50 protein-coding genes, 1 tRNA gene and 1 pseudogene (1 of these 52 running past the window's edge) are annotated in these 54,718 nt (G+C 74.2%); 28 read left to right on the top strand and 24 right to left on the bottom strand.

All coding sequences use genetic code 11. The features are described from left to right. The 3 genes in view from ACGF7U_RS07675 to ACGF7U_RS07685 are tightly spaced (at most 9 nt apart) and all read left to right on the top strand, a layout consistent with a single transcriptional unit that may run on beyond the window. Positions 1-16, top strand: the end of a protein-coding gene (locus ACGF7U_RS07675; RefSeq protein WP_393104022.1) for a carbohydrate ABC transporter permease. Its footprint begins 983 nt before the window's first position; 16 of the gene's 999 nt are visible here — the last part of the coding sequence; its start codon lies off the left edge, out of view; it ends in the stop codon at positions 14-16. Position 17: 1 nt separating this feature from the next. Then, the gene (locus ACGF7U_RS07680; protein WP_393104024.1) at positions 18-851 is read left to right on the top strand and encodes a carbohydrate ABC transporter permease; all 834 of its coding nucleotides are present in this window, start codon (positions 18-20) and stop codon (positions 849-851) included. Positions 852-860: 9 nt separating this feature from the next. Continuing rightward, positions 861-2,066, top strand: coding sequence for an ABC transporter ATP-binding protein (locus ACGF7U_RS07685; RefSeq protein WP_393104026.1), 1,206 nt, complete (start codon positions 861-863; stop codon positions 2,064-2,066). A gap of 61 nt (positions 2,067-2,127) precedes the next feature. On the opposite strand, the gene ACGF7U_RS07690 is transcribed toward ACGF7U_RS07685, so the two are convergent. Then, positions 2,128-2,862, bottom strand: a complete 735-nt coding sequence (locus ACGF7U_RS07690) for a YsnF/AvaK domain-containing protein (RefSeq protein ID WP_393104028.1) — start codon at positions 2,860-2,862, stop codon at positions 2,128-2,130. Between the two features lie 179 nt (positions 2,863-3,041). Then, positions 3,042-4,151, bottom strand: a complete 1,110-nt coding sequence (locus ACGF7U_RS07695; protein WP_393104030.1) for a winged helix DNA-binding domain-containing protein — start codon at positions 4,149-4,151, stop codon at positions 3,042-3,044. A gap of 129 nt (positions 4,152-4,280) precedes the next feature. On the opposite strand from ACGF7U_RS07695, the gene ACGF7U_RS07700 reads away from it, so the two are divergent. The 3 genes from ACGF7U_RS07700 to ACGF7U_RS07710 all read left to right on the top strand — a co-directional run bounded on the left by ACGF7U_RS07700 (position 4,281) and on the right by ACGF7U_RS07710 (position 5,867). Next, positions 4,281-4,676, top strand: a complete 396-nt coding sequence (locus ACGF7U_RS07700) for a DUF4190 domain-containing protein (protein WP_393104032.1) — start codon at positions 4,281-4,283, stop codon at positions 4,674-4,676. Between the two features lie 67 nt (positions 4,677-4,743). Next, positions 4,744-5,502: a HipA family kinase gene (locus ACGF7U_RS07705; protein WP_393104034.1), complete on the top strand. Its 759-nt coding sequence runs from the start codon at positions 4,744-4,746 to the stop codon at positions 5,500-5,502. Beyond that, positions 5,499-5,867: a DUF3037 domain-containing protein gene (locus ACGF7U_RS07710; protein WP_393104036.1), complete on the top strand. Its 369-nt coding sequence runs from the start codon at positions 5,499-5,501 to the stop codon at positions 5,865-5,867. The genes ACGF7U_RS07705 and ACGF7U_RS07710 overlap by 4 nt, the downstream gene beginning before the upstream one ends. A 177-nt stretch (positions 5,868-6,044) precedes the next feature. On the opposite strand, the gene ACGF7U_RS07715 is transcribed toward ACGF7U_RS07710, so the two are convergent. Then, complete coding sequence (locus tag ACGF7U_RS07715; RefSeq protein ID WP_393104038.1) at positions 6,045-6,533, bottom strand: GNAT family N-acetyltransferase; 489 nt, start codon at positions 6,531-6,533, stop codon at positions 6,045-6,047. A gap of 113 nt (positions 6,534-6,646) precedes the next feature. Between ACGF7U_RS07715 and wrbA the strand changes: the two genes are divergently transcribed. Beyond that, complete coding sequence (gene wrbA / locus ACGF7U_RS07720; RefSeq protein ID WP_393104040.1) at positions 6,647-7,264, top strand: NAD(P)H:quinone oxidoreductase; 618 nt, start codon at positions 6,647-6,649, stop codon at positions 7,262-7,264. An 85-nt stretch (positions 7,265-7,349) separates the two neighbouring features. Here the strand turns inward: wrbA and ACGF7U_RS07725 are convergent, their stop codons facing one another. Continuing rightward, positions 7,350-9,278, bottom strand: coding sequence for a chorismate-binding protein (locus tag ACGF7U_RS07725; protein ID WP_393104042.1), 1,929 nt, complete (start codon positions 9,276-9,278; stop codon positions 7,350-7,352). A 255-nt stretch (positions 9,279-9,533) separates the two neighbouring features. Between ACGF7U_RS07725 and ACGF7U_RS07730 the strand changes: the two genes are divergently transcribed. The 3 genes from ACGF7U_RS07730 (at position 9,534) to ACGF7U_RS07740 (ending at position 13,949) form a co-directional block, all read left to right on the top strand. Then, positions 9,534-10,913 (top strand): FGGY family carbohydrate kinase, encoded by a 1,380-nt coding sequence (locus tag ACGF7U_RS07730; RefSeq protein ID WP_393104044.1) that lies wholly within the window; start codon positions 9,534-9,536, stop codon positions 10,911-10,913. Positions 10,914-11,013: 100 nt separating this feature from the next. Then, positions 11,014-13,530 (top strand): nitrate- and nitrite sensing domain-containing protein, encoded by a 2,517-nt coding sequence (locus tag ACGF7U_RS07735; RefSeq protein WP_393104046.1) that lies wholly within the window; start codon positions 11,014-11,016, stop codon positions 13,528-13,530. Positions 13,531-13,535: 5 nt separating this feature from the next. After that, on the top strand, positions 13,536-13,949 hold the full coding sequence (locus tag ACGF7U_RS07740; RefSeq protein WP_393104175.1) for a roadblock/LC7 domain-containing protein: 414 nt from the start codon (positions 13,536-13,538) through the stop codon (positions 13,947-13,949). Between the two features lie 161 nt (positions 13,950-14,110). Here ACGF7U_RS07740 and ACGF7U_RS07745 read toward each other — a convergent pair whose 3' ends face one another. Together ACGF7U_RS07745 and ACGF7U_RS07750 are read right to left on the bottom strand one after the other, a co-directional pair. Then, positions 14,111-15,100, bottom strand: a complete 990-nt coding sequence (locus ACGF7U_RS07745; protein WP_393104048.1) for a helix-turn-helix domain-containing protein — start codon at positions 15,098-15,100, stop codon at positions 14,111-14,113. Positions 15,101-15,290: 190 nt separating this feature from the next. Then, the gene (locus ACGF7U_RS07750) at positions 15,291-16,016 is read right to left on the bottom strand and encodes an SDR family oxidoreductase (RefSeq protein WP_393104050.1); all 726 of its coding nucleotides are present in this window, start codon (positions 16,014-16,016) and stop codon (positions 15,291-15,293) included. Positions 16,017-16,116: 100 nt separating this feature from the next. On the opposite strand from ACGF7U_RS07750, the gene ACGF7U_RS07755 reads away from it, so the two are divergent. Further along, positions 16,117-16,962 (top strand): helix-turn-helix transcriptional regulator, encoded by an 846-nt coding sequence (locus ACGF7U_RS07755; RefSeq protein WP_393104052.1) that lies wholly within the window; start codon positions 16,117-16,119, stop codon positions 16,960-16,962. A 105-nt stretch (positions 16,963-17,067) separates the two neighbouring features. On the opposite strand, the gene ACGF7U_RS07760 is transcribed toward ACGF7U_RS07755, so the two are convergent. Further along, positions 17,068-18,567 carry a GH1 family beta-glucosidase gene (locus ACGF7U_RS07760; RefSeq protein WP_393104054.1) on the bottom strand — a complete coding sequence of 500 codons (1,500 nt, stop codon included), beginning with the start codon at positions 18,565-18,567 and terminating at the stop codon, positions 17,068-17,070. A gap of 988 nt (positions 18,568-19,555) precedes the next feature. Between ACGF7U_RS07760 and ACGF7U_RS07765 the strand changes: the two genes are divergently transcribed. After that, complete coding sequence (locus tag ACGF7U_RS07765; RefSeq protein WP_393104177.1) at positions 19,556-22,447, top strand: glycoside hydrolase family 48 protein; 2,892 nt, start codon at positions 19,556-19,558, stop codon at positions 22,445-22,447. Positions 22,448-22,727: 280 nt separating this feature from the next. Here the strand turns inward: ACGF7U_RS07765 and ACGF7U_RS07770 are convergent, their stop codons facing one another. Further along, the gene (locus ACGF7U_RS07770; RefSeq protein WP_393104056.1) at positions 22,728-23,417 is read right to left on the bottom strand and encodes a DUF3159 domain-containing protein; all 690 of its coding nucleotides are present in this window, start codon (positions 23,415-23,417) and stop codon (positions 22,728-22,730) included. Between the two features lie 84 nt (positions 23,418-23,501). Here ACGF7U_RS07770 and ACGF7U_RS07775 point away from each other — a divergent pair, with 84 nt between their 5' ends. Next, the gene (locus ACGF7U_RS07775) at positions 23,502-24,389 is read left to right on the top strand and encodes a phosphatase PAP2 family protein (RefSeq protein WP_393104058.1); all 888 of its coding nucleotides are present in this window, start codon (positions 23,502-23,504) and stop codon (positions 24,387-24,389) included. A gap of 39 nt (positions 24,390-24,428) precedes the next feature. Here the strand turns inward: ACGF7U_RS07775 and ACGF7U_RS07780 are convergent, their stop codons facing one another. Further along, positions 24,429-24,881 carry a YbhB/YbcL family Raf kinase inhibitor-like protein gene (locus tag ACGF7U_RS07780; RefSeq protein WP_393104060.1) on the bottom strand — a complete coding sequence of 151 codons (453 nt, stop codon included), beginning with the start codon at positions 24,879-24,881 and terminating at the stop codon, positions 24,429-24,431. A gap of 91 nt (positions 24,882-24,972) precedes the next feature. On the opposite strand from ACGF7U_RS07780, the gene ACGF7U_RS07785 reads away from it, so the two are divergent. Next, positions 24,973-25,674, top strand: a complete 702-nt coding sequence (locus ACGF7U_RS07785; protein ID WP_393104179.1) for a maleylpyruvate isomerase N-terminal domain-containing protein — start codon at positions 24,973-24,975, stop codon at positions 25,672-25,674. Positions 25,675-25,791: 117 nt separating this feature from the next. Here the strand turns inward: ACGF7U_RS07785 and ACGF7U_RS07790 are convergent, their stop codons facing one another. Continuing rightward, positions 25,792-26,673: a DUF1028 domain-containing protein gene (locus ACGF7U_RS07790; RefSeq protein WP_393104062.1), complete on the bottom strand. Its 882-nt coding sequence runs from the start codon at positions 26,671-26,673 to the stop codon at positions 25,792-25,794. Between the two features lie 144 nt (positions 26,674-26,817). Between ACGF7U_RS07790 and ACGF7U_RS07795 the strand changes: the two genes are divergently transcribed. Both ACGF7U_RS07795 and ACGF7U_RS07800 read left to right on the top strand, forming a co-directional pair. Then, positions 26,818-27,792, top strand: a complete 975-nt coding sequence (locus ACGF7U_RS07795; RefSeq protein WP_393104181.1) for an LLM class F420-dependent oxidoreductase — start codon at positions 26,818-26,820, stop codon at positions 27,790-27,792. Next, positions 27,789-28,580 (top strand): SDR family oxidoreductase, encoded by a 792-nt coding sequence (locus ACGF7U_RS07800; RefSeq protein ID WP_393104064.1) that lies wholly within the window; start codon positions 27,789-27,791, stop codon positions 28,578-28,580. The genes ACGF7U_RS07795 and ACGF7U_RS07800 overlap by 4 nt, the downstream gene beginning before the upstream one ends. Positions 28,581-28,675: 95 nt before the next feature. Here ACGF7U_RS07800 and ACGF7U_RS07805 read toward each other — a convergent pair whose 3' ends face one another. Next, positions 28,676-29,302 (bottom strand): TetR/AcrR family transcriptional regulator, encoded by a 627-nt coding sequence (locus tag ACGF7U_RS07805; protein ID WP_393104066.1) that lies wholly within the window; start codon positions 29,300-29,302, stop codon positions 28,676-28,678. Positions 29,303-29,429: 127 nt separating this feature from the next. Here ACGF7U_RS07805 and ACGF7U_RS07810 point away from each other — a divergent pair, with 127 nt between their 5' ends. After that, positions 29,430-29,837, top strand: a complete 408-nt coding sequence (locus ACGF7U_RS07810) for a hypothetical protein (protein WP_393104068.1) — start codon at positions 29,430-29,432, stop codon at positions 29,835-29,837. Here the strand turns inward: ACGF7U_RS07810 and ACGF7U_RS07815 are convergent. Beyond that, complete coding sequence (locus tag ACGF7U_RS07815; protein WP_393104070.1) at positions 29,797-31,116, bottom strand: MFS transporter; 1,320 nt, start codon at positions 31,114-31,116, stop codon at positions 29,797-29,799. The genes ACGF7U_RS07810 and ACGF7U_RS07815 overlap by 41 nt on opposite strands. A gap of 145 nt (positions 31,117-31,261) precedes the next feature. On the opposite strand from ACGF7U_RS07815, the gene ACGF7U_RS07820 reads away from it, so the two are divergent. The 4 genes from ACGF7U_RS07820 to ACGF7U_RS07835 all read left to right on the top strand — a co-directional run bounded on the left by ACGF7U_RS07820 (position 31,262) and on the right by ACGF7U_RS07835 (position 34,506). After that, complete coding sequence (locus ACGF7U_RS07820) at positions 31,262-31,684, top strand: winged helix-turn-helix transcriptional regulator (RefSeq protein ID WP_393104072.1); 423 nt, start codon at positions 31,262-31,264, stop codon at positions 31,682-31,684. A 317-nt stretch (positions 31,685-32,001) separates the two neighbouring features. Further along, positions 32,002-32,820 (top strand): SDR family NAD(P)-dependent oxidoreductase, encoded by an 819-nt coding sequence (locus ACGF7U_RS07825; RefSeq protein WP_393104074.1) that lies wholly within the window; start codon positions 32,002-32,004, stop codon positions 32,818-32,820. Next, complete coding sequence (locus ACGF7U_RS07830; RefSeq protein ID WP_393104076.1) at positions 32,810-33,406, top strand: TetR/AcrR family transcriptional regulator; 597 nt, start codon at positions 32,810-32,812, stop codon at positions 33,404-33,406. Before ACGF7U_RS07825 ends, ACGF7U_RS07830 begins: the two co-directional genes overlap by 11 nt. A gap of 200 nt (positions 33,407-33,606) precedes the next feature. Next, positions 33,607-34,506, top strand: coding sequence for a hypothetical protein (locus ACGF7U_RS07835; RefSeq protein WP_393104079.1), 900 nt, complete (start codon positions 33,607-33,609; stop codon positions 34,504-34,506). A 103-nt stretch (positions 34,507-34,609) separates the two neighbouring features. Here the strand turns inward: ACGF7U_RS07835 and ACGF7U_RS07840 are convergent, their stop codons facing one another. The 4 genes from ACGF7U_RS07840 to ACGF7U_RS07855 form a co-directional block, all read right to left on the bottom strand. Then, complete coding sequence (locus ACGF7U_RS07840; RefSeq protein ID WP_393104081.1) at positions 34,610-35,107, bottom strand: DUF523 domain-containing protein; 498 nt, start codon at positions 35,105-35,107, stop codon at positions 34,610-34,612. Between the two features lie 118 nt (positions 35,108-35,225). After that, a complete protein-coding gene (locus ACGF7U_RS07845) occupies positions 35,226-35,738 on the bottom strand; it encodes a MarR family winged helix-turn-helix transcriptional regulator (RefSeq protein WP_393104083.1) in 513 nt (170 codons plus the stop codon). Next, the gene (locus ACGF7U_RS07850; RefSeq protein WP_393104085.1) at positions 35,735-36,115 is read right to left on the bottom strand and encodes a hypothetical protein; all 381 of its coding nucleotides are present in this window, start codon (positions 36,113-36,115) and stop codon (positions 35,735-35,737) included. The genes ACGF7U_RS07845 and ACGF7U_RS07850 overlap by 4 nt, the downstream gene beginning before the upstream one ends. A 59-nt stretch (positions 36,116-36,174) precedes the next feature. Next, the gene (locus tag ACGF7U_RS07855) at positions 36,175-36,678 is read right to left on the bottom strand and encodes a hypothetical protein (RefSeq protein WP_393104087.1); all 504 of its coding nucleotides are present in this window, start codon (positions 36,676-36,678) and stop codon (positions 36,175-36,177) included. A 176-nt stretch (positions 36,679-36,854) separates the two neighbouring features. On the opposite strand from ACGF7U_RS07855, the gene ACGF7U_RS07860 reads away from it, so the two are divergent. Beyond that, on the top strand, positions 36,855-38,159 hold the full coding sequence (locus tag ACGF7U_RS07860) for a hypothetical protein (protein ID WP_393104089.1): 1,305 nt from the start codon (positions 36,855-36,857) through the stop codon (positions 38,157-38,159). A gap of 131 nt (positions 38,160-38,290) precedes the next feature. Here the strand turns inward: ACGF7U_RS07860 and ACGF7U_RS07865 are convergent, their stop codons facing one another. Further along, positions 38,291-39,217: an NmrA/HSCARG family protein gene (locus ACGF7U_RS07865; protein WP_393104091.1), complete on the bottom strand. Its 927-nt coding sequence runs from the start codon at positions 39,215-39,217 to the stop codon at positions 38,291-38,293. Between the two features lie 104 nt (positions 39,218-39,321). On the opposite strand from ACGF7U_RS07865, the gene ACGF7U_RS07870 reads away from it, so the two are divergent. Next, entirely contained in the window at positions 39,322-39,891 is a 570-nt protein-coding gene (locus ACGF7U_RS07870; protein ID WP_393104093.1) for a TetR/AcrR family transcriptional regulator, read from the top strand. 251 nt (positions 39,892-40,142) lie between these two features. Next, positions 40,143-41,432 carry an MFS transporter gene (locus tag ACGF7U_RS07875; protein ID WP_393104095.1) on the top strand — a complete coding sequence of 430 codons (1,290 nt, stop codon included), beginning with the start codon at positions 40,143-40,145 and terminating at the stop codon, positions 41,430-41,432. A gap of 166 nt (positions 41,433-41,598) precedes the next feature. On the opposite strand, the gene ACGF7U_RS07880 is transcribed toward ACGF7U_RS07875, so the two are convergent. From ACGF7U_RS07880 to ACGF7U_RS07910, 7 genes and pseudogenes are all read right to left on the bottom strand, one after another. Next, complete coding sequence (locus ACGF7U_RS07880) at positions 41,599-41,748, bottom strand: DUF7003 family protein (RefSeq protein ID WP_393104097.1); 150 nt, start codon at positions 41,746-41,748, stop codon at positions 41,599-41,601. Positions 41,749-41,802: 54 nt separating this feature from the next. Beyond that, positions 41,803-44,178, bottom strand: coding sequence for a transglutaminaseTgpA domain-containing protein (locus ACGF7U_RS07885; protein WP_393104183.1), 2,376 nt, complete (start codon positions 44,176-44,178; stop codon positions 41,803-41,805). Positions 44,179-44,273: 95 nt separating this feature from the next. Further along, the gene (locus ACGF7U_RS07890; RefSeq protein WP_393104099.1) at positions 44,274-45,449 is read right to left on the bottom strand and encodes a DUF58 domain-containing protein; all 1,176 of its coding nucleotides are present in this window, start codon (positions 45,447-45,449) and stop codon (positions 44,274-44,276) included. A 12-nt stretch (positions 45,450-45,461) separates the two neighbouring features. Further along, positions 45,462-46,457: an AAA family ATPase gene (locus tag ACGF7U_RS07895; RefSeq protein ID WP_393104101.1), complete on the bottom strand. Its 996-nt coding sequence runs from the start codon at positions 46,455-46,457 to the stop codon at positions 45,462-45,464. A gap of 27 nt (positions 46,458-46,484) precedes the next feature. Continuing rightward, the gene (locus ACGF7U_RS07900; protein ID WP_393104103.1) at positions 46,485-49,109 is read right to left on the bottom strand and encodes a fibronectin type III domain-containing protein; all 2,625 of its coding nucleotides are present in this window, start codon (positions 49,107-49,109) and stop codon (positions 46,485-46,487) included. A gap of 151 nt (positions 49,110-49,260) precedes the next feature. Then, positions 49,261-50,037: a fibronectin type III domain-containing protein gene (locus ACGF7U_RS07905; protein ID WP_393104185.1), complete on the bottom strand. Its 777-nt coding sequence runs from the start codon at positions 50,035-50,037 to the stop codon at positions 49,261-49,263. Positions 50,038-51,849: 1,812 nt separating this feature from the next. Further along, positions 51,850-52,023, bottom strand: a pseudogene (locus tag ACGF7U_RS07910) (tetratricopeptide repeat protein); the annotation flags it as partial. Between the two features lie 224 nt (positions 52,024-52,247). Between ACGF7U_RS07910 and ACGF7U_RS07915 the strand changes: the two are divergent. The 4 genes from ACGF7U_RS07915 (at position 52,248) to ACGF7U_RS07930 (ending at position 54,706) form a co-directional block, all read left to right on the top strand. Then, positions 52,248-52,331 (top strand) — tRNA-Leu (locus tag ACGF7U_RS07915). A gap of 326 nt (positions 52,332-52,657) precedes the next feature. Then, positions 52,658-52,930, top strand: coding sequence for an AbrB/MazE/SpoVT family DNA-binding domain-containing protein (locus tag ACGF7U_RS07920; RefSeq protein ID WP_393104105.1), 273 nt, complete (start codon positions 52,658-52,660; stop codon positions 52,928-52,930). After that, the gene (locus ACGF7U_RS07925) at positions 52,927-53,886 is read left to right on the top strand and encodes a tyrosine-type recombinase/integrase (RefSeq protein ID WP_393104107.1); all 960 of its coding nucleotides are present in this window, start codon (positions 52,927-52,929) and stop codon (positions 53,884-53,886) included. Before ACGF7U_RS07920 ends, ACGF7U_RS07925 begins: the two co-directional genes overlap by 4 nt. After that, positions 53,849-54,706: an IS5 family transposase gene (locus ACGF7U_RS07930; protein ID WP_393104187.1), complete on the top strand. Its 858-nt coding sequence runs from the start codon at positions 53,849-53,851 to the stop codon at positions 54,704-54,706. Before ACGF7U_RS07925 ends, ACGF7U_RS07930 begins: the two co-directional genes overlap by 38 nt. Positions 54,707-54,718: the final 12 nt, after the last annotated feature.

Genomic DNA, 54,718 nt, shown 5'->3' on the forward strand with positions numbered 1-54,718 from the left:
CGGGGAGAGGCGCTGAGATGGCTGAGACCACCACCCGGGCGAAGCTGCGCTGGGGCCTGCTGGACGCCATCGTGGTCGTCTTCGCCCTGGTCCCGGTCCTCTGGATCATGTCGCTGTCGTTCAAGACGCCGGCGACCCTGACGGACGGGAAGTTCATCCCGCAGGAGTGGACGCTCGACAACTACCGGACGATCTTCTCCACCGACCAGTTCGTCCGGGCCCTGATCAACTCGATCGGCATCGCCCTGATCGCCACCCTGATCGCCGTGGTGCTGGGCGCCATGGCCGCGTACGCGATCTCCCGGCTGGACTTCCCCGGCAAGCGGCTGCTGGTCGGCGTCTCCCTGCTGATCGCGATGTTCCCGCAGGTGTCGCTGGTGTCGCCGCTGTTCGAGATCGAGCGGCAGCTCGGCCTCTTCGACACCTGGCCGGGGCTGATCCTGCCGTACATCACCTTCGCGCTGCCGCTGGCGATCTACACGCTGTCGGCGTTCTTCAAGCAGATCCCGTGGGACCTGGAGAAGGCGGCGAAGATGGACGGTGCGACGCAGGGTCAGGCGTTCCGGCGGGTCATCGCCCCGCTGGCCGCGCCGGGGCTGTTCACCACGGCGATCCTGGTCTTCATCTTCTGCTGGAACGACTTCCTCTTCGCCATCACGCTGACCTCCACCGAGCGGGCCCGCACGGTGCCGGTGGCGCTGTCGTTCTTCACCGGCGAGTCGCAGTTCGAGGACCCCACCGGGGCGATCTGCGCCGCCGCCGTGGTGATCACCATTCCGATCATCCTGTTCGTCCTCTTCTTCCAGCGCCGCATCGTCTCCGGCCTGACCTCCGGCGCAGTCAAGGGATAGGTGGTAGTCATGGCTGACATCGTGCTCGACAAGGTGAGCAAGAGGTTCCCGGACGGGACCGTGGCGGTGCAGGACGTCGACCTGGAGATCGCCGACGGCGAGTTCGTGATCCTGGTCGGCCCGTCCGGCTGCGGGAAGTCCACCACCCTGAACATGATCGCGGGCCTGGAGGACATCAGCTCCGGCGAGCTGCGCATCGGCGGCGAGCGGGTCAACGACAAGGCCCCCCGGGACCGCGACATCGCGATGGTCTTCCAGTCGTACGCGCTCTACCCCAACATGACCGTGCGGGAGAACATGGCGTTCCCGCTGCGGCTGGCGAAGCTGGACAAGGAGACGATCAACCGGAAGGTGGAGGAGGCGGCGAAGGTCCTGGAGCTGACCGCGCTGCTGGACCGCAAGCCGGCCAACCTCTCCGGCGGCCAGCGCCAGCGGGTGGCGATGGGCCGGGCGATCGTCCGGCAGCCGAAGGCGTTCCTGATGGACGAGCCGCTGTCCAACCTCGACGCCAAGCTGCGGGTGCAGATGCGCACCGTGGTGTCGCGCCTGCAGAAGCAGCTCGGCACCACCACCGTCTACGTCACCCACGACCAGACCGAGGCGATGACCCTCGGCGACCGCGTGGTGATCATGCGGGGCGGCGCGGTGCAGCAGGTCGGCCCGCCGCAGGAGCTGTACGACCACCCGCGCAACCTCTTCGTGGCCGGGTTCATCGGCTCGCCGTCGATGAACTTCCTGCACGCGGCGGTCGAGGACGGCACGCTGCGCACGGCGCTGGGCGACGTGCCGATCGGCGAGCGGATCCGGCGCGAGCTGGAGGGGGCGGACGCGCCGCGCGAGCTGATCCTCGGCATCCGGCCGGAGCACTTCGAGGACGCCGACCTGATTGACGACGACACCCGCCGCCGGGGCCTGGAGTTCGAGGCGCCGGTCGACATCGTCGAGTCGATGGGCTCCGACAAGTACGTCTACTTCAGCGTCGAGGGGGAGCGCGCCAGCGCCGCCGAGCTGGAGGAGTTGGCGGCCGACGCGGGTGCGGACTTCAGCGGCGGCGGCACCAGCCTGGTGACCCGGCTCTCGGCCGAGTCCCCGGTGCGGGAGGGGCAGTCCCGGCGGGTCTGGTTCAACCTGGAGAAGATCCACCTGTTCGACCCCTCGAACGGCCGCAACCTGACCCTGCACGAGGGCCGGGCGGCGGGAGCGCTCGCCGACTGACGCGACGACGCGTGGGGCGGGTGGGTCGCACCGACCCACCCGCCCCGTGCCGTGTCAGCGGTCAGCGACGTCGCCGGGCCGGCTCCGGGATGTCCGCCTCGACCCGCTCCCGCCGGATCTGGTCGTCGACGGGCTGCTGCTCGACGACCTCGTCCTTGGCGAGGTGGACCCGCTCGACGGGCACCGTGTCCTTCGCGACGACGGGCCGCTCGGCGCGCAGGGTCATCTCCTGCTCCGCCTCGCCGATGTCCGCGCGGGCACCACGGGCGTCGCCGGCGGCGATGGGCTCCCGCTCGACGTACACCTCGTCGTGCTCGACCGGCACGGTGGTGTGCACGTCCTCGGTGACGACGTACTTGCGCAGCCGCGCCGTACCGGCAGGCTGGCTCTCCGTGCCGACCCGGAGCCGCTCCTCGGACCGGATGAGGTCCTCGCCCGCGCCCGGTGCCCGCCCCCGCGAGGCGCTCGGCGCGCCCTGCGGCTGCAGGTGGTAGTGGGTGTAGAGCTGCTCGATCTGCGCCGTGTCCAGCGGCTGGTCGGTGCCGGCGTCCACCGCAGGGGCGTTCTTCACCGTCGACTTGTCGTAGTCGACCGCCAGCCCGCTGTCGGTGATCCGGGCCTTGTCCAGCGGAGCCATCGACTCCTTCTGGCCCATCAGGCCGGTCTTCACACTGACCCAGGTCGGCTCACCGGTGGCGTCGGTCCAGATCTGACCCACGCTGCCGATCTTCGACCCCGAGCGGTCCTTGACGTCCTGTCCGTACAGCGCGTTGGCCTGCTGTGCGTTGAGCTTCATTGGCCGTCTACCTCCCTCTCGTGTCAGGGGCCGGATACCCGGCCGGTGGGAGCGGATTCGTCCGCCGGCCGGTGAATAGGAGCAGCCACCGGCGGATGCCACGAGCGCCGGGGCCGGCGGGGCCATCGGGGCCGGTGGGGCTGCCGGGACAGCGGCGCCGCGGAGACCACGCGCCGGAGTCAGTCGGGCCAGACGACGCGGAGCGGCCGGGCCAGGAAGTCGGCGTACCGGCTCAGCGCGCCCTCCACCCCGTCCCGGCTCCGCCGGTCGAGGGGCACCAGCGGGAACACCCGGACCGTCACCCCCGCCTTGTCCAGGGACCGCTTCCAGGTGCCCACCACCCGGCCGCCGCGCACGACGGTCGCCTGGAACACGCCGTTGCCGCCCGGCACGATCGCGTTCCGGTGCGCGGCGTCGAGCATCAGCGAGCGGTCCTTGAAGCCCAGCAGGTACTCGTCGAAGCCGGGGAGCACCAGCAGGTCGTCGACCGGCTCGCGCGGCGCGTCCAGCAGGGCCGCGTCGACCAGTGCCTCCTCCCCGTCGACCCGCACCGTCGCCAGCGCGTCGCCGGCGGCCGCGAGACCCCGGCGCGCGTCGGTGAGCGTGAGCCCCGTCCAGCCGGCGAACTCCCGGGCGGTGACCGGGCCGTGGCCCCGCACGTACCGCTGGGCGAGGACGGCCAGCGCCTCGTCCCGCTCGGGCCGGCGCGGCGCGGGCGCCCACTCGTCGAGCAGGGCGAAGGTCTGCTCGGTGCCGACGTTCGGCGCGAGACAGGTGACACCGCGCACGCTGGCGTACCAGAGCAGGTGGTAGCCGCGCTGACCGCCGGTGCCGATCCCGGCCGTCTCCAGCGCGTCCAGGCACCGCGCCCGGGTGAGCCGGGTGCCGCCGGCCAGCGCGGCGCCGAGCACGTCGACCGCGCGGTCCGCGTCGGCCTCGGTCAGCCCGAGCTGCGCGCGGCGGGTGGCGGCGGCGGCCAGCGAGCGTACGCCGGTCAGCTCCAGCATCCAGCGGGCGTCGCGGGGCGGCACCAAGTGCACGGTGCCCCGCATCGGCCAGGTGCGCAGCGCCTCCCGGCGCTCCAGCGCGGCGTGCACGTCGTCGTGGCCGAGCGCGGGCAGCCGCACCCCGAGCGACCACATGCCGCTGGCCAGGTCCTGCGCCTGCATGGCCCCGAACCACTCCACCACGTCGGCCACCCCGCCCGGGTCGGCGGTCGGGTGCGGGCGGAGCAGCAGGCTGGTCATCCGCAGCGCGAGCGCCTCGCGCCCGCCGAGGTTCACCGTCATCGGGTTCCCTTCACAAGAGGTCGGCGGCCAGCCTAGGACCGCCCACCGACCCGTCGATCGCGCATAAGGGCGGCCGTAGTGGGAAAGCGCCCGCGAGGTACGCGCAACGGTGCGCGTGGAGGGAGCGACATGACTGCGTCCAGTGAGCCGTCCCGGCGCGGCGCCGTACCGTTGCGGTCCGGCGAGGCCGGGGCCGGCACGTCGGCGAAGACCAGCGCCGCCGCCGCCTTCGCACTGGTCTTCGGGGTGGCCGCGCTGATCAGCGTGCTGACCGTGATCCTGTCCTGGATCGGCCTGCTGCTCGGCATCATCGGCGTGATCCTGGGCATCGTCGGGCTCAAGATGGCCCGCCGGCCCGGGGTGACCGGCCGGGGCGTGGCGATCGGCGGCCTGGTGCTCAGCGCCCTGGCGGTGCTGATCGGACTGGGTTTCGCCGCCGGGATCACCACCTTCCTCAACGACGAGGGTGCCGTGGACCGGATCCAGCGGGAGGTCGACGACCTGCGCGACCGGCTCGACAACTGACCGTCGGCCCACCGCGGTGGGCCGGGCCACGCGGCCCGGCCCACGCGCGTGCGACTAGGGTGGTCCCGTGCTCCGCGAGGTCACCGGAATCCGGTACGTCACCCCGCTGCGTGAGGGCGGCTCGCTGCCCGGCGTGGTGGAGGCCGACGACCTCGGCACGTACGTGGCGAAGTTCCGGGGCGCCGGGCAGGGGCCGAAGGCGCTGGTCGCCGAGGTGATCTGCGGCGAGCTGGCCCGCCGGCTGGGCCTGGCGGTGCCGCCGCTGGTGGTGCTCGACATCGACCCGGTGATCGGGCGGGCCGAGCCCGACCAGGAGGTGCAGGAGCTGCTGCGCAACAGCGGCGGCGCCAACCTGGGCATGGACTTCCTGCCGGGCGCGCTGGGCTACGACCCGGTCGCGCACCCCGTCGAGCCGGCGCTCGCCTCCCGGGTGCTCTGGCTCGACGCCTTCGTGGAGAACGTCGACCGCAGCTGGCGCAACCCGAACCTGCTCGTCTGGCACCGCGAGCTCTGGCTGATCGACCATGGCGCGTCGCTGTACTTCCACCACAACTGGCCGCGGGCCGAGGCGGCGGTGCACCGGCCGTACCGGGCCGACGACCACGTGCTGGCGCCCTACGCCGGGCGGTTGGCCGAGGCGGACGCCGACCTGGCGCCGAGGGTGACCCGGGACCTGCTCGCCGAGGTGCTGGCCCTGGTGCCCGAGAGCTGGCTGACCGGCGCCGACTTCGACTCCGCCGACGCGGCCCGCGCGGCGTACGTGGACCACCTGGCCCGCCGGGTCGCGCGCACCGGGGACTGGTTGCCGCAGGGGAGCGCTGCGTGAGGGAACCCTTCGAGTACGCGGTCGTCCGGCTGGTGCCCCGGGTGGAACGCGGCGAGCAGGTCAACGTCGGCGTGCTGCTCTACTGCCAGCAGCGGGACTTCCTGGGAGTGCGTACCCATCTGGACGCCGGCCGGGTGCGGGCGTTGGCCCCGCAGGTCGACCTGGACGCGGTGGCGGCGGTGCTGCGGTCCTGGGACCGCACGTGCGCCGGCGACGGCCCGTCGGGCGGGATGCGCCTGGGGGAGCGGTTCCGCTGGCTGGCCGCCCCGCGCAGCACGATGATCCAGACCGGGCCGGTACACACCGGGCTGACCGCCGACCCGGCGGCCGAGCTGGAGCGGCTGATGGACGCGCTGGTCCGCTGAGCCGCCCGTCCTGATCGCGCTACGCCAGCCACGCTGCCGGCGGAGCGCGATCCCCCGTTCAGGCCCACCGGCGCGGCGGCCGCCGGTGGGACCAGGATCCCCGGTCGGCGCCCGGACAGGCACCCGATCGCATCGAAACTTGCGGAACTCTTGAGGCCCCGGCGGGTGGGTCGCGGCTCAGAGCCGCCGGTGCATGACGAGCAGGTCGACGAAGCCCTCGGCCGGGTGCCGGAACGCCTCCGGCACCCGGCCGACCACCTCGAATCCCAACGACCGCCAGAGCGCCACCGCCCGGGTGTTCGTCGCCACCACGGCGTTGAACTGCATGGCCCGGTAGCCCTCCGCGCGGGCGAGCGCCAGCACGTGCTCGCCCAGCGCGCGCCCCACCCCGCGCCCGGCGGCGGCCGGCGAGACCATGAAGCTGGCGTTGGCGACGTGGTCTCCCGGCCCGAGCTGGTTGGGCACCAGCTTCGCCGAGCCGAGCACCGTGCCGTCCGGATCGACGGCGACCACCGCGCGACCCGGCGGCGGCACCAGCCACATCGTCCGGGCCCGCGCCTCGTCGACGTCGCGGGGCCAGGTGTAGGTCTCCCCGGCGGCCACGATCTCGCGGAGGAAGGGCCAGATCCGCGGCCAGTCGTCGGCGGTGGCGGCTCTGATCAGCATGGCCCCAGCATCGCTCAGGCCGGCGCACGGGCGCAGCCGGGCGCCGGCCGTTTGCCGACGCGGGTGCCGGGTAGTCGCCGGAGCTGACCCGACATGAGGGGGGGAAACACCTGATGGCTGCCCAGATCAAGGTCGCGGTGATCTACTACAGCGCGACCGGCATCACGTACCAGATGGCGCAGGCGGCGTGCGAGGCCGCCGGTGAGGCCGGCGCCGAGGTGCGCCTGCGCAAGGTGCGCGAGCTGGCGCCGGACGAGGCGATCCGTTCCAACTCCGGCTGGCAGGCGCACCGCCTGGAGACCCAGGACGTCCCCGAGGTGCAGCTGGACGACCTGTCCTGGGCCGACGTGGTGATCTTCGGGACGCCCACCCGGTACGGCGTGATGGCCGCCCAGCTCAAGCAGTTCATGGACACCACCGGGCCGCTGTGGTCGCAGGGCGCCCTGGCGAACAAGGTCTACTCCGCGTTCTGCACCACGGCCACCTCTCACGGCGGCCAGGAGGCGACCCTGCTGTCGATGTTCAACGTCTTCTACCACTGGGGCGGGGTCGTGGTCACCCCCGGCTACACCGACGCCAGCCAGTTCGTCGCCGGCAACCCCTACGGCGCCTCGCACACCAGCAACAACGGTGAGATCGCGCCGGACAGCATCGCCCTCGGCGCCACCGCGTTGACCGTCCGCCGGGCGGTGCAGATCGGTGCCGCCCTGAAGGCCGGCCTGGCCGGCTGAGCCGGCGGCGACCGGCGGCCCGGGCGGGGGCTCTCGGCCCGTCCGGACCGCCGGTCGCCCCCAGCCCTACCCCCGTGCGGCGCGACTATGCGCCCTCGGCCGCCCCGGTGGTCGCCGACAGCTCCCCGGCCGGCGCCGGCAGCAGCCCGGCCAGCAGGTCGGCGAGGACCGCCAGGCCGTCCGGGCTGAGCACCGACTCGGGGTGGAACTGCACCCCCGCGACGCCCCGTCCGCGCAGCGCGTGCACCGCGCCGTCCACGCCGTCCCGCGCCACCTCCACCGGCCCGTACGGTGTCGGCAGCCGGTCGGCGTCCGCTCGGGCGGTGAACGTCGAGTAGAAGCCCACCCGGCGGCGCGCGCCGAAGACCTCCACCTCCCGCTGGAGCCCCTGGTAGGGGGCGTCCCGGCGGTGCAGCGCCAGCCCGAGCAGGCCGCAGAGCAGCTGGTGGCCCAGGCAGACCGCCAGGGTCGGCCGACCCTCGGCGAGCAGCCCGGCCAGCAGACCGCGCATCGCGAGCATCTTCGGCTCGGTCGTGCTCCCCGGGTCGCCCGGGCCGGGACCGACCACCACCAGGTCGAATCCGGCCACGGCACCGGGGGCGTGCCACGGTCGCAGCGTCACGGCCAGGCCCAGCGCGCGCAGCTGGTGGGCCAGCATCCCGGTGAAGGTGTCCTCGCCGTCGACGATGAGCACCCGCCGCCCGTCCAGCCCGGGCAGGCCGGGCGCGTCCGCGGCGCGCTGGTCCAGCCAGAAGCGGGCCAGCGGCGCGTTGCGGGCGGCCAGCGCCGCGCGGACCTCCGGGTCGTCGGCGAGGCGTACCGGCGGGCGCGCGCCGGACGCGGGCGCCTGCGGGCCCAGCCCCAGCGCGGCGAGCACGCCCGCCGCCTTCGCGTGCGTCTCGGCCACCTCGCCGGCGGCCGTGGAGTGCCGGACCAGGGTGGCCCCGACCGGCACCCGCAGCTCACCCGAGGGGGAAATCTCGGCGGTACGGATCAGGATCGGCGCGTCCAGGGTCTGCCGCCCGGCCTCGTCGCGCCCGAGCAACGCCAGCACCCCGGCGTAGTAGCGCCGCCCGGCGTGCTCGTGCCGGGCGATCACCCGGCAGGCGTTCTCCATCGGGCTGCCGGTGACGGTGGGGGCGAACATCGTCTCCCGCAGCACCTCCCGCACGTCCTTCGTGCCCCGGCCGGCGAGCAGGTACTCGGTGTGCGCGAGATGGGACATCTCCTTGAGGTACGGCCCGACCACCTGGCCGCCGTGTTCGGCGACGGTGGCCATCATCTTCAGCTCCTCGTCGAGGACCATGTACAGCTCCTCGACCTCCTTGGGGTCGGCGAGGAAGCGCAGCAGCGCGTCCCGGTCGGCGTCCGCGCCGGTGTGCCGGAAGGTGCCGCTGATCGGGTTCATCATGACCAGGCCGTCGTCGACGCTGACGTGCCGTTCCGGGCTGGCCCCGACCAGGATCCGGGTGCCGGTGTGCACCACGAAGGTCCAATACGCCCCGCGCTCGCCCGACAGCAGCCGGCGCAGCGCGGCGAGCGCGGCGACCAGCGGCGGCCCCTCGACGGTGGCGCGCAGACAGCGGTGGATGACGAAGTTCGCGCCCTCGCCACGCCCGATCTCCTCCGCGAGCACCCGGCCGACGGTGGCCGCGTACGCGTCGTCGCCGACGTCGAAGCCGGCGTCGGCGGTGCGCACCGGCACGTCGGGCAGCGCGGCGAGCGCCTCGGCCAGATCGATCCGCTCGTGCCGGGCGATCTCCAGGCACTCCAGCGGGACGCCGTCGTCGACGCAGGCGAAGCCCCGTTCGGTGACCTGTCGGAACGGCACCAGCGCCAGCGTCCTTGGGCCGGGCCCCCCGTCGGGCAGTGGGATGTCGGCGAGGCGAGGCACCGCGCGTACGGCGCCGGTGAACAGCTCCAGGTGGTCGGCGCCCTCGCGCCGCACGAGCGCGAAGGGGCCGGGGTCGTCGCCGGCGGCGACGGCGGCCAGCAGCTCGGTCAGGTGGGTCATCGGGTCTCCTCGGGCCGGGCGCCGCCCGGCGGGGCGACCGGGAGGGCCGGAGAGAGACCGGCGGCCGCCTCGTCGGGCGGCCGCGTGGGAAGCTACGCGCGGGGGATGGCCGCCGGGTCGGCGGGCCACCAGCAGGACAGGTGCGCGAGCATGGCGTCACCCTACGCGGCCCGCCCGCACGCCGGGAAGCCGATCGGGCGTACGGCCCACCCGCTGGGACGCCGGGTCGCGGCGCAGCGGGTAACTTGACCCGCGATGAACATTCTCGCGCTCGATCTGGGTACCTCCTCGGTACGTGGGCTCGTGCTGGACGCGGACGCCCGGCCGCTGCCCGGCGCGCTGGCCCGGCGCCGGGTGAGTCTCGTCGTGCACGACGACGGCACCGGCACCCTGGACGGCCCCGGCTACCTGGCCTGCCTGACCGACTGCCTGGACGAGCTGGCCGCCGGCGGGTACCTGCGCGACGTGTCCCTGGTGGCGACCTCCGCGCAGTGGCACTCGGTGGTTCCCCTGGGCGCCGACGGCGCGCCCCTCGGGCCGGTGCTGACCTGGTTGGACACCCGCCCGGAGGCACTGCCGGGGGCGACGGGCCCGGCCGACCCGGACGCGTTCCACCAGCGCACGGGCGCGTGGTGGCACCGCTGCTACTGGTCGGTGCGGCTGCCCTGGCTGCGGGAGCAGACCGGCACGCGGATCGCCCGGTTCGCCGGCCTGGCCGAGTACGTGCTGGGCGAGCTGCTCGACTCCGCCCCCATGTCGATCTCCCAGGCGTCCGGTACGGGCCTGCTGGACCTGCGGACGCTCACCTGGGACGCCGAGGCCTGCGCGCTGGCCGGCAGCCGGCCCGACGAGCTGCCGGAGCTGGCCCCGACGCGGTGGCGGGGCCGGCTGCGCCCCGCGTACGCGCGGCGCTGGCCGCAGCTCACCGACGCGCCCTGGGCCTGCCCGGTGGGCGACGGCGCGGCGTCGAACGTGGGCTCCGGCTGCGTCGAGCCGGACCGGGCCGCGGTGACCGTGGGCACCTCGGCGGCGGTCCGGCTGGTGCAGCGCGTTCCGGCGGGCGAGGAACTGCCCGCGCTGCCCGAGGCGCTCTGGCGCTACCGGGTCGACCGCGACCACGTGGTGACCGGCGCCGCGTACTCCTCCGGCGGCAACCTCTTCGCCTGGGCCGACCGGGAGCTGCGGCTGCCCGCGGGCGCCGAGCTGGACGCGGCGCTGTCCCGGCTGCCGCCCGACGGCGGCCTGCCGGTGAACGTGCGGTTCGGCGGGGACCGGCCCCCGGGCCTGCTCCCGGCCGGCTCGGGGGAGCTGCGGGGGCTGAGCTTCGGCACCACGGCCGTGGAGATCCTGGCCGGGCTGATGCGCGGCCTGTGCGACCTCGTCGCGGGCGACCTGGCCGTGCTGGAGTCCACCGTCGACAAGCCGGTCGAGGTGGTGCTCGGCGGGGGAGCGATGACCGCCTCGCCCTGGTGGCGCGCGGCGTTCGCCGCGGCGCTCGCACCCCGGGCCGTGTGGCACGGACGCGATCCGGAGGTCGGGGCGAGCGGCGCGGCGCTGATCGCGCTGGGGCGCATCGGGGACGCCACCCGGCTCGCCGACATCGGCCGGACGGACGAGACCGCCTCACCCTCCTGAGTCGCACCTCAGCCCGGCCCGTTGACACAGCTCGCGGGCCTGATTGGATGGACTCCGCTCCCCGGCTCGCGGCGGACGCGAGGGGACGTAGGAGGCACGTGTGGGCGCAGGTCCGGACCCGGCGCGGGGCGCGGTGCCCCACCACCGCCGGCGCCGGTTCGACGTCCGGGTCGTCCCGCACCGCCGCCGCTCGCCGTTCCGGTTGCGGGACTGGCGGATGCGCACCAAGCTCGCCACCGTGCTGGTCATCCCCTCGGTGGCGTTCCTGGTGCTGGCCGGGGTGCAGACCCGGGCCCTGGTCGGGCAGACCACCGCGCTCGGCGACTTCGCCCGGCAGGTGGGCATCGGCCGGGAGATCACGGTGCTGGTGCACCAGCTCCAGCAGGAGCGGGACCGCGCCGCCGGTGAGCTGAGCGAGCTGCGGCGCAGCGGCGCGGGCGCCGACCGGGACGCGGCCATCATCGCGCTGAAGCCGCTGCAGAGCGCGACCGACCAGGCCCTGCGTGAGCTGCGCCGGGCGGCGGAGCCGCTGGCCGACGCCGACGCGTCCTGGCGGGTCGCGTACTCGGAGGTGCTGGAGGCGTACCAGCAGGTCGTCTACATCCGGGCTGCGATCCCCCCGGCGGTGCTGGGCAGCGACACCATCCTCAGCAACTACCACCGGGCCGTCGACGCGCTGCTCAGCCTCCTCGCCGAGCCGTCGCCCGGCGAGAACCAGCCCGCCCTCAGCGACGCGGTGCTGCGCTACGTCCAGCTCGCCCGGGTCAAGGAGCTCTCCTCCCGGGTCCGCGCCCGGCTCTACGAGGCCGCCCGGTCCGGCCGGTACGGCGTGGAGGACCAGGTGGTCCTGACCGACCTGCGAGCCCAGCAGCTCACCGCGCTGGGCGCGTTCCGGGTCGCCGCCACCACCGCGCAGATCCGCCGCTACGACGAGATCGCCGCCGACCCCGCGTTCCTGGCCGCCGCCCGGTTGGAGGAGCAGAGCCTGCCGACCGGCGCCGCCCCGCCGGCCGTGCTGCCCGCTCCACAGTGGTGGGCGGCCAGCGAGCAGCGCCAGGAGCTGCTGCGCCAGGTCGAGGCGTCGGTGCTCGACGACGCCGTACGCCAGGCCGACGAGGTGAGCGCCGCGCAGCTGCGGGCCACGCTGCTGGTCATCGGCGTGATCGTCGCGGTGCTGCTGGTGGCCCTGCTCATCTCCGTCCTGGTCGGCCGGTCCATCGCCCGCTCCATGCGGCTGCTGCGCGGCCAGGCCCTGCGGATCGCCCAGGTCGAGCTGCCGGACGCCCTGGACCGGCTCCGCACCGTGACCGGCGGCGTCCCCACCATCGAGGTCCCGCCGGCGGTGGTCCGCTCCCTCGACGAGATCGGCGAGCTGGCCGAGGCGTTCGTCGCGGTGCACCGCAGCGCGGTCGGCGTCGCCGTGGAGCAGGCCACCACGCGACGCAACGTCAACGCGATGTTCGTCAACCTCGCGCGGCGCAGTCAGGTGCTCGTCGAACGCCAGCTGGAGCTGCTGGACGACCTGGAACGCGAGGAGAGCGACCCGGACCAGCTGGAGAACCTGTTCAAGCTCGACCACCTGGCCGCCCGGATGCGGCGCAACGACGACAGCCTGCTGGTGCTGGCCGGGACCGAGTCGACCCGCCGGTGGAACCGGCCGGTGGGGTTCGGCGCGGTGCTGCTCGCCGCCAGCGCCGAGATCGAGCAGTACCAGCGGGTGCGCCACGAGGCGGTGGCCGACCTGCACATCGTCGGGCACGCCGTCGGTGAGCTGGTCCACGTCCTCGCCGAGCTGCTGGAGAACGCCACCTCGTTCTCCCGCCCCGACACGGTGGTGGTGGTCACCGCGTGCGCCGACGGCGCGGGAGCGGTCGTCGAGATCACCGACGAGGGCCTCGGCATGAGCCCGTCCGCCCTGGCCGAGGCGAACGCCGTCCTCGCCACGCCGCCGGCCGCCGACGTGGCGACCGTCGAGCGGATGGGCCTGTTCGTGGTCAGCCACCTGGCCGCCCGGCTCGGGGTCGAGGTGCGGCTGCGCGCCGGTGCGACCGCCGGCCTCGTCGCCCGGATCCGGCTCCCCGGCGACCTGCTGGCCCCATCGGTGCCGACCGAGGCGGACGCGTCCCCGGCGCGGATGCTGACCTCCGCGGTCGCCGCCGTGGCCTGGGCCGGCGCGCCGGCCCCGGACGAGATGCCGGTGGCCGGGCGGCGCCCGGAGGCCGTCGCGCCCCGCCAGGCGCGGCCGGTCCCGGTGCGGGCGGAGGACGTGCTGGCGCCGGCGGGCGGATCGACCGTGCCGGCCGGGGGAGGCTGGTGGTCCCGCCAGGGGCCGGCGCCAGCCCCCGCGCGGGAGACCTCGCCCACCCCGCCCGCCGTCCCGGTGACCGGCGGGACCAACGCCCGCGGACTGCCCGTACGGGTGCCGATGGCTCAGCTCTCCGCCGTCACCCGGTCGGCGCGACCGGAGCAGCCCGCGGTACGCCACGACCCGGACCCGGAGGCGGTCGGCGGCATGCTGTCGCGGCTCTACAGCGGCGTCCGGCGGGCCGAAGCCGAGGACACCACCGAGATATTCATGCCGCCCGGCGGCGTGCGCACCGAAGGGGGAGATCGATGACGACGTTGAGCCAGGAGGCCCGCGACCTGAGCTGGCTGGTCAGCGCCTTCGCGCAGCGGGTGCCGGGGGTGGCGCACGCCATCGTCGTGTCCTCCGACGGCCTGCTGGTGGCGGTCTCCGACAACCTGCCGCGGGACCACGCCGACAAGCTCTCCGCGGTGACGTCGGGGCTGATGAGCATCACCGCGGGCGCGGCGCAGATGTTCGACGGGGACGTGGTCAAGCAGACCGTCGTCGAGATGGGACGCGGATACTTCCTGGTCATGCAGGTGCGCGACGGGTCCATCCTGGCCACGCTGGCCGGCGCGGACGCCGACATCGGCGTGGTCGGCTACGAGATGGCGCGGCTGGCCAAGCAGGCGGGGGAGATGCTGACCCCGGCGCTGCGGGCGGAGTTGCAGCAGGCCCTGCCCCGCTGATGCCGGGCCGTGCGCCGGCCCGCCGTCGGCGGTGCGGTGGCGGCTCCCGCCGGTGTCGCGCCGACGCCCGCCGGGGACCGCGGTGACCGCCGACGCCCGCCGGTGACCGCCGACGCCCGCTGGTGGCCGGCGCCGCCGCACGGCCGGCGCGGGTGCCGGCGTCAACGGTGCCGCTCGCGGTAGTCCTGTGGCGAAACGCCATAGGTCGCCCGGAAGAGCCGGCTGAAGTGGGCCTTGTCGGCAAAGCCCCACCGCGCGGCGATGACGTGGATCGGCTGCCCCGCCATCAGCGGGGTGGCGAGGTCCCGCCGGCAGCGTTCCAGCCGCTGCCGGCGGACCAGTTCCGCGACCGTGACGTCCTCGTTTTCGAACAGCCGGTGCAGCGACCGCAGGGAGATGTGGTGGGCGGCCGCGATCGCGCGCGGGGTCAACTCCGGATCGTCGAGGTGCCTCTCGACGAAGTCCCGGATCCGTACGCGCAGGGTGCGTTGGTGGACCTCGTTCGGCAGGATCTCGGCAGCGTCCAGCCGGTGGGCCAGCGTGCCGGCCACCAGATCCATCGTCATCGCGCCCAGGACGACGGCGTCGGAGGCGTCGTACTGCTCCGGGTACGTCACGAGGCGACGCACGAACTGGGCGAGCAGCGCGGCCATGCCGGTGTCGGACGGGATCGACGTGGCGAGCAACCGGCGGACCTTGTTCGCCGGCAGCGGCAGCGCCCGGTGCGGGATCACGACGGAGATGGACCCGGCGAGTTCCGGCCCGGTCGAGAGGTGGCGAGCGACGAACGGGCGGCAGTTGTCGAGGAACGTGAACGACGCCGGTGCGACGGTCGACTCGTTGCGGTCCTGGCTGATGGCGCTGTCCCCGGCCGTCGTCAGCACGAACTGGTAGGTGTCCGGCTGGCTGGTGCGTACCAGCCTCGAGGTTCGCCTGGTGTGCAGGGTGGGATAGCGCAGGGCGGCGAGCTTCACGGTCCCGAGGTCCACGCTCTTGGCCTCGGCGAGGAAGTCGTTTAGGTGTGGGCTGCTGATGACGGTGGGAGCGGCCTCCTGCTCGATCACCTCGTACCAGCAGGCGAACCGGTCGCGCGGCGGAAGCAGCGACGTGTCGAGGACCTGGCATGGCAGCACCCCGTCACCCACCCTCACGTACGCCGATCCCGGGGATCGTACTCACGGGTGCCGGGTGGAGGTTGTCCGGGCGCAACGAGGTGACCGGTGGCGGCCACGGCGCCGTCGTGGGTGGTGGGTGGCGGTGAGCCGACCGGCGCGGACGGGCGCCATGCTGCCGGCGACGCACCGGCCCGCCCCACGGGACGGCCGGCGCGTCGCCGACCGCTCACCAGGGCAGCGGCCCGTCCTCGTCGAAGTAACCCCCGCTCGGCCCGTCGGCCGGCAGGGTCGCCAGCCGGATGGCGACCGACGCCCCCTGGCGGGGGGTGCGGTCGCCCTCGCCGCCGTTCATGTCGGTGGCGCAGTAGCCGGGGTCGGCCGCGTTGACCTTGATGGGTGTCTCCCGCAGCTCGTTGGCGTAGCAGACGGTCACCGCGTTGACCGCGCTCTTCGAGGCGTTGTAGGCCACCATCGGCAGCCGGGAGTTGGGCGACGTCGGATCGGTGGTGAGGGTCAGTGAGCCCAGCCCGCTGGACAGGTTGACGATCCGTCCGGCCGGTGCGCGGCGCAGCAGCGGCAGCAGCGCGTTGGTCACCGTCACCACCCCGACCACGTTCGTCTCGAAGGTGTCGCGTACCGCCTCGATCGGGGCGGCGCTGGGGGCGACGCCGAAGTCGAGCAGCACCGCGGCGTTGTTGACCAGCACGTCGAGCCGGCCGTGGGCCCGCTCGACGGTGTGCGCGGCGGCGCGCACCGACTCCGGGTCGGTGACGTCCAACCGCACCGTCGACACGTCGTACCCCTCGGCGGCGAGCTTCTCGGCCGCCTCCCGGCCCCGCGTCGCCGACCGGGCGCCGATCAGCACCCGCAACCCCGCCGCGGCCAGCCCGCGGGCGATCTCGTACCCGATTCCCTTGTTGGCCCCCGTGACGAGGGCGACCTCTGCGCTCATGCCGCAACCCTGCGGCGCCCGGGTCGGGGCCGGGAAGGCACCGGCCGTCCAGGGACCGACGGTCCCTGGACGGCGCTCGTGGGGGCGGCATCATGGTGGGATGGATCGCGCCCTGCTCGCCGACTTCCTCCGCAGCCGACGCGCCCGGGTACGTCCCGAGGAGGTCAGCCTGCCCTCCGGCACCCGTCGCCGCACTCCGGGGCTGCGTCGGGAGGAGGTCGCCCGGCTCGCCGCGATCTCGGTGGACTACTACAACCGACTGGAGCAGGCCCGGGCGCCGCGGCCGTCCCGGCAGGTGCTCGCCGCGTTGGGACGCGCCCTGCTGCTCTATCCGACCGAGCGGGCGCACCTGTTCCGCCTCGCCGGCGAGGTGCCCGACCCGCCGGCCCGCCCGGACGACGTCGTGCCGCACGGGTTGCGGCACCTGCTCGACCGGCTCACCGACACCCCCGCCTACGTCATCGACGCCCGGTACGAGCTGCTCGCCTGGAACTCGCTGGCGGTGGCCGTGCTCGGCGACCCGGACGACTGGGCGCCGGACGAGCGCAACCTGGCCTGGCGGATGTTCCGGGGCCGGCCCGGCCCGGTCCTCGACCAGGCCGGCGCGGGGGCCGTGGCCGCGCGGTGCGTGGCGGACCTGCGCGCGGCGGCCAGCCGCTACCCGGACGATCCGGCCCTGGGGCGGCTGCTGGCCCGGCTCCGCGCCGACAGCCCCGAGTTCGACCGCCGTTGGCGCGACCACGGGGTCTGCGTGCGCGACGTCCCGGACCGCGTCGTGCTGACCCACCGGGCCGTGGGCGAGCTGGCGCTGGACCGCGAGGTGCTGGAGCTGGCCGAGGGCGGGCAGCGCCTGGTGCTGCACACCGCGTCGGACGGCCGGTCGGCGGAGGCGCTGCGGCTGCTCGGCGTCATCGGGGCTCACTGGCGGACGGCGTCGGCGAGCTGACCGACGCGGACGTCGCCGTGAGCGCGCAGCCGGGCGGGCCCGCCGCGAGGCCGCCCACCGGCGCGGCGGCCCGTCCGGCCGCCGGCTGGTGCGGCGCCGTCGCGGTCAGAGGCCGTTGGCGGCGATGACCTGGCGGTACCAGTGCGCGCTGCGCTTGAGCACGCGCCGCTGGGTCGGGTAGTCCACGTAGACGAGACCCCAGCGCTGGTCGTACCCCTCGGCCCACTCGAAGTTGTCCAGCAGGGACCAGACGTGGAAACTCTCCAGGGGCACGCCGGCGGCCACGGCCCGGTGGGCGGCGGCGAGGTGGTCACGCAGGAAGCTGATCCGCCCGGCGTCGTCGACCGTGCCGTCGGCGCCGAGCACGTCCGGGGTGGGCAGCCCGTTCTCGGTGACGGTGAGCGGGATCGGGCCGTAGTCGCGGGTCACCCGGGTCAGGATGTCGTACATGCCCTCGGGGTAGATCTGCTGCCAGTCGGCCTCCGAGGTGGGCCAGCGCCGGGTGGTGTCGCCGTCGGGGGTGACGTAGTACGGCGTGTAGTACTGCACGGCCAGCAGGTCCACCGGCGCGGAGATGGTGACCAGGTCACCGTCGCGGATGCCGCGCACCATGCGGCTGTCGGGCCCGAGGTCGTCGAGCACGTCCTGCGGGTAGCGGCCGGTGAGGATCGAGTCGAGATAGAGGCGGTTCTCGTAGCCGTCGTAGAGCCGGGCGGCGCGGGCCGCCTCGGGCGACGCGTCGGCCGGGTAGCAGGGGTGCAGGTTGAGGGCCGGGCCGATCCGGCCGGGGCCGGTGGCGCGCAGCGCCGCGACGGCGAGCCCGTGGGCGAGCTGGAGGTGGTGGGCGACCAGGTACGCGGCGGCCGGGTCCTGCCGGCCCGGTGCGTGGTGTCCCCAGAGGTAGCCGTTCTGCACCACCGTCTTCGGCTCGTTGACGGTCAGCCAGACCGGCACCCGGTCGCCGAGGGCACGGAAGACGATCTCGGCGTAGTCGGCGAAGCGGTGGGCGACATCGCGCGACTCCCAGCCCCCGGCGTCCTGCAGGGCCTGCGGCAGGTCCCAGTGGAACAGCGTCGCCATCGGGGCGATGCCCCGCTCGTGGAGCCCGTCGACCAGCCGGCGGTAGAAGTCGAGCCCGCGCTGGTTGGGGGCGCCGGCGCCGTCGGCCTGCACGCGGGGCCAGGAGATGGAGAACCTGTAGCTGCGCAGGCCGAGGTCGCGCATCAGGTCGAGGTCCTCGGCGTACCGGTGGTAGTGGTCGGCCGCGACGTCGCCGGTGTCGCCGTTGCGCGTGCGTCCCGGCGTACGGCTGAAGGTGTCCCAGATCGACTCGCCCCGGCCGTCCTCCTTGGCCGCGCCCTCGATCTGGTACGCCGAGGTGGCCGCGCCCCAGCCGAAGTCCGGCGGGAAACGCAGGTCGCCGGCGGGCGTGTCCGCCGTGCGCGGCGCGGGACTCTCGTCCCGGTCGGCGCAGCCGGCGACCGCGGCGGCGCTGGCGGCGGTGGTCGCGGCGGCGCCCAGCCCGGTGCCGGTGGCGGCGCTGGCGGTGGCGGTGGCGGAGATCGCGGCGTGGCGGAGCAGCCGCCGCCGGGTGAGCATCGACATGGGGTTCTCCTCGTGGGTTGCGTGGCCACCGCCGGGCCGGGAGCGCTCCCAGCATAGCCAGGAGCCGCCAACCGGTCGCCGCCGGCCGATCCGGTCGGTGCCGGCCGGTGCGACGGCGCTCGGAGATGGTGGGAAGGGGGTGCGGCGTGCGCCCGTGGGCGGCGGTGCGGGGCGGGGCGCGCGGTGGCGCGCCGGCGCGGGACGGCCGGCCGTGCGGGGTGCCGCGGGATCGGCGCGCCGGCGGGTCGCCGGTGGCGGGACGTCGCCGGGTGGGCGGTGCGGCCGGACAGCGGACGAGGCCGGTCGGAAGGGCGACACGGCCAGTCCCGTCGGCCTCTTTTCCCATCGTGCAAGGAGGTTTAGTGTGGGGACGGGGGAGGGCAACCCCCGTCCCCACCGTTGCTGCACACGCACGGGCGGAATTGGCGTCCTGTCGTGCGTGTCGCGCGGGAGCCGGGCCACGCGAGTGGCTTGAGGATCCACCTCCCTCCACGTTGGCGGGATGACGGCTGACGGCGGCGTCCGGGCTGGCCCGCCGTCAGCCCTCGGGCTGACTCCCCGGGCTCCGTCGGACGGACCCCGGGTGATCTTCCAGTTGGAACCTTGTCGATGGAAGCGCTCCCATCGACGATGCTGCGACTGTAACGCCCGTCACGGCTTTGTGAAAGACCCAAAACGAGATCGAAACAAGTGACTGCTCCGTGCGTCCGCGCCATTGTGGGAGCGCTTCCATGCGTGGCACACTGACGCCACCGCGACGCGGAGCCAGATCGCGCGAACCGTGGGTGGCCGAGGGCAGCCGGTGTCTCCGGTACGGCACCCGACGCGGCCGGCGCAGCCCCCGCAGGGGCGCCGCCCGCCGTAACCCCGGCCCGGGCCGGGGTCGACCACCATCCCCGGGCGCCTGGAATCCCCCTTCGTGGGCAGGCGCCCCGCCGGGGCCTTCGTCCCCGGCCAGGTCCGAGGAGACACCGCGCTCATGAGACATCTGGCAAGACGTCGCCGCCTGGCGATGGTCGCCGCCACCGCGCTCGCCGTCGGCGGGGTGACCCTGCCGGCCGGTGCCGCCCAGGCCGCCCCGGCCTGCGACGTGGTCTACGCGACCAGCGACTGGAACAACGGCTTCACCGCCAACGTCACCATCAAGAACCTCGGCGACCCGATCAACGGCTGGACGCTGAAGTTCGCCTTCCCCGGCGACCAGCGGGTGACCCAGGGCTGGTCGGCCAAGTGGAGCCAGACCGGCAAGGAGGTCACCGCCACCAACGAGTCGTGGAACGGCAGCCTCGGCACCGGCGCCTCGACCAGCATCGGCTTCAACGGATCGCACAGCGGCAGCAACCCGAAGCCGACCTCGTTCTCCGTCAACGGGGTGACCTGCGGCGGCACCCAGCAGCAGCCGCCGACGGTCGGGCTCAGCGTGCCGGCCGGCCCGTTCGAGGCCCCCGCCGACGTGCCGCTGACCGCCACCGCCAGCGACCCGGACGGGACGATCAGCAAGGTCGAGTTCTACCGCAACGGCCTGCTGGTCAACACCGACACCACCGCCCCGTACGGCTACACCCTCGAGGACCTGCCGGCCGGCGCGTACACCGTCCAGGCCAAGGCGTACGACAACGCCAACCTGAGCGCCACCGCGGAGAAGTCCTTCACCGTCACGCCGGCGTCCGGGCCGGTGCTGGTCGCCACCCCGTCGGCGGTGAGCGTGAGCGAGGGCGGCAGCTCGGCGGTCAACCTCAAGCTCAGCGCCGCGCCGACCGCCAACGTCCCGGTCTCCCTCGCCCGCACCGGGGACGCCGACATCACCGTCGCGCCGACCTCGGTGACCCTGACCCCGAGCAACTGGAACACCGGGGTGAACGTGACCGTCGCGGCGGCGGAGGACACCGACACGCTCGGCGGCACCGCCACCGTCACCGCCTCGGCGACCGGGTACGCGCCGCTGGCGATCACCGCCACCGAGATCGACAACGACAACGGCGGCGGGGACAACACCTACGTCAAGCGGTTCCTCGACCAATACGGCAAGATCAAAAACTCGGGCTACTTCAGCCCCGAGGGCGTGCCGTACCACTCCATCGAGACGCTGATCGTCGAGGCGCCCGACCACGGCCACGAGACCACCTCGGAGGCGTTCAGCTTCTGGCTCTGGCTGGAGGCCAACTACGGGCGGGTGACCCAGAACTGGGCGCCGTTCAACAACGCCTGGACGGTCATGGAGAAGTACATCATCCCGTCGCACGCCGACCAGCCGAGCGCGGGCGCCGCCGGCACCCCGCAGTACGCGGCCGAGCACGACCTGCCCAGCCAGTACCCGTCCCAACTGGAGCCCTCCGTGCCGGTCGGACAGGACCCGCTGCGCAGCGAGCTGCAGTCCACCTACGGCACCGGTGACATCTACGGCATGCACTGGCTGCTCGACGTGGACAACACCTACGGCTTCGGCCGCTGCGGCGACGGCACCAGCCGCCCGACGTACATCAACACCTTCCAGCGGGGCACCCAGGAGTCGGTGTGGGAGACCGTGCCGCAGCCGTCCTGCGACACCTTCGCCCACGGCGGCCGGTACGGCTACCTCGACCTGTTCATCAAGGAGGCCAACGCCCCGGCGAAGCAGTGGAAGTACACAAACGCCCCGGACGCCGACGCCCGCGCCGTGCAGGCCGCCTACTGGGCCCTGACCTGGGCCAAGGAGCAGGGCAAGGAGGCCGACGTGGCGGCCACCGTGGCCAAGGCCGCCAAGATGGGTGACTACCTGCGCTACGCCATGTTCGACAAGTACTTCAAGAAGATCGGCAACTGCGTCGGCGCCAGCGCCTGCCCGGCGGGCACCGGCAAGGACTCGGCGCACTACCTGATGTCCTGGTACTACGCCTGGGGCGGCGCGTACGAGCCGAACCAGAACTGGTCGTGGCGGATCGGCTCCAGCCACAACCACTTCGGCTACCAGAACCCGTTCGCGGCGTGGGCGCTGACCAACGTCAACGAGCTGAAGCCGAAGTCGCCGACCGCCGTCGCCGACTGGACCAAGAGCTTCGAGCGGCAGCTGGAGTTCTACACCTGGCTCCAGTCCGCCGAGGGCGGCATCGCCGGCGGCGCGACCAACAGCTGGGGCGGCAACTACGGCCAGCCCCCGGCCGGCACGTCGACCTTCTACGGCATGTACTACGACGTCGACCCGGTCTACAACGACCCGCCGTCGAACCAGTGGTTCGGCATGCAGGCCTGGTCGATGCAGCGCATCGCCGAGCTCTACCTGCAGACCGGCAACGCCAAGGCCAAGGCGCTGCTGGACAAGTGGGTGCCGTGGGCGATCGCCAACACCACGCTGGGCGCCAACTGGTCGATCCCGTCGGACATGAAGTGGACCGGCCAGCCGACCACCTGGAACCCGACCAACCCGCAGCCCAACACCAACCTGCACGTCGAGGTCACCGTGAAGGGCCAGGACGTCGGCGTCGCCGCCGCCTACGCCCGGACCCTGATCGCGTACGCGGCCAAGTCGGGCAACGTGGCGGCGAAGGACACCGCCAAGGGGCTGCTGGACGCCCTGCACGCCGCCAGCGACGCCCAGGGCGTCTCCACCACGGAGAAGCGCGGCGACTACCGCCGCTTCGACGACGTCTACGACGCCGGCACCGGCCAGGGCCTCTACGTGCCGCCGGGCTGGACGGGGACGATGCCCAACGGTGACGCCATCGCCGCCGGCAAGAGCTTCGTCGACATCCGTTCCTTCTACAAGAACGACCCGGCTTGGCCGAAGGTCCAGGCGTACCTCAACGGCGGCCCCGAGCCGGAGTTCAACTACCACCGGTTCTGGGCCCAGGCCGACGTCGCCATGGCGTACGCCGACTACGGCAAGCTGTTCCCCAACGGCTGAACCAGCTCCTCCGGGTGGGCGGCGCCGCTCGCCCACCCGGAGGCCGACCGGGCGAGGGGCACGTGAGCCCGGTCGGCGGACGGCCTGACTCCCACGGTCAGGCCGGGGTGGGCCGGCCCTTCGGCCGACGCAGCGGAGCGGACCGGCCCACCCCACCACCCGGATACGCAACGGGCGCGAAAAAGCCCGCAAAAACAGGTCTCGCGGGATCACGCGCGGGACCGCGACGGAGTAACGTACGTCACCGGAGAGGCCGCTCCCCCCGTGGCGGCCTCTCCCTCTATGTGTCCGCCGCCACGGCGGGCCGCGCCGGGGCGACCGGGTGCCGCAGCCCCGGATGGCCGGCCGGCAACGACCGGCGCACCACCACCCAGCTCACCGCCAGCGCGGTCGCCACCAGCGGCCAGGTCAGCGCCACCCGGGCGACCGTCAGCGCGACCACCTCGTCGCCGAGCCACAGCGGCAGGAACACCGCCACCCGCAGCACGTAGGTGGCCGCCCACACCCAGCTGCCCCGGCCGTACGCGCGCAGCAGCGCCCGATCACGCCGCCACCGGCCGCGCTGCCCGAGCGCGACGCCCACCACCACCCCCAGCAGCGGCCAGCGCACGACGATGCTGACCACCCACGCCAGCGCGCTCGCCGCGTTGGAGAGCAGCTGGACGAGGAAGAAGTCCTCGGCGCGTCCGGTGCGCAACGCGACCAGCGCGGCCACGCAGACCGCCAGCAGCCCGACCAGCACCGAGCGCGGCCGGTCGCCCCGGCGCAACCGCCAGCCGGCCAGCACCGCGCCGGTGACCACCGCCGCGCCGACGCCGCCCCACAGCGAGTGGCCGCCGAGCAGCCAACCGGCCGTGAACGCCACCGGTGGCAGGGTGGCGTCGACCGCGCCCCGGCGCCCGCCCAACAGGTCGGCGAGCGTCTCCGGTCGATCCGCCGGGGCGGTCTCGCGCTCCGGTGTCCTGGTCACCGCACCTCCTCACGTCCGTCGTCAAACGTAGTCGCCGCCGGTGGGCGGGCCACCGGGCGACCGGGACGGGCCGGCCGCTACGGTGTGCGGGTGCGAGCGACGCCGAGGGGTTGGACCGCGGTCTGGTTGGTCGTCCTGGCCATCGTCCAGGCGGCGGCGTTCCTCGCCGTGTGGCGGGTCGCCGTGCACGCCGAGGTGGGCCAGTGGCTCGACACCGTCGCCCTGACCGGCAACCGGATCGGCCAGGACCGCATCGACGGCCCGGTGGACCGGATCCTCAACGCCATGTCGGTCGTGTCGCTGCTGGCGGCGACCGCGGTGATCGGCTTCATCGCGCTGATCCGGGGTCGCATCGCGCTCGCCGTCACGGCCACCCTGCTGATCGCCGGCGCCAACGGCACCACCCAACTGCTCAAGTACGGCCTGACCCGGCCGGACTTCGGCGTCGACCCGGAGCGGATCTACGCCGGCAACAGCCTGCCGAGTGGGCACGCCACGGTGGCCGCGTCCGTCGCGGTGGCGCTGGTGCTCGTCCTGCCGCGCAAGGTACGGGCGCTCGGCGCCTTCCTCGGGGCCGGCTACGCCGCGGTCGCCGGGGTCGCCACCCTCTCCGCCGGCTGGCACCGGCCCAGCGACGCGGTGGCGGCGTTCCTGGTGGTCGGGGTGTGGGCGGCGCTGGCCGGGCTGCTGCTGCTGGTCACCCAGCGGGAGCAGGCGCAGGTGGAGTCGGCCGACGCGCACCGGGTCGCCGCCGCGGTGCTCGGCGTGGGCGGCGTGCTGGCGGCGGTGGCCTGCGGGCTCGCGTTGGCCTGGTTGGTCGACCTGCGCGGCACCCCGCCCGACGAGCTGGCCCGCCGGCCGCTGTTCGTCGGCTACGCCGGCAGCGCCGCCGGCATCGCCGGGACGATGGGCGTGGTGATGGCGCTGGTGCTGGCCGCCGTGCACCGGCTGGTGCCCCGCGTCAAGGGCTGACCGCGGCTTTGCCGCCTCGCGCCCGGGGCCGAACCCGCGTCAGCGGGAGTAGGTGCCGACCATCGTTCCGCTGGCGAGGTCCCGCTGCACGAGCGCGCGGTGCACGTCGGCGGCGCGCGGCGTGTCGGGCAACTCCAGGGGCCGGTCCAGCGCGTAGAGCCGGAAGAAGTACCGGTGTGGGTCGTCGCCCTGCGGCGGGTGCGGCCCGCCCCACCCGGTCGTGCCGAAGTCGTTGGGCCACTCCCGGCCGCCCAGGGGCACCCCGCCCTCGGGCGCCCCGGCCGAAGTCGGCGCGATGCCCGTCACCAGCCAGTGCAGGAACGGGGTCTTGCCGGCGTCCGGGTCCTCGACGAAGAGGACCAGCTCGGTCGCGGACTCCGGCACCTGCGACCACTCCAACGGCGGCGAGATGTTGCCGCCCTCGCGGGCGAAGCGGCTCGGCAACGTGTCGTGGTCGTTGAACGCGGTGCTGCGCAGCATGATCCCCGCCATCGGTGGTGCTCCTCTCCTCGGCCCGGCCGCGCGTACCCGCCGGACGGCCGCCGAAACGGCCCGCGGGGCGTGATCGGCGGCGTGAGAGGGTCTGCGGTGGCGGGTGCGGACGGGGGGAGGACCGGTGGAGCGGGTACGGGCGGCGTTCCGGGACGAGTGCGGGCGGCTCGGGGAGGTGCTGCGCGGCGTCGACGAGGGCGATCTCGACCGCCCCACCGACTGCCGTCCCTGGACGGTGCGGGAACTGCTGGCTCACGTGCGCACCGGCGCCGGGCGCCTGGTGGACATGCTCGCCGCGCCCGCGCCGCCGCGTGCCGAGGTCGACGCCGCCGGGTACTACGGCGCCGCCAAGTTCACCCCGCCGGTGGACGCCGCCCGCGTCGACAGCGGCCGGCGGGAGGCTCGGGAACTCGACGGCCCGGCCCTGGTGGCCGACTTCGACCGCGCCTGGCGGGACGCCCTCGACGCCGTGGACGCCCAGCCGCCCGGCCGGGTGGTGCGCACCCGGCACGGCGACGCGATGGCGCTGACCGAGTTCCTGCGTACCCGCGTGGTGGAGGTAGGGGTGCACGGCCTGGACCTGGCGGCGGCGCTCGACCGGGAGCCGTGGCTGACGAGCACCGCGGCGGAGGTCGTCGCCGACCTGCTCACCGGTGGCCGGCCCGTTCCGGCGGAGCTGGGCTGGGACCGGCTCACGCTGATCCGCAAGGCGACCGGCCGGGCGCACCTCACCGCCGGGGAGCGGGCAACCGTCGACGCCGCCGGCTTCCGCTGGCTCTCGTTCGGCGGCTGACCCGACCCCGGTGCCGCCCGTCGGCCGGACCGCCCACCGCGCGACCCGTCGTCGGGCACCGACCGCCGGGGACGGCCACCGGATCAACGGTGCCGTTCGGCGGCCGGGGGCAGCGGGTCAGGTCGCGGCGAGCGGGTCCGCCGCCGCGCGGGGCGCGGGCACCCGGGGGACGGCCTTGCGCAGGTGGTCCAGCACCACCGGGTCGATCCGGCCGGGCACCAGCCGCTCCTCCAGGTTCTCCATGCCCGCCCAGGCGAAGAGCGCCTCCTCCGGCTGGTCCGGGTCGACCGGCAGGCCCAGCGCGGTCAGCAGCGCGCCGACCTCGGCGGCGACCGCGCCCGTCAGGTCGAGCAGGGTGGCCGGGTCGGGCCGGCCGAACAGCAGGGTGTGTACCGCGAGCAGCCGACCCAGCTCGGCCACCGGATCGGGGTGGTCGTCGACCCGCAGGTCGACCAGGACGTCGCTGGTGCCGCCGTACCCACCGCCGCGCTCGACCACCAGCAGCCCGGCGCTCTGCCGGCCGCGCCGGTCGCCGCCGGCCTGGTCCCCGGCGCGCAGCGCGGCGAGCAGCCGGTCGGGGAACGGCAGCGCCGCCCCGCCCAGCCAGGCGTCGCGCACCGCGTCGATCACCTGCGGACCGGCCAGGATGTTGCCCTGCGCCGCCCAGCCGTCCCCGGCCTGGCCGCCGGCCCACGGGTGGCAGGCCGGGCCGGTCCAGGTCGCGCCCGCGCCGGTGGCGGCGACCACGCCGACCTGGCGGTGGTCCCGGTCCGGGTCGGCGGCGACCAGGCCGGCGACCACGTCGGCCGCGGCCACCCTGGTGCGCAGCAGGGTCAGCCCCTGCGGCCGGTACGCGAGGTTGACGTGCGCCTGGGTGGCGAGCGCGCCGACCTCGGCCTCGGCGGCCGGGACCAGCGCGCCGGCGGCCAGGAACCTGCTGGCCACGACGACGCCGTGCAGGCGGCTGTCGTCGGATCGGGCGACGAGCGAGAAGGTCACGCATGGAGACTAACGCCCTCCACCCCGTGCGCATCCGTGCTGTTCGATGCATTGGCGGTGTCCCGACGGGTGGCCGGTTCGGGCCGGATCTTGCTCGGCGGCGCGGCGAGCGGGCACCATCGATCGATGACGACGCGATGGGGCATGACGGTGCCGCTGGACGGCATCCCGCTCGCCGACCACGCCGCGGTCTACGCGGCCCTCGACCGGGCGGGTTTCACCGACGTCTGGTCCGCCGAGGTCAACGGGGCGGACGCGTTCACCCCGCTGGCGCTCGCCGCCGCCTGGCAGCCCCGGCTGCGCCTGGGCACCGCGATCACGCCGGTCTTCACCCGGGGGCCGGGCCTGCTGGCGATGAGCGCGGCCGCGCTCGCCGAGGCCGCGCCCGGCCGGTTCGCGCTCGGCATCGGCGCGTCCTCGCCGGTCGTCGTCCGCGACTGGAACGCGGTGCCGTTCGACGAACCGTTCCGGCGTACCCGCGACGTCCTGCGGTTCCTGCGCGTGGCGCTGTCCGGCGAGACCGTCGACGGGAAGTTCGACACCTTCGCCGTGCGCCGGTTCACGCTGGACCGCAAGCCGGCCGTGCCGCCGCCGCTGCTGCTCGCCGCGCTGCGCCCGGGGATGCTGCGGCTGGCCGGCGCGGAGGCCGACGGCGTCATCCTCAACTGGCTCGGCGCGGACGACGTGCCGCGGGCGCTCGCCGAGGTGGGCGAGCGCCGTCCCGGCTTCGAGGTGGTCACCCGGATCTTCGTCTGCCCCACCTCCGACGCCGCGCACGCCCGCGCCCTGGGCCGCCGGCTGATCACCAGCTACCTCACCGTCCCCGCGTACGCCGAGTTCCACCGCTGGCTGGGCCGGGAGGAGGTGCTCGGGCCGATGTGGCGGGCCTGGGCCGCCGGGGACCGGCGCGGCGCGGGCGCGGCGGTGCCCGACGAGGTGGTCGACGCACTGGTGCTGCACGGCTCGCCGGAGCACTGCCGCGAGCAGGTCCGCCGCTACGCCGGCGCGGGGGTCGACGTGCCCGTGCTGGCCCTGCTGCCCACCCCCGAGCTGGCCGCCGGCGGCACGGCGGTGCTGGGCGACCTGATCACGCGGTTGGGCGGGGGTGGGGCGCGGTGAACCTCACCGACCGGGTGGTGGTGATCACCGGCGGGGCCGGCGGCATCGGCTCGGCCCTGGCGCGGCGGTTCGCCGCCGAGGGCGCGGCGGCCGTGGTCGTGGCCGACCTCGACGCCGACGCCGCCCGCGCGGTGGCCGCCGGTGTCGGCCCGGTCGCCCGTCCCGCCGCCGTGGACGTGACCGACGAGGAGCAGGTCCGCGCGCTGGTCGCCGACACCGAGCGGCGGTACGGGCGGATCGACCTGTTCTGCGCGAACGCGGGCGTGGCCACCAGCGGGGGAGTGGAGGTCGACGACGCCGGCTGGGACCGTGCGTGGCGGGTGAATGTGCTCTCGCACGTCTATGCCGCCCGGGCGGTGCTCCCGGCGATGCTGGTTCGGGGCGGCGGCTACCTGCTGCACACCTGTTCGGCGGCGGGCGTGCTGACCGCGGTCGGGGACGCGCCCTACACGACCACCAAGCACGCCGCCGTGGGCTTCGCCGAGTGGCTCTCCGTCACCTATCGTGACCAGGGGCTGCGGGTCAGTGCCCTGTGCCCGCAGGGGGTGGACACGCCGATGCTGGCCGAGGGGCTGGCCGCCGGCCACCTCGGCGCTCGGGTGATCGCCGCCTCCGGCGCGGTGCTCGCCCCGGACGAGGTCGCCGACGCGGTGGTCGCCGGCCTCGCCGAGGAGCGGTTCCTCATCCTGCCGCACCCGGAGGTCGCCGCGTACGCCCTCCGCCGGGCGGAGGACCCCGACGGCTGGCAGGCCGGCCTGCGTAAACTCGTGCGCCGCCTGCGGGCGTAGTGCCCCGACAAGTGGCGTGGTCACCGATCACGACGCGGGGCGCCGATGTCGCGTGCGCGCTTGAGCCGCCCGTCGCCGACCGGCGTCGGCCTCGCTCAGCGCTCCACGTCGAATGACAGTGGCGCGGTGGCGGCGGCCCGCAGACGCGCGAGGATGGCGATCCGGGCGCGGCGGTAGGCGGCGGGGTCGTCGTGCAACAGCGAGGTGCCGTTGGCCATCTCCAGCAGCGCGATCAACTCGTAGGCGAGTTGGTCGGCGTCCGTCGTCTCCGCGAGGTCGCCCAGTTGGCGTGCGTCCTCGATCGTGCGGGTCACCAGCCGTGTCCAGTCGAGGCTGGCGGCGGCCACCGCCTCCCGGACGGGGCCCGGGCGAGCGTCGAACTCGGCGGCGACGGTGAAGAAGAAGCATCCCCCCGGGAACACCCGCCGCTCCGAGTAGTTCAGCCAGGCATCGCACAGCCGCCACAGTCGACGCAGGCCCGACGCGGTGGCCAGGGCGGGCTGGACCACCTCGTCCAGGTACACCGCGGACGCCGTGCGCAGGGTGGCGAGCTGAAGCTCCTCCTTGGAGCCGAAGTAGCCGAACAGTCCGCTCTTGCTCACGCCGAGGTCGGCGGCGAGCCGTCCGATCGTGAGGCCCTCCAGGCCGTCCTTCGAGGCGATGTCCGCGGCGCGACGAAGGATCGTCGCGCGGGTGCGCTCGTCGCGCGGCCGACCCGCCATGCCGGAGCCCTCTCCTTCTGTCGCTGCGCCGATTCAGCGTACGGGCGTTCGGTCTGTCTGGCCCAGCAGGCGCTACCATGCTTTTCAAGCACGAACGATCGTGCTGAAAATCGGGAGAGTGACGGGGATGTCCGAGATCGAGGAGGGCCGCGTGCTGCGGACCCGTTGGACGCCGGGGCCGGCCGTCGACGCCACCGGGGCCGTGCTCGTCGCCGTGACCGCGTTCCGCGCCGACCGCGCGCGGGACCTGCCGGGGATCTACCGGGCCGGCATGCGCCTGCGCGACGCCTGGCCGGACCTGACGGGTGCGGTCGGGATGTGGTTGTGGACCACACCGCTCAGCCGCCGGTGCGGCTCGGTGTCGGTCTGGCGGGACCAGGACGCGTTGCGGCAGTTCGTGGCCTGGCCCGACCACGTGGTGATCATGAAGCGGTACCGGCGGCGCGGCCGACTGACATCGACCACGTGGACGACGGAGCGGTGCGAGCCGTCAGTCATCTGGCGGGAGGCCCGCCAACACCTCGCGGAGCGGTGAGCCGGCGAACGATCGGTCGCGTTCCTCCCTGCCGATCCGGACTCACCCAAGACCCGACGTCGCGGCCGAGCGCTCCCGCGCCCACCGGTCGGCGGGCCGAGGGCGCGAACCGGGCGTCGTGGCGCGAGAACGCCCAGACGACGAGCGCGGCGACGCCGTAGGCGGCGCCCAGCAGGCTGGTGAGGGCCCAGCCGGCCGTCGAGTAGGCCCAGGTGGTGCTCACCGCGCCGAGGGCGGAGCCGAGTGAGTAGAACACCATGTACGCGCCGATGGTGCGGCTGGCCGCCTCGGGCCTGCCGGCCGTGACGAGGTGTTGGCTGGTCACGTGTACGGCCTGCACGGCGAAGTCGAGCGCCACCACTCCGATGACCAGCAGCGGCAGGGAGTGGGGGGCCTGTGCGGTGAACATCCAGGAGAGGATGAGGAGGAGAAGCGACCATCCGGTGACCGGAGTCGCCAGTCCCCGGTCCGCCCAGCGGCCGGCTCGCGCGGCACCGAGGGCCCCGGTGAGCCCCGCGATGCCGAGGAGGCCGATCTGGGTCGCCGAGAGGTTCCATGGCTCGTCGCTCAGCGGCAGGGCGATCCCGCTCCAGAGCGTCCCGAACGAGGCGAACAGGAAGAAGCAGAGCAGCGCGCGGCCGCGGAACGTGCGGTCGGAGAGGGGCAGGCGAAGCGCGGAGCTGACCGCGCGCAGGTACCCGCGATCCCGCTTCTGCCGCGCCTCGCGGGGAAGAAGGGCCAGGACGGCGCCGGCGATTGCGAGTGACGCGAGTGTGGATGCGGCGTAGACCGTGCGCCAGCCCGCTGCGTCGGCGAGGGTTCCGGCGACGGTACGGGCGGCGAGGATGCCGATCACGACGCCGGAGGTGACGGCCCCGATGTTGCGTCCGCGTTCGGCGGGACTCGATACGGCCGCCGCGTAGGCGACGGCGATCTGGACCACGACGGAGAACAGTCCCGCCAGTGCCGCTCCCGCCAACACGCCCACCGATGTGTCGGACAGTGCGATCAGGCCCGTGCCGATCGCCGTGAACGCGACGTGGGCCGCCATCAGCAGGCGACGATCCGCCAGGTCGCCCAGTGGGACCAGCGCGACGAGGCCCAGCAGGTAGCCGATCTGCCCGATCCCGACGATCCAGCCCACGTGCTGCTCGGGGATGGCCAGGTCGGCGCCGATGCGCGCCAGCAAGGGCTGTGCGTGGTAGATGTTCGCGACCGCGACCGCGGACAGCGCCGCGAGCAGCAGTCGACGGCCCGAGCTGAGTCCGGCGGGTTCCATCGCGTCTCCGATCAGTAGCAATATGCAACTGATCGGAGGCTAGGGCATAATGGTTTCGGATCGCAACTCATCGGAGGTTCTTGTGACGTCCCAGTCGGCCGGCCCGCAACTCGCCTCCGCGCACTGGACGGACCCGGAGTGCCCCGTGGCCCGCGCGCTCGACCTGGTCGGAGACCGCTGGAGCCTGCTCATCGTGCGTGACGCGATGGACGGCGTTCGCGCGTTCACGGACTTCCAACGCAGCCTCGGCGTCGCCCGGAACATCCTCAGCGACAGGCTCCGCCGGCTCGTTGCCCACGGCATCCTGGCCCGCGAGATCGCCCCGTCCGGCAAGCGCCAGGAGTACGTGCTGACGGAGGCCGGTCATGACCTGTTCACCGCTGTGCTCGCCCTGCGCCAATGGGGTGAGCGCCATGCGTTCGCTCCTGGCGAGGCGCACTCCGTTCTCCTGGACGACACCGCTGCCGTCGTGCCTGAACTGCGTCCGACCGGCCGTGGTGGGCACAACCTGTCCGACCGCAACACGCAGGTACGGAAGGTCGAGAGGCGTCACCGGTCAGCCGGGTGAAGTGATCCGGCCGACCCCTGTGCTCGCCGCCCGGGAGCCTCCCGCGATCACGGCCTGCGGACGAACTCGATCGCGACCGATGCGAAGAACGGCTCGACGCTGACGCACTGCCGACCGCGCACCACAGCCGCCCTACCGATCAGGCTCGATGGCGTTCAGGGTGGGGACGGTGACGACGGCGGCGCCGGTGACCGGTGGGTCCCGTGGCCTCGTACCTCTGGCATCCCGGCGGTATGTGGCCGGTCCTCGATGCCCGTAAAGCTTTGGGCAGAAATTCGTTCTAGAACATATCTTTGGTTTTGGTCTAGGCTGCGGCTATGGCGGAGACGGTGACGGCGGTCGTGACCGGGGCCAACCGCGGCATCGGTTTCGCGGTGGCCGCCGGGTTGGTGCGACAGGGCTGCCGGGTGGTGCTGGTGACCAGGAACCGGGCGCGGGGCGAGCAGGCGGTGGCGGCGCTGGGGGTGCCCCCGGGCGGCGCGGGTGGCTCGGCGGAGTTGGTGGTGGGCGACCTGTCGGTGTTGTCGTCCATCCGGGCGGTCGCGGCCGAGCTCCACAGTCGCTGCGACCGGATCGACGTGCTGGTGCACAACGCCGGTGTCTGGCCGACCCGGCTGGTACGCACCGAGGACGGCTACGAGCAGTCGTTCGCGGTGAACCACCTGGCGCCGTTCCTGCTCAACCACCTGTTGGAGGAGCGGCTGAGGAGGGTGGTCCAGGTCAGCGCCGGCCTCTACGTCAAGGGCAGGGTGGACCCGGATCGGACGCCCAGGGGTGCGGACTTCCACCGGATGCGCACCTACTGCGACACCAAGCTCGCGAACCTGCTCACCGTGCCGCTGTTCGCCGAGCACTGGAAGGATGCCGGGGTGACCATCGACGCGGTGCACCCCGGCGTCATCAGGACCGGCCTGGGAGATCCCGGCGGCGTGCCCGGCCTGCTGCTCAAGGCGATCAAGCGCCGGTGGGAAGCCCCGGCGGTCGGCGCGGCGCGGGTGGCGCGCCTGGCGTTCGCGCCCGGCGGGGAGTCCGGCCGCTACTTCGACGGTGACCGCCAGGTGCCGCTCGCGCCCGTGGCGGACGATCCGGCCCTGGCCCGGCGGCTGTGGGACCAGGGGATGGCTCATGTCGCCTAAGCAACAGCGGGGCGAGGCGACCGCCGAACGGTTGCTTGCCTCGGCGCTGGACGTGTTCGAGTCGGCCGGCCAGCCCGGCTTCACGGTCAACGCGGTGACCGCCGCCAGCGGGGTCAGCCTTGGCAGTCTCTATCACCACTTCGGCAGTTTCGACGGGCTGGCCGCGGCGCTGTACAGCCGGTGTATGGCGGCGCTGTTCGACGAGCTGATCGCGGCGCTGAGCCGGGCCCGGACCGCCCGCACCGGCGTCCGCGCCATCGTTACGGCCTACCTGCGCTTCACCGAGGAAAACCCGGCCGCGGCGCGGTTCATCCACGCCTCGGCCTACGCCGGCTACCTGGCCGCGCACGCCGAACAGGTGGCGGCTGCCAAGGCGCCGCGCATGGCGGCCGTCGCCGGCTGGCTGCGACCGCGGATGGAGGCCGGCGAGATTGCCACCCTGCCGGAGCCACTGATCGAGATGCTGCTGATCGGGCCGGTGGCCGAGACCACCCGCCGGTGGCTCGCCGGCGTGCCGGGCATCGATCTCGGGCAGGCTGCCCGCGTTCTGCCCGACCGGATCTGGCGTTCGCTCGCGCCGGACTGAACAAGACGAAAACAGGGCCGGGGTGTGGTGTCGGCGTGCGGAGCCGACCGCCGCGTGGTCGGTCACCGCGCAGAGGACCAGCAGGCGCGTGCGGGGAACGGGTCAACCAGACGCCCCGGCGCCGTACCGGTCGCGTACCGGGCGACGTCGGCACGGTGCCGCCGCCCTCCGGTCGGGCACCACCGTCCTAGGCTCGACCGGTGCGTCGGACGAACCTGTACACCGTCGACGGTGCCCTCGGGCTGGGCGTCACCGGTCGGCGTTCGCCCGACCTGCGCCTCGAGGTCGCGTCCGGCCGGCGCCTGCTGCTGCGTCAGCGGCACCGCCCGGTCCTGTTCGGCAGGGCGCACCACGGGAACCACGGCATGCACGTGTACCGGACCGGGGACTACGTCTCGCCGCTGCCTCCCCTGCGAGCCGACGACGCGGGGCGGACCGGCCCTTCCGGTGGTGCGGCGTGGCACGACCGCTGGGCGCACCGGTTCGCTTCCTGGCTGTACGACGCCGACGCGGGGCCGCTGCACGACGGGCGGTGGGCCCTCGGCCCCCGTCGGCTGCCGCCGTACTGTCTGCGCGGCGACCTCACCAGGGACTATCCGGCCGCCTACCTCGACTGGCTCGGCGTGGGTTGGAACGGCGTGCTTCCCCTGCGGCGGCTGCCCGGCGCCGACGCCGCCCGCGTCAAGGCCTACCGCAGGCAGGCACGCGAGCGGGTGCTGCCGCCGATCCTGCTGTGGTCGGTGAGCGCGTTCGACGGCTATCTGCTGCTGGACGGCCACTGCCGTCTGGTCGCGGCACTCGCCGAGGAAGTCGATCCGGCGGTCCTGGTCCTGTCCCTCGTGGCGGATCCCGAGGTCGAGCGGAACGACCCAACGGCCGCCCACGCCGCGCTGACGGATCGGGTGATCGCGCAGGCCGCGCGGAGCGGTGCCGACCCGCTACGGGCGGCGGAAGCGCTCGCCCACCGGTTCGCCAAGGCGTGCGCCGCCCAGCCGGAGGAGGGCAGGACGCGGGCCTGGCCCGTCCGAGGCGGCGCGCCGGCGTGGGAGCAGCAGGTCGCGAGCGCGGCCGGGGCGTGGGCGACGACCGTTCGAGGCTAGGCAGCGTTTCGATAGGTCGGGTCAGAGCCACTCGTTGATCGCGACGAATCCCGGCTCGCCAGCTGTCTCGGCGTGGCCACCCGTGGTGGCCGGCATCGGGGCCTCAGCCGTCCCGGTCGAACCCGTCGAGCAGGGCGGCGGCCTGCGCCAACTGGCCTTGGTGGAACACGGGGATTCCGGCGCGGACCAGCAGGTCGGCGGCCAGGCCGCGCCCGGGAACCGTGCGGCCCGTGAACGACCCGTCGTGCACCCGGCTGGTCCCGCACGTGGGACTGCGGTCCACGAGGACGGCGAGGACCACCCCGGCCGCCCGAGCCCGGTCCACGGCCCGTCGCGCCGCCAGCCGGAACAGGTCCGTGACATCCTGCCCGGTCACCTCCCGCACCCTGCCGTCACCGTCGAGCACCTCCGCGGCGACGCCGCCGACGATCTCGGCCGGTGGCCTGGGTACCGGCAGCCCCACCGATAGTTCGGGACAGAACGACACCAGGCGGCCCTCCGCGGCCCAGCGGTCCCAGATCGGCGAGCAGACATCCACCCCGGTCGCGTTGAAGCGGATCGGGGAGCCTCCCAGACAGCCGCTCACCAACACCCTGCGCACCGGGGCACCGTAACCGCCGCGGGCCAGCCGTCCTTGCCAGGGGTCCACGGTTGCCGGGTTCCGTCGCCAGCGACCCATGCCTGCCGCGTGGTGGCGGAACGGGTGACAGGTGGCTTCGTCACGGTTCGAGGGTGTGCGAGCGTTCGAGGAGGCGGAGCATCGCCCGATGGAACTCGTCGCGCTGCCGCACGGACCACTGCTCGGTGAGGTGATCGAACACCCTCTCCTGCCACGCGTGGGCCTCCTGGAGCAGCACGTGGCCGGCGGCGGTGACCGACACCTCCCTGCGACGCGCGTCCACGGCCGAGGGGCGCATCTCCAGGTAGCCGGCGCCGGCGGCGTCCCTGACGAGGCGAGAGGCGCCGCTCTGGTCGATGCCGATCTCGCGGGCCACGGCATTGACGGTCGCGGCGCCCCGACTTCCGACGGAACGCACGGCCTCCGTGACGAGCACGTGGCGGCCCCGCTGTGCGGCGCGACCGTCGCCGGGGGCGTTCCACCGCCGGGACCAGTGCCGGACGAACTCGAAGAGGACCTGGCCGGGGCCGGTCGCAGCCGCCGCCTCTCCCGAACCTGCGCAAGGGCCAGCGGCGAGATCAGCAGCGGGCCGCGAGGCGTCGTCGCTGCTCACTCGGTCGCCGCCAGTTCGCGGCAGATATGGGCCAACTCCAGGGCGGCCCTGAGGTCGGGCAGTCGCAGGGCCGCCGACACCCGGTTCCCGGTGGTCCTGAAGACCGTGGCGACCCGGGTCGGGGCGGTGCTCTCGGGCCAGGTCGCGTCCTGCTCGACGACCATCAGACGATGGCTGACGGGATGCCACGACCGCGGGACCAACCTGATCCCCGACCGGGCCACCCACTCGGCGAACGCGGTGGGGCCGATCGGGCCGGCGCCTTTCGGGCCCAACACCACGATCGGGTCGCTGACGGCGGCCTCGGCCGCGGCCAGGTCGCCGTCGTTGACTGCCGCATGCCAGCGGTTGACTGCTGCTTCCAAGACGGGTTCCACGGGGCGATTGTATGCGTATCGCATACGAACTTCACTCCGGGGGTCGCCGGGCCGACCCGTCAGTGGTCCGCGCGCCGGTCACCCGACCGGACGCCGCGCAGGCGTCCGTACGCCCACGCCACCAGCGCGAAGAGGCCCCAGAGAACCAGGCCCCAACTCGTCGGCGGAGTCCAGGCCGACAGCGACCCCGCGATGTCCGCCTCACTCAGCGAGGCGCGCGGCTGCGTCCCCGACAGGGCCAGCGCGGCGAAGCCGACGGCGGCGAGGCCGCACAGCACCGGCACGACGGCACGACGGAACATGAGCGCGGCCAGCAGGGCCGTTGCCAGCCACAGGGACGCCCCGGACAGGAAAGCGGCGGCGGTGGTGGCGCGGTCGACCGGAGAGGGCTCCTCGCCGAAGAACGGCGCGGAGGCGACGACTGCCGCGTACCAGGACCACACGGCGCCGGGCAGCGCCAGGATCAGCAGGATCCAGGGTTGCGCCCAGTGGCCTCGTTCGCGAGGGGCGGCAGATTGCGCGACGGCGCCGTCGTGCCGCCCGCCCTCCTCTTCGCTGATCATTCCCCGATCATGGTCCGGCACGGCGCGGGCCGCCTGAGTGGCCGTACTCAGCATGCTCGCCTCGTACGTCGGTGCCGCGCCGCGGGAAGTCCGGCGGCGCGGGCCATGGGTGGCCCGTCACGCACGCCGGGGCAGCCGTCGGCCCGGGCAGCGCTCGCGGCACGTACCCTCGTGCCATGTCTCGTCCACTGCGGACGCTCGGTGAACTGATCCGACGCGCGGTGTCCCACCGCGACGTCGACCTCTACGTGCTGGCCGTCGGCGCGCTCGTCTTCACGGTGCTCGGCTCGGCCGGGATGGCCAACGCGGCCGCCCTGTCCTCGGCGACGCTCGGCCTGCTGACCTTCCTCGCGGTGGCGCAGATCCGGTCCAGGCGGCAGATCGCCGAGATCGCCGAGAGCCGGACGACCACCCACACCGACGTGCTGCGGACCGGTTTTCCCGAGGACCTGGCGGCCCGGCGCCAGGAGGCCAGGTCGCTGCTGCTCATCGGCAGGTCGCTGGGGCGGACCATCGCCACCACCCGCGTACACCTGCGTCGGTCCCTCGCCGCCGGCGCGCACGTCCGGGTGCTGCTGGTCGACCCGGACGACGACGGCGCGGTGCGGGCGGCCGCCAGCTCCACCGCCGACTCCGCCCGCGTGGAACGTCTGCGCAGTCGCATCCGCGCGTCCCTCGACGAACTCGCCGGCCTGCGGGGGGCAGGTGGGCAGCTCGAGGTGCGCGTCACCACGGCGGTGCCGCACATCGGCGTCAACGCCGTCGACGTCGAGTCCGAGCGGGGCTTCATCGTCGTGCAGCACTACGAGTACCGGCCCTCGGCGGACGCCGCGCCGATCCTGCGGCTGGACACCCGGGACGCGTACTGGTTCCCGCACTTCGTCGCCGAGGCCAACCGGATGTGGGAGGACGCCCACCCGTGGCCTCCCACCGTGGAGCAGGCGGTGCGACGGGCCGCGCGGCCGGCGTTCGCCGACGACTTCGGCCCGGAACTGCTGGCGGTGATGTCGCGCGCGCGGCACCTGCTCATCACCGGCGTCACCCGCAACACCCTGCTCACCAGCGAGTACAAGCGGTTCGAGCAGTGGCTCACGTCCGGCTGCGTCATCCGGTTCCTCCTCGTCGATCCGGACTCACCCGCGATCGACGTCGCCGCCGAGCGCTACTACGCACACCGGTCGGCGGACAGGACGCGGGAGCGGGGCCGGCACGCGCTCGGCCTGCTGCGCGAGCTGCGGCGGTCGACCGGCGGGGACATCGCCGTCCGGCTGACCCGGCATCCACTGGCGCTGGGCCTCGTCGCGGTCGACCCGACCGAGGAGACCCGGTCGCCGCACAGCGCCGTGTTCGGTGAGTACTACACGTACCAGGCACCCGGCGAACCGAAGTTCGCGATCCGGGCTGACGACGGCCCATGGTGCGGCCACTTCGTCCACGAGGCGGAGGCGCTCTGGGAGGGCGCGCTGCCCGTCGAACTGTGAGCACGAAGCCGCGGGCGATCATCGCCGGTACGGCGGTGCCGTACCGGCGATGATCGCGGGACCGTGGCAGCGCCCGGGAGCGCTGAGGATGACGGCTGGACCGGTGGACAGAGCGAGTGCCCCGCACCGGGTCAGGCTGTGGCCCGGAGGTGTTCGTGCGCCCATTCCTCGAAGGTCGTGAGGGGGATGCCGAGCGCTCGGGCGAATTCCGGGCGGGCGGGTTGCCCGGCCACGTTCACGTGTGCGTGTGAGACGCCTGCCCACACCGGCATTCCCGCGGCGATCGCTTCCTCCTCGGTCATCTCCGGCGCGGTCAGCTCGGTGCCCAGTGCACGGGACAGGATCTTGGAGATTTCCGTCATGGTCAGGTAGTCGCTGGCCAGTTCCAGCTCGACCCCGTTGAACCGATCGGGTTCGGCGATGGCTGCGGCGGCCGCACTGCCGATGTCATCGACCGCGACGAGGGAGAGCCGGGTCTGTGGCTTCAGCACAGTCACCAGGCCGCCCTCGACGCCCCGGGGGAAGAGGTACGCCGAGGAGGGCAGGAAGTTCTCCATGAACCAGCCCGGCTTGATGAGCGTCCAGTGCGTGAAGCCCGCCTCGCGTACCCGGTTCTGGATGCTGGTCTTGGTGGCGTAGTAGGGCTCCAGGGGCGCCCAGCGCCCTTCGACCCAGCCGGCGGTCTGGGTGTGCTGTCCGGCGCCGGAGACGGACGTGTGCACGAACTGCGGCACTTTCGCGGCCAGCGCGCCCTCGATCAGGTTGACGGCCTGGATCAGCTCACCCTCGAAGTCGATGGAGGCCCCGTTCATCGCGGGCATCTGCACCGAGAAGACGGCTCGGGCTCCTTGCGCGGCCCTGACCAGCGAGTCGCGATCGTCGAGGTCGCCGACGACCAGTTCGGCACCGAGCGCTTCGACGGCCCTCGCCCGGTCGGTGGCGGGGTTGCGGACCAGTGCCCGGACGGGGACGCCCGCCGCGAGCAGGGCACGGGTGGTGGCGCCGCCCTGCTGTCCGGTGGCGCCGATGACCAGGACGGGTGCGGGATCGGTGGGCATGAGGGCTCCTCCTGGATTGCGCGGCCATTAAACGGCGGGGCCCACCGTTTGTGCTTGGCTACTATACGGAGGGCCCCGCCACTTAGCAAACCTCGAGGTGACCAATGCCGGTCCAGCGTGCAGACGCCCGGCGCAACTACGCGCGCCTGCTCGCCGTGGCCGAGCAGGAGATCGCCGCGCACGGTGCCGACGCATCCCTGGAACAGATCGCCCGCCTTGCGGGAGTCGGGTCAGCCACGGTGCGCCGGCACTTTCCCAGCCGCCACGCACTGCTGGAGGCGGTCTTCCGTGAACGGATCGAGACCCTGTGCGCGCACGCCCGCGACCTGGGCGGCAGAGCCGATACCCGGGCCGCGCTGCTGGAATGGCTCAGTGCCGTCACCGCGTCCGCCGCGACCATCCGAGGACTGGCCATCGCACTGACCCGCGACAGCGCGGCGGACCCCGCCGAGGCGCACGAGCACTGCGCTTCGGCGCGGCTCACCGAAGCGGGCGAACCACTGGTACGCCGCGCAACGGACGATGGCGCGCTGACGCCCGGCGTGACCATCACCGACCTGATCATGCTGATCACCGGTATCGCCCTGGCCACGGAACACCATCCGGACCCCGCTACGGAGGCGGACCGACTACTCGCCCTGACCGTGGTGGGAGTCAGTCCCCGTCAGAGGTGAGCGCAGCGCGTACGGGTGTTGGTTGGCGCACGCCGCGAACCTGTCGAGGCGGTGCCCTCACGCAGATGTCAGAGGGGGCTGGCGATGGTCGGATCATCAGCGGTGAACTCGGCTGCGGGTGAGCCCGCGCAGTGTGGTGCGGGCGGTCGTCAGGCCGGTTAGCTCACGCTCGATCTGGGCGAGTTCAGCGGTGAGTGTGGTGATCTGCTCCCCAGCCGGTTGGCGGTCTGACTCGCGGTGGCCTCGCGGCGATGAGGTCCCGGTCCGGCGTCTGGCCGCTGCGCGTCGCGTCGCCTGGTGACATCCGTCATGGTGCCCGCCCAGCTGACGGCGACGCTAGGGTCGCTGCGGTGTGGCGAATCGTGTGGCGGTATCTCGCTGTGGCGGTCCTCGCGCGCCTGGCCGACGAGGGTGCCCGCGTGGCGTTGCTCCTCCTGGCGCTGGCGGTCACCGGCAGCACCGTCTTCGGTGGACTGCTCGTCGCGGCGTTCATGGTCCCGCATGTGTTGGCCGCCCCGGTGGTCGGCGCCCTCGCCGACCGGGTGCGCCGGCGCACGCCGACGTACGTGGCGTTCCTGATGGCGTACGGCACCGCGATCGCGGCGTGCGCGGTGTCGGCCGGGCGGCTACCGGCGCCTGCCGTTCTCGCCGTCGCCGTTGCTGGTGGATGTTTCGCGCCGCTGGCCACCGGCGGTCTCTCCAGCCTCCTGCGCGACCTCGTCCCCGCCGACGACCGGGACCGGGCGTACGCGCTGGACGTGATGACCTACAACACGGCCGGGGTGTGCGGGCCAGCCGTGGCGGCGCTGCTGTCGGCCGCTCTCGGGCCCCGTCCGGCGACGGTGGTGATCGCCGGTTGCGCATTGGTCGCCGGCCTGTGCATGGCAAGCCTCTCCCTGCCGGACCGGCCACCCGCCACCGGCGCCCTGAACATTCGGGCCATCGGCGGAGACGCGCTCGCCACGATCTGGCGAACACGATCATTGCGCGCCGTCACCGTCGCGACGAGTCTCGCCGCGGTGAGCGCCGGCGCGACGCCGATGGTGGCGGCGCTGCTGGCAGCGCGGTACCACGCCGGCTACGCCACCGGCGCGTTGCTGTCGGCGATGGCGGTCGGTGGGCTGCTGGGCTCGCTGGCGTACGCGCGGCGTCCGGTCCGGTGGCTCGGGCCGGAACGTGTCGTGATGACGTGCATCGCGGCCAGCGCCGCGCCGCTCGCGATGCTGCCGCTGGTGCCGGGTGTCGTCGCCGGCCTGCTGGTGTTCGCGGTGTCCGGCTTCTTCCTGGGGCCGCAGGCGGCCGCCTTGTTCGCCAGCCGGGACCGGCACACGCCGGCCGTCGTACACACGCAGGTCTTCACGCTCGGAGCCGGCCTGAAGATCACCGCGGCGGCCGCCGGCGCCGCTCTGGCCGGTGCGGGCGCCGCGTTCGGCGCGGACCGTCTGTCGGTGGCTGTGGCCGGATTCGCGGCGGCGGCAGCCGGCATCGGGATGGCGTTCCTACCGGCCCGACATGCAGCTGGCGCACCCGATGACATTTAGCTGCCGCGCAACACGGGGAGGAAGGGCGGGAAAGCGGGCCGAACATCTGAATGTGCGGACGCGGCGGCTCCCACCCGCTACGACACCGCATCCCACTCAGCTAACCAGCACCCTTCGTTATCACCGAATCTGAGACAGAGCCGGTTCTTCTGCAGTCCCCGGCGGATCACAATTGGCCGGACATGGGCCAGCTACTCCAGTGGGTGTTCGGCGGCAGCGTCGGCGGGTAATACGTCGGGTCGGCGGCAGCAAGCACCTGCGCCACCTCACCGGACCAGAAGCGCGCGGCGGCGCGGCGGCTCGTGGACCACGCCACCGGCCCACCGGTGGGTCACCTGCGGAGATGACCCGTCCGGCTGCCGCCCGTCGCTCAGCGATGCCAGCGCAGAGGGCCGGGGCGTACGGACCAGAGCAGCCGGCGCAAGCGGGGACGGGACGCCCGCAACTCGGTCACGTAGGCGCTCGCGGCGGCGGCAGCCCGGTCGGCTTGTTCCACCGTCGCGGTGCCGGGCGCGAAGGCGACCTGGTTGAGCAGGGCGGCCAGCTCGTCGATCCGAGCGTCCCGGCCGGCGGTAGGGTGGGCCGCCGTCGCGTCGGCGAGGGCGCGGTGGGCCTGGGCGGCGACCTCGGTGGCGGCCAGGTCGTCGCCGACCGGCCGGCCGGCCAGCCGCAGCGCGTCGGTGACCTCCCGCCAGGCGCCGGCGATGCGCTGGCCGGGGTCGCCCCGCCCCAGCCGCGCCCGGGTCTGCGCGCGGCGCATCAGCAGCAGGACGAGCAGGGCGGCCACCACCAGCAGCAGGGTGCCGCCCGTGCCGCCGCCGACGAGCAGCGCCGTCGACGGCCTGCCGTCGGCCGGTGCGCCCGGCGCGGCCACGGGCTCCGGCGGCTGCGTGGGTTCGACGGTGGGTTGCGGCACCTCGGACGGGGGCGGCTCCTCGGGCGTCGGGCGGAAGTCCTCCTCGACCGGGCGCGGCTCCTCGTCGGGCCGGGGCAGCGGGTCGAACGGCACCCAGCCGAGCCCGTCGAAGAGGACCTCCGGCCAGGCGTACGCGTCGCCGGCCCGGACGGGGCCGTCGCCGGTGGAGCGGAAGCCGACCACCACCCGGGTCGGTAGCCCGGCCAGCCGGCCCAGCACGGCGAACGCCGCGGCGAACTGCTCGGAGGTGCCGCGCTGGCCGCCGGCGTTGCGCGGTCCGAAGAGGAAGAAGTTCAGGTTCGGGTACGCGTGCCCGCTCGGGGCGTCGGCGACCAGGCGGTAGTGCTCGGCGAGGAACTGCTCCACGGCGGCGGCCCGGGCGTACGGGGCGCCGTTGGACTCGGCGAGCTGGGCGGCGAGGCGGCGCAGCGGGTCGGGTACCCCGTCGGCGACGCGCAGCACCCGGGCCACCTCGTCGCCGGCCGGCACGTCCGCCGTGCTCAGCAGGTTGTGGTCCGGCGTCTCCACGGCCGAGGTCACGGTGTAACGCAGGCCGGGCGTGAGTCCCTCGGGCCGGATCAGTGTCCCGGTCGCCGGGTCGTACGCCACCCGTGCCCCGGTCACCTCGCGCGGGGTGGCGACGGCGGGCAGCAGTCGCCCAGTCAGGTCGGCGACGGTGATCTCCTGGCGTACGGTCCGCACGGTGCTGTCCGGGGCGGGCACGGTCGCCGGCAGGATCCGTCCCGCGTTGCGGTACGTGGCGCCGACCCGCCAGGTCACCCCGTCGTAGTCGCTGAGCACGGCCAGCCGGATCGGCGCCGGGCGGCCGGCGGCCTGCGGCCCGGCCTCCGGGTCGGGGGTCGGCGCCGGGGTGGGCGCGCCCGGCCGGTCGGTACGCACGTCGAGCAGCTTCTGCCCGGGGTTGAGCGCCCAGCCGGAGATGCGGATGAGCGGGCTCTCGTCGAGCGCCTCCACCTGCGGTGGCTCGACGTAGCGGCGGGGGTCCACCGGCCGGCCGTCGACCTGGCCGGCGAGGGCCGGGCCGAGCAGGGCGGCCAGCGCGACGACCACGGCCAGCCCGGCGGCGGAGGCGGCGGCGAGCCGGGCCCGGACGGCGGCGCGGACCGCCGGCGTCAGCCCGGCGGTCGGGTCACCGCCGGCCGTGACCGGGCCGGCCGGCGGGACCGCCAGGCCGAGGGCCGCCACGGCCACGAAGGCCAGCGTGGGCCCGATCGCCGGGTCGGCGTTCGGGCCGACGACGTAGAGCGCGGCGGCGTAGAGCAGCACCGCCGGCAGGTAGCCGAGCAGCACCCGGCCCGCCCGCAGCGCCACCTCCGCGCCGGCGAGCCCGGCCAGCCAGGCGGCGACCAGCGGCACCAGCACCGTGTCCGGGGTCGGCTCGACCGGGATCATCGCCGTCAGCAGCCGGGGGATGCCGTTCGCGGCGGCGTCGGCGGTGACGTCGGCGAGACCGCCGGGCAGCTCGGCCCGGGTCGCGGTGAGCCGCAGCGACCAGGCCGTCCAGCCGGCCATCGCGGTCACCGAGACCGGCGCGACCAGCCACGAGGGCAGCCGGCGGCTCGCCACACTGACCAGCACCGAACCCACCGCGGCCCCGAGCACCAGCCGGGTCAGCAGCGGGCCGGCGTAGACCCGGCCGAGCACCGCGCCGGCCAGACCGATCATCGCGATCAGCGCCAGCGGCACCGGGGCCGCGCGCAGCGCCCGTCCCAGCGCCCGCCTCGCCCCGCCGCCGGCGGTTCTGTCGCCGACACCGGTTCCGCCGGTGCCGGGCCCGCCACCCGAGGCCGCCCCGACTGCGCTGCCGATCCCCGCCGGCCCGCCGGCTCCCGGCCCCGCCGGCCCGCCGGCTCCCGGCCCCGCCGGCCCGCCGGCTCCCGGCCCTGCCGCGGCGCCGGCCGCCGTCACCACCGGCGCACCCCGTCCCACTCGGCGGCGAAACCGGCCCCGTCCGGGACGTCGACCACGACCAGGCCGGCCGTGCCCGACGGCGCCGGCTCCGCCGCCCCGAAAATCCCCACCACCACCGACGGGTACGCGGCGCGCAGCGCGCCCACCGCACCCAGGTCGCCCCGGCCGCCCGGACCGGTGAGGAAGACCAGCGTGTCGCCGAGCCGCTCCCGCCGCAGCCGGGCGGTGGCGGGCTGGATGACGTCGTCGTCGGCGGCGAGCCGTGCCGCGGCCAGCCGGTCCAGCGGCGCACTGTCGAGCGCGACGGCGTCGCTTGCCGAGTCCGGCCCGGACGGCTCCGGGGCGACCATCAGCAGCACCACCGGCAGGTCCTCGCGGTACGCGGCGGTCACCACCGAGGCGGCGGCCTCGCACGCCGACTCGAACGACTCGGCCACCCCGTCCACCCGCTCCGGGTGGGCGGCGGCCCGGTTGTCCAGCAGCACCACGATCCGGGGCAGACTGGTGTCCACGTTCTCCCGCACCATCAGCTCGCCGACGCGGGCGCTCGTGCGCCAGTGCACCCGGCGCAGCTCGTCGCCGACCACGTACTCGCGCAGCGAGTCGAAGGTGATCGACCCGTGCGGCACCTTGTCCACCCGGCCGTCCAGGCTGCGTCCCGCCCCGGTCGGCACCGCGTTCAGCGGGTGGATCCGCGGGTGCACCCAGACCGGCACCGTGCCGCCGTAGGGGCGGGCCAGCGCCACCAGGCCCAGCGGGTCGCGCCGGGTCACCCGCAGCGGCCCGACCGGCACCACCCCACGGCGGAAGGTCGGCACGTCGTAGCGGACCGTGGTGTCCCGGCCCGGGCGCAGCCGCAGCAGCGGCACCGGGACCACCCGGTCGCCGCACCGGTCCTCGGCCACCAGGCTCGCCGCGCGCAGCCGGCCGGCGTTGCGCACGGTCAGCGTGATCGCGGCTGGCTCGCCCCGTGCCACCCGGTCCGGGTCGGCGCTGCGGGTCACCTCCAGCCGGGGCCGCCAGGCCGCCGTCGCCACGGCGTAGCCCACGGCGGTGCCGGCAGCCGCGCCGAGCAGCGTCAGCTCGGGGTACGCGAAGCGGAAGCCGACGCCGAGCAGCACGACGGCGGCGACGAGCAGCCCGACACCTCGGGCGGTGAGCGCGGACACCGGCGTGGCCGGTCAGCCCTGGACCGGGGCCGGCTGGCCCGAGGGGAGCGGCACCGGCACCGAGGCCACCGCCTGACGCAGCACCTCGGCGGCGGTCACCCCGCGCACCTGCGCGTCCGGGGTGAGCAGCAGCCGGTGCGCGAAGACCGGCTCCGCCAGCGCCTTCAGGTCCTCCGGCATGATCCAGCCGCGCCCGTCGATAAGCGCGTACGCGCACGCCGCCCGGGTCAGCGCGATCACGCCCCGGGGGCTGACCCCGACGCGCACCTGCGGGTGGGTGCGGGTGGCTGCGGCGAGTCGCACCGCGTACGTGTAGAGCGGCTCGGCGATGTGGACCCGGCGGGCCATGCGGACCATTTCCCCGACGGTGGCGGTGTCGGTGACCGCGGTGAGTGCCTCGGGGGAGCGGACCGTCGCCCCGCGCAGCACCTCCACCTCGACCGCCTCGTCGGGGTAGCCGACGGAGAGCTTGACCAGGAACCGGTCGAGCTGGGCCTCGGGCAGCCGGTAGGTGCCGTCCATCTCCACCGGGTTCTGGGTGGCCACCACCAGGAACGGCTGCGGCACCGGGTGCCGGACGCCGTCCACGGTGACGGTGCGCTCCTCCATCACCTCCAGCAGCGCCGACTGCGTCTTCGGCGACGCCCGGTTGATCTCGTCGGCGATGACGATGTTGGCGAACACCGGCCCCGGATGGAACTCGAAGCCCCGGGTGGCCTGGTTGAAGATGGTCACCCCGGACACGTCCGACGGGAGCAGGTCCGGGGTGAACTGGATGCGCCGCCACTGCCCCTTCACGGTGGCGGCGATGGCGCGGGCCAGGGTGGTCTTGCCGACCCCGGGCACGTCCTCCAGCAGCACGTGCCCCTGGGCGAAGAGCGCCGTCAGCGCCAGCCGGACCACCTGCGGCTTGCCCAGCACCACCGCGTTGACGTTCTCGGCCAGCCGGGCGGCGAGGGCGGCGAAGCCCTGCACCTCCGGCTGGGTGAGCGGTTCCTGGGGGGTCACGTCGGTGGTGCTCCTTGCCTGGGTGGGTCAGCAGGTGGGCAGGACGTTGATGTTGTCGCCGCCCTCGAGGTTGAGCCAGGCCCACGGGATGTAGTTGCGCCCGGAGTACTCGACCTGCACCCACCAGGTGCTCTGCTTCTGGTTGTTGTAGATCCAGGAGTCGACGTTCTCGCCGGCCTTCTTGCAGTACGCCTTCAGCCGGGTGCCGGGCTTCGCCCAGCCGACCTGCCGGTCGTTGTCCTGCCGGGTGACCGAGAAGACCTCGTTGCCGTTGCGGCCGTCGACGTCGGAGTCGCAGTACGTCCGCTGGGCGCCGTCCGGGCCGTTGTTGCAGGTCGCGATCCCGTAGAGGGCGTCGGTGGCCTGGGCGCGGGTGGCCGTGCCCTTTCCGGCGGCGTTGCTCGCGGTCACGGTGAAGGTGTACTTCGTGCCGGGCGTCAGGCCCGTCATCGTGATGCCGGAGCAGTTCCCGGTCTTCGCCGGCTCGCCGGGCGTGCTCAGCGTGCAGGTCGCCCTGCCGCCGCCGGCGTCCACGGTGAACGTCACCGTCGCCGAGGTGGCGGTCGCCGACGAGCCGGTCACGGTGATGCGGGGCTCGGCCACCGTCCGGGCGGTGGCGGTGGCCTCCGGACCGGGGCCGGCCTCGTTGACCGCCTTCACCTTCACGGTGACGTTCTGGCCGTTGCCCAGCCCGTCGACGGTGGCCCGGGTGTCGGTCACCTCGCTGCTGCGTCCGCCCACGTCGAGCAGGTACTTCGTCACGGGGCGGCCGTTCGCCTCCGCCGGCGACCACTGCACCGCGACGGTGCCCGGCCGGTCGGCCACCGTGGTGGCCCGCAGCTCGGCGGGGCGGCCCGGCGCCGCGTACGGCACGACGGTGTTGCTCACCGGGGAGGCCGCCGAGCCGGCGCCCCGGTCGTTGACGGCGACGACGGTGAACGCGTACTGCGTGCCGTACTCCAGCTCGCCGGCCGGCACCACCAGCTCGGTCTTGCGGGACTCGCCGGCCGGGGCGTTGGTGCCCGCCGAGGTCGCCGTGACCACGTACTTCGCGATGGTGTTGCCCTGCCCGTTCGCCGCCGGCCAGCGCACCAGCACCGTGCCGTCCGGCCGCTCCTGGGCGGTGACGCTGGCCGGCGGGTCGGGCACCGCGGCGGTCGGCGTCACCGGGTTGCTGGTCCGCGCCGGGCCGTCGCCCTTGGCGTTGACCGCGTGCACCGAGAACCGGTACGTCTCGCCGTTGGTCAGGCCCTTGATCTCCACGGCCCGTTGGTTGGCGCCCACCTGCACCCGCTGGCCGGCGCCCTCCACCACGTACCTGGTGATCTCCGCGCCGTTGGCCGGGGCCGGCCGCCAGCTCACCCGGGCCTGCGCGTTGCCGGCGGCGGCGGTGACGCTGCGCGGCGCGCCGGGCTTGCCGACCTTCGGCTTCTTCGGCGGGGGCGGCGGCGGGGGAGTGGGCGGCGGGTCGCCGCCGAGCACGTCGTTGGCGTACTTGTCGACCTCGCGCACCTGGTGCCGGTCGTCCACCACCCGGGCGGTCGCCGAGTCGGGGGCGTTGATGAACAGGTGGTTCTCCCGCACCTCCAGCTCCAGCGGCCCCGTCCCCCGGCTGCGGATGGTGTCGACCAGTCGGCCGCCCGCGTCGAAGGCGTAGACGGTGCCCGACGCCTCGTCGGCGCAGTAGAACCGGCCGGCCCACGCCACGGCGGGGCTGAGCCGGTCGCCGGCGCCCGGCACGGTGAACGCGCTGACCTCGCCGTCGTCGCCGACCACGTGCACCCGCCGCTCGCCGGGCACCGTCACGGGCACCGTCGGCCCGCTGGTCCGCGCCGGCAACGCGCCGGGAGCGCTCATCGTCAGCGGCGTCGATCGCAGCTTGCCCCGCTGCACGGTGACCAGCGTGCCGGCCGTGCGGTCGAGCACCGCGACGCCGTCGTCCAGGGTGGAGACGACCAGCTCGTGGCTGGCGTCGGCGACGTCGTACGTCTCGACCTGCTTCGGGCTGAGGCCGCCCCCGGCGGGGGCCGAGGCGGGCGCGGAGGGCAGCGCGGCGGCGGTGATCGCCGAGACGGTGCCCTCGCTGGGCACCGCGATCCAGAGTCGGCCCTCGCCGTCGAAGGAACCGCCGGTGATGCCCGGCGGGTAGCGCACCGGCTCGCCGACCGGCGTCAGGGACCGCGGGTCGAGCTGCCGGACGATGCCCTGCACGGCGTCGACGACGAACGCCGCGTCCTCGTGCAGGGCGACGTTGACCCCGAGGCCCGGGGTGGTGCGGGTGGTCGCGGTGATCTGCAGGGTGGCCAGGTCGAGCGAGCTGACCTGACCGGTGTTCAGGTCCCGCAGGATCAGCAGCCGGTCGGTCTGGGTGACCTGCATCGGGTGTCGGCGGGCGCCCGGGATGCCGACCCGGGTGTCGACGCGCGCGGTGACCCCGTTGACCCGGGCCAGCTCGCTGCGCGCGGTGCTCCACAGCCAGGAACTCGCGTCGTGGCTCGCCACCGCGTTGTCCGCCGCGCCGAGACCGAGGACCGTCAGCCCCATGGCGGCCAGCAGCGCGGCCACCGTGCCGATGGTGACCAGCCCGCCCCGCATGCGGCGGGAGCGGGGGCGCGGGGTGCCGGCGTCCACGGCGTCGTCGATGCTGGCCACTACCGGCTGCCTCCCGTGTGTCCTGGCAGGTGGCGCCTCGTCCGGCGACCGTCCTCTGAGCCGGGTGCCATCATATGGCCCGGCCGGGGGCGGGGGAACCCGCAGTGTCCCGCCGTCAACACCCAGCGTGCGCACCTGCACGCCGGACGTCTCAGGTCGCCGGGGTGCTGTTCTCCCGCTCGGTGCAGACCTGGCCGGACGTGGCGAACGAGTCCGTCGAGTAGACCGCGAGCACCGTGAAGCAGTAGTCCACCCGCGAGTTCAGCCCGTTGACCGTGTAGCTGGTCTGGCCCGGGTCCACCGTGGCCAGCACGCCGAGCTTCTGCCCGGCCCGGCCGCCGGCGACCATGAACGGCACCGCGCTGCCCGTCGGGTCCGTCCAGGTCAGGGTGATCGTCGCCGAGTCGTCCCGCAGCCTCAGGCCGCCCGGCGGCGGGCGGGTCGCGCTCGGGGCGGCCCCCGTGGCCGTCGCCGCCACCGGCGAGGCGGGCCCCGACGGCGGCGCGGCCTCCCGGCTGAGCAGCAGCACGCCCACCCCGACGAGCGCCGCGAGCGCCAGGACCGTGACCACCACGGCGACGATCATCGCTGTCCGGTTGCGGCCGTGCTCCTCGGGCTCCCCGATCATCGGGTACGCCGGCGGTGGGCCGAGGGGCCCCTGCTGGAACGCCTCGGGCGCGTCGGGCCGAGGCACCTCCCGCATGGGGAACGTCTCGATGTCGGGGTACGCCGGCGTCTGGTCGCGGCCCTCCTGCTCGTCCGCGACGTCCCGGTCGTAGGCGCCGACGTGGTCGTGCCTGTCGCCGGTGGCGGTCGGGTCGTTCGGCGCCTGCGGGGGAGCCGTGCTGCTCCACTGCGGCGCGGTCGTGCTCCAGAGCGGCGTGGGCACCCCGCTGACCGGCTGCGCGTACTGCGCCGGCCCGCTCACGGGGTACCCCGGCGGCCCGCTGACGGGCGGGTACCCGGGCGGCCCGCTGACGGGCTGCGGTGGGGCGCTGACCGGTACGGACGGTGGCGGCGGGAGCACCGGCGCCGCGCTGGCCCGGGGCGGGGGCGCGCTGACCGGGCGGGTGGGCCCGGGGGGCGCGCTGGCCGTTGACGTCGGTGGTGCGCTGACGGGCGGCGCGGACGGTGTGCTGACCGGCGTGGCTGGCGCGGGCGTGTGCGGCGCCGGTGCGGCGTGCGGTGCCGCAGCCGGGGAGGCGGCCAACGACGGCGTCTCCGGCGGTGCGGGGCTCGCCGGCGCGCGGGTGTCCGCGCCCGGCTGCGGCGTGCCGCCGGCGCGGGCGATCTCCTCGGCGAGCAGGGGCCCGATCTGCCGTACCTGGATCGTCGGCCTGTCCCACCCGGAATCGGACGGCGGCGGCCGTTCCTGCGTCTCCGGCCGGGCCGGATCAGCCGCCGCTGGCGCGGGCGGCTCCGCCAGGTCGGGGGCGGCGGACGATGCCGCGTGTCGCGGGGCCGGTACGGCCGGCGGCACGGGTGGGTTCGACACCGCTGGCGCGGCCGGCGGTGCCGCGTGTCGCGGGGCTGGCGCAGCGGGCGGCCCGTCGCCCGTCGCCACGGCGGGGAACGACGACACGGGAGACTCCACCGCGGGCGTGGCCGACGGCGGGACGGCCCTGCCCGTCGCGGCGGGCGCGGCCGTGCCCTGCGCCGCCGGCGGGGCAGGGCGGGGCGGGCTCTGCGGGGCGGGCGCCAACGGGTCCCGGTTCGCGGGCGGTTCGGCCGGCGCGGGCGCCCACGGAGACCTCGGCGGCGTCGGCGCGGCCGTGGCGCCCGGTCGCTGCGCGGGCACCACCGGAGGTGGTGGCACGGGCGCCGGCGGGACCTGCGGTGCTCGCGCGGCCGCGGTGGTCGACGGCTGCGGCGGCGCGGATACGGCGGCGTGGTGCGGTACAGCGGGCGCGCTCCGCGGTGCCGGCACCACCGGCGGCGGGGGGATCTGCTGCGCCGGAGCGCCGTGGTCCACCTGCCCGGCCCCGGCGGCGTGCGGCGGGGCGGCCTGGCCGGTCCCGCCCATGGGCGGCGGGGTCGGTGGGGCGGGCGGCGCCGGGATCTGGGCGCGCCCGGAATGCGGCGGGGTGGGCACCGTGGGTGGGGCGGGCGGAGCCCACGCGGTGTCAGGCGGGGTCGGCACCGTGGGAGGCGGCGGCACCTGGGTGGCCTGCGGCGGGGCCGGGTACGCCGGGGCGGCGGACGGCGGGTACGGGGGCCCGGCGGTATGCGGCGGCACCGGCGCGGCGGGGGTGGCCCGCGACGGGACGGCGGGCGGAGGCGGAATGGTCGGCGGGGCCGCCACAGCGGGTGGCGCCGGCGGGCCGCTCGCGACGTGCGGTGGTGCCGGCTGCGCGGTCGAGGGCCGAGAGGGCTGGGCGGCAGCGGCCGGCTCGTGCGGTCGCCAGGCGGTGGACAGGGCCGCCAGGGACATCGTCGGCTCGGAGAGCGCCGACAGGTCCGGCAGCTCGCTCGGCTGGGGGGCGGGAGCGGCGTCGCCGAAATACTGCCGGGCCGTGGTTACCGCCGGGTGGTCGGCACCGAGCACGGCGGGCCCCAGGGTGGCGACGCGCGTGTAGTTGCGGCGAGCCTCGTGCCGATTGCCCAGTTCGTGTGCCACGGCGGCCAGCTCGAAGGAGAGCGCCAGCATCAGCGGGTCGGCGTGCGGCCAGCGGCGCTCGCCGGCGGCGAACGCCTCCTCCAGCACCCGGCGGGCGGCCCCCGGATCGTCCGCCTCGCGGTGCAGACGGGCCAGCAGGTGCGCGGTGCTCAGCACATCCGGGTGATCCGCGCCGTACGGCGGCCGGGCGGACTCGACGGCGTCGGTGAGCAGCCGACGGGCGGTGGTGAGATCGCCCGCGGCGCGCAGGGCGAGGGCCTGGTGCTGAACGGCGGCCAGGGGAGAGGGATGGGACACGTGGCCATGCTGCCGGGTAAGGGTGGCCGAACGCTACCCGGGCCGCCGCTTACCGCCGGCTGGAATTGAGCGGCGGACCCCGTCCCACCTGCGCCGGCCCACCTGGCGGAAGCCGATGTGCATGATCCACCCGGGGCGTGTACAGTAACTCCCCGTGCGGCCCGCCGGGGCCGGCCGACGAGTGAGTTGATCACCTCGGTCGACGCGGTAGGCTGGACGAGCAAGTCCGGGTGGCGGAATGGCAGACGCGCTAGCTTGAGGTGCTAGTGCCCGTATAGGGCGTGGGGGTTCAAGTCCCCCCTCGGACACAAACTTGCGGCACCCGTGCCGTCTCCGACGTACTGGTGGTCAAGCGTCCTTGACCACATGAACCTGATCTTCGCGACCACGTGCGCTGGCCATGTGTTGGCTGAGGGTGGTGGTCGCTGTGGCTGAGCCCTCGGTGGCTTCCGTCGTCCCTCCGGTCCTGCTTCCGGACCAGGCCAGGTCTGCCCGGACCGGTGCTGACCGCCCGCTGCGTCGGGCGCCCCTGCCGATGCCGGCACTTCCGCAGCAGCGCATCGAAGCGAGGATGTATCGCCTGGCTTCGGTGGATAGCAGTGGACGGATTCGTGATCGGTCGATCATCGGAGCAATGGGCTGGGAACCCGGTGCCCGTCTGGACATCCGGCAAGGTGGAGGCGTCATCGTCGTGCGCCGCGACCCCCAGGGAGTCTTCACTGTCACCGGCCAGGGGCACCTGTTGCTGCCGCCTGCGGTGCGGCGCTGGTGCGGCCTCGCAGCGGGCGAGCGCGTCCTACTATCCGCGGACCCCGCCGCGAAACTGCTCGTGGTGTACCCGCCGATTGCCTTGGACGAGATGGTCGCCCAGGCCGAGCGCGCGGTGCTGGGTGGTGATCCGGCATGAGCGCGGGCACGGCGGGCAAAGCGGAACTGGAGGCTGCCCGGCTGCTGCTGTCGCGGATGGGCATCTCCCCAACGGACCTGCTAGCAGCGTCGTCGGACCGTCCGCCGGCACCGACGTTCGCCGAGTACGTGCCGGTCGTGGCGGCTGCCGTCACCGCGGGCACGCGGCGCGCGTACGGCTCGTACTGGAAGCGCGTGGTCGAGCAGTGGGGCGCGAGGCGCATTGACGAGCCGACGCCGTCGGAGATCGAGCGGTTCGCGGAGTACGTCAAGACGCATGTCGTGGCCCGGCGTAACGCCCGGGGTGGGCGCAGTGCGGCGGAGCATCTGATCGCGTCGTTGCGCTGCCTGTACCGGCGGTCGGTCGCCGACGGGCTTCTGTCAGAGGCGGACAACCCTGCGTTGAAGGTGGCGAAGCCGCGGCGGTTGCCGAGCACCCGGCGGGCGTTGGCGGACACTCGCTTGGCGGAGATCAACGAGGTCGCGGCGAGCACGGGTGACGATCCGGCGTTGGACAGCTTGCTGCTACGGCTGCATACCGAGACGGCATGCCGTCGGGGTGGGGCGTTGGCGTTGCGTCCGGTCGACCTGGACCCCGATCAGTGTCTGATTCTGCTGCGGGAGAAGGGTGAGACGGTGCGGTGGCAGCCGGTGTCGCCGACGCTCATGCGGTACCTGCAGCGGCACGCCGAGCAGCGGCACGCGACGGAGGAGGGGCCGTTGTTCCGGTACCGCAGCGGGCAGCCGATCACCTATCGACGGTACGACCATCTGTGGGTGCGTATCGGTGAGCACCTGCCCTGGGTGCAGGCGCAGCAGATCAGCACTCACTGGCTAAGAGGGCATCTGATTCGTGTAGTGGCTGTTTCATGTTCGGCCGTTGCGGTGGTGGGGTTGGTTCGTTGGTCGCGGCGTGGGCGTGCAGCGGCGTGGGTATCGGTCGGACTTGTCGGATGAGCGGTGGGCGTTGATCGAGCCGGTGCTGACAGCGTGGCGGACGGCGCGGGTGGGCCTGGGGATCAGCCGGCCGGTGCATGACCTGCGGGAGATCGTCAACGCGATCCTGTACGTGGCCAGAACGGGTATCGCCTGGGAGTACCTACCGCATGACTTTCCGCCGACGAAGACGGTGTACGACTACTACGCCAAGTGGGAAGCGGACGGGACCACGCAGCGGATCCACGATCTGCTGCGGGAGGGGGTTCGGGTCGCTCGCGGCCGCCGCGAGAGCCCGTCGGCGGTGGTCCTGGACTCGCAGAGCGTGAAGACTTCCAGCAACGTCGGCGAGGACAGCCAGGGCATCGACGCGGCGAAGAAGATCAAGGGACGCAAGCGGCACATCGCCACCGACACCCTCGGACTGCTCCTCGCCGTGATCGTCACCGCTGCGTCGGTGCAGGACTCCACCGCCGGCCGGCAGCTGCTCACCAGCGTGTCCGCGGACCATCCGACCGTGGTCAAGGCGTGGGTCGACGGTGGCTACAACACCACCGTACGGGCGCACGGCGCCCGGCTGGGAATCGACGTCGAGCGGGTGCCCCGTCCTGCCGGGAAGGGCTTCCACGTCCAGCCCCGGCGGTGGGTCGTGGAACGGACCTTCGGTTGGCTGATGCAGTACCGGCGGCTCGTGCGTGACTACGAGACCCTGCCCCAACGCACCCGGGCGATGATCCATTGGGCGATGGCTAACACAATGAGATGCTTCTATAGCTGTCAAGTGGTGCTGGTGGCTGAATGGGCGCCGTTCAGGGTCCGGAAGAGTTGCCGGCTGATGTAGCGCTTGAGGCTG

Origin of the sequence: Micromonospora sp. NPDC047670, assembly GCF_043204915.1 — a bacterium.
In the GTDB taxonomy this organism is placed as follows: domain Bacteria; phylum Actinomycetota; class Actinomycetes; order Mycobacteriales; family Micromonosporaceae; genus Micromonospora.

What these genes read in the sequence shown, in the direction of transcription:
- ACGF7U_RS07875 (WP_393104095.1), top strand. Translation starts at nt 40,143, where the DNA reads ATGAGGTCCCGGTCCGGCGTCTGGCCGCTGCGCGTCGCGTCGCCTGGT.
- ACGF7U_RS07870 (WP_393104093.1), top strand. Translation starts at nt 39,322, where the DNA reads ATGCCGGTCCAGCGTGCAGACGCCCGGCGCAACTACGCGCGCCTGCTC.
- ACGF7U_RS07700 (WP_393104032.1), top strand. Translation starts at nt 4,281, where the DNA reads ATGACTGCGTCCAGTGAGCCGTCCCGGCGCGGCGCCGTACCGTTGCGG.
- ACGF7U_RS07755 (WP_393104052.1), top strand. Translation starts at nt 16,117, where the DNA reads ATGGATCGCGCCCTGCTCGCCGACTTCCTCCGCAGCCGACGCGCCCGG.
- ACGF7U_RS07695 (WP_393104030.1), bottom strand. Translation starts at nt 4,151, where the DNA reads ATGACGGTGAACCTCGGCGGGCGCGAGGCGCTCGCGCTGCGGATGACC.
- ACGF7U_RS07780 (WP_393104060.1), bottom strand. Translation starts at nt 24,881, where the DNA reads ATGGCGGGGATCATGCTGCGCAGCACCGCGTTCAACGACCACGACACG.
- ACGF7U_RS07725 (WP_393104042.1), bottom strand. Translation starts at nt 9,278, where the DNA reads ATGACCCACCTGACCGAGCTGCTGGCCGCCGTCGCCGCCGGCGACGAC.
- ACGF7U_RS07795 (WP_393104181.1), top strand. Translation starts at nt 26,818, where the DNA reads ATGACGGTGCCGCTGGACGGCATCCCGCTCGCCGACCACGCCGCGGTC.
- ACGF7U_RS07750 (WP_393104050.1), bottom strand. Translation starts at nt 16,016, where the DNA reads ATGAGCGCAGAGGTCGCCCTCGTCACGGGGGCCAACAAGGGAATCGGG.
- ACGF7U_RS07920 (WP_393104105.1), top strand. Translation starts at nt 52,658, where the DNA reads ATGGGCTGGGAACCCGGTGCCCGTCTGGACATCCGGCAAGGTGGAGGC.
- ACGF7U_RS07810 (WP_393104068.1), top strand. Translation starts at nt 29,430, where the DNA reads ATGTCCGAGATCGAGGAGGGCCGCGTGCTGCGGACCCGTTGGACGCCG.
- ACGF7U_RS07805 (WP_393104066.1), bottom strand. Translation starts at nt 29,302, where the DNA reads ATGGCGGGTCGGCCGCGCGACGAGCGCACCCGCGCGACGATCCTTCGT.
- ACGF7U_RS07825 (WP_393104074.1), top strand. Translation starts at nt 32,002, where the DNA reads ATGGCGGAGACGGTGACGGCGGTCGTGACCGGGGCCAACCGCGGCATC.
- ACGF7U_RS07690 (WP_393104028.1), bottom strand. Translation starts at nt 2,862, where the DNA reads ATGAAGCTCAACGCACAGCAGGCCAACGCGCTGTACGGACAGGACGTC.
- ACGF7U_RS07715 (WP_393104038.1), bottom strand. Translation starts at nt 6,533, where the DNA reads ATGCTGATCAGAGCCGCCACCGCCGACGACTGGCCGCGGATCTGGCCC.
- ACGF7U_RS07815 (WP_393104070.1), bottom strand. Translation starts at nt 31,116, where the DNA reads ATGGAACCCGCCGGACTCAGCTCGGGCCGTCGACTGCTGCTCGCGGCG.
- wrbA (WP_393104040.1), top strand. Translation starts at nt 6,647, where the DNA reads ATGGCTGCCCAGATCAAGGTCGCGGTGATCTACTACAGCGCGACCGGC.
- ACGF7U_RS07685 (WP_393104026.1), top strand. Translation starts at nt 861, where the DNA reads ATGGCTGACATCGTGCTCGACAAGGTGAGCAAGAGGTTCCCGGACGGG.
- ACGF7U_RS07855 (WP_393104087.1), bottom strand. Translation starts at nt 36,678, where the DNA reads ATGATCAGCGAAGAGGAGGGCGGGCGGCACGACGGCGCCGTCGCGCAA.
- ACGF7U_RS07925 (WP_393104107.1), top strand. Translation starts at nt 52,927, where the DNA reads ATGAGCGCGGGCACGGCGGGCAAAGCGGAACTGGAGGCTGCCCGGCTG.
- ACGF7U_RS07860 (WP_393104089.1), top strand. Translation starts at nt 36,855, where the DNA reads ATGTCTCGTCCACTGCGGACGCTCGGTGAACTGATCCGACGCGCGGTG.
- ACGF7U_RS07730 (WP_393104044.1), top strand. Translation starts at nt 9,534, where the DNA reads ATGAACATTCTCGCGCTCGATCTGGGTACCTCCTCGGTACGTGGGCTC.
- ACGF7U_RS07865 (WP_393104091.1), bottom strand. Translation starts at nt 39,217, where the DNA reads ATGCCCACCGATCCCGCACCCGTCCTGGTCATCGGCGCCACCGGACAG.
- ACGF7U_RS07830 (WP_393104076.1), top strand. Translation starts at nt 32,810, where the DNA reads ATGTCGCCTAAGCAACAGCGGGGCGAGGCGACCGCCGAACGGTTGCTT.
- ACGF7U_RS07680 (WP_393104024.1), top strand. Translation starts at nt 18, where the DNA reads ATGGCTGAGACCACCACCCGGGCGAAGCTGCGCTGGGGCCTGCTGGAC.
- ACGF7U_RS07760 (WP_393104054.1), bottom strand. Translation starts at nt 18,567, where the DNA reads ATGTCGATGCTCACCCGGCGGCGGCTGCTCCGCCACGCCGCGATCTCC.